Source organism: Isoptericola sp. NPDC057559 (assembly GCF_042801555.1).
Taxonomy (GTDB): Bacteria; Actinomycetota; Actinomycetes; order Actinomycetales; family Cellulomonadaceae; genus Isoptericola.
Map to the genome: position 1 here is coordinate 1 of NZ_JBHVFQ010000027.1, position 52,596 is coordinate 52,596.

50 protein-coding genes are annotated in these 52,596 nt (G+C 75.4%); 37 read left to right on the forward strand and 13 right to left on the reverse strand.

The window, feature by feature from the left end; translation table 11 throughout:
* Nucleotides 1-1,058: FAD-dependent monooxygenase (locus ACFU5J_RS18505; protein WP_430579699.1), on the reverse strand; the 1,058-nt coding region annotated here is incomplete at its 3' end.
* 50 nt (nt 1,059-1,108) lie between these two features.
* On the opposite strand from ACFU5J_RS18505, the gene ACFU5J_RS18510 reads away from it, so the two are divergent.
* The 11 genes from ACFU5J_RS18510 (at nt 1,109) to aroB (ending at nt 12,754) form a co-directional block, all read left to right on the forward strand.
* Nucleotides 1,109-2,497 (forward strand): replication-associated recombination protein A, encoded by a 1,389-nt coding sequence (locus tag ACFU5J_RS18510; protein WP_430575749.1) that lies wholly within the window; start codon nt 1,109-1,111, stop codon nt 2,495-2,497.
* Nucleotides 2,498-2,694: 197 nt separating this feature from the next.
* Nucleotides 2,695-3,321 carry a 30S ribosomal protein S4 gene (rpsD, locus tag ACFU5J_RS18515; RefSeq protein WP_430575748.1) on the forward strand — a complete coding sequence of 209 codons (627 nt, stop codon included), beginning with the start codon at nt 2,695-2,697 and terminating at the stop codon, nt 3,319-3,321.
* A gap of 158 nt (nt 3,322-3,479) precedes the next feature.
* The gene (locus tag ACFU5J_RS18520; protein WP_430575747.1) at nt 3,480-3,857 is read left to right on the forward strand and encodes a DUF948 domain-containing protein; all 378 of its coding nucleotides are present in this window, start codon (nt 3,480-3,482) and stop codon (nt 3,855-3,857) included.
* Nucleotides 3,857-4,234, forward strand: a complete 378-nt coding sequence (locus ACFU5J_RS18525; protein WP_430575746.1) for a hypothetical protein — start codon at nt 3,857-3,859, stop codon at nt 4,232-4,234. The genes ACFU5J_RS18520 and ACFU5J_RS18525 overlap by 1 nt, the downstream gene beginning before the upstream one ends.
* 160 nt (nt 4,235-4,394) lie before the next feature.
* Nucleotides 4,395-7,094 (forward strand): alanine--tRNA ligase, encoded by a 2,700-nt coding sequence (gene alaS / locus ACFU5J_RS18530; protein WP_430579700.1) that lies wholly within the window; start codon nt 4,395-4,397, stop codon nt 7,092-7,094.
* Nucleotides 7,091-7,639 (forward strand): Holliday junction resolvase RuvX, encoded by a 549-nt coding sequence (gene ruvX, locus ACFU5J_RS18535; RefSeq protein WP_430579701.1) that lies wholly within the window; start codon nt 7,091-7,093, stop codon nt 7,637-7,639. Before alaS ends, ruvX begins: the two co-directional genes overlap by 4 nt.
* Nucleotides 7,640-7,699: 60 nt before the next feature.
* The gene (gene mltG / locus ACFU5J_RS18540; protein WP_430579702.1) at nt 7,700-8,851 is read left to right on the forward strand and encodes an endolytic transglycosylase MltG; all 1,152 of its coding nucleotides are present in this window, start codon (nt 7,700-7,702) and stop codon (nt 8,849-8,851) included.
* Nucleotide 8,852: 1 nt separating this feature from the next.
* Entirely contained in the window at nt 8,853-9,740 is an 888-nt protein-coding gene (locus ACFU5J_RS18545; RefSeq protein ID WP_430579703.1) for a shikimate dehydrogenase, read from the forward strand.
* Between the two features lie 43 nt (nt 9,741-9,783).
* Nucleotides 9,784-11,001: a chorismate synthase gene (gene aroC, locus ACFU5J_RS18550; protein ID WP_430579704.1), complete on the forward strand. Its 1,218-nt coding sequence runs from the start codon at nt 9,784-9,786 to the stop codon at nt 10,999-11,001.
* Nucleotides 10,998-11,615 carry a shikimate kinase gene (locus ACFU5J_RS18555; RefSeq protein ID WP_430579705.1) on the forward strand — a complete coding sequence of 206 codons (618 nt, stop codon included), beginning with the start codon at nt 10,998-11,000 and terminating at the stop codon, nt 11,613-11,615. The genes aroC and ACFU5J_RS18555 overlap by 4 nt, the downstream gene beginning before the upstream one ends.
* Nucleotides 11,612-12,754, forward strand: coding sequence for a 3-dehydroquinate synthase (aroB, locus tag ACFU5J_RS18560; RefSeq protein ID WP_430579706.1), 1,143 nt, complete (start codon nt 11,612-11,614; stop codon nt 12,752-12,754). The genes ACFU5J_RS18555 and aroB overlap by 4 nt, the downstream gene beginning before the upstream one ends.
* Here aroB and ACFU5J_RS18565 read toward each other — a convergent pair.
* Nucleotides 12,751-13,302, reverse strand: a complete 552-nt coding sequence (locus ACFU5J_RS18565; RefSeq protein ID WP_430579707.1) for a hypothetical protein — start codon at nt 13,300-13,302, stop codon at nt 12,751-12,753. The genes aroB and ACFU5J_RS18565 overlap by 4 nt on opposite strands.
* On the opposite strand from ACFU5J_RS18565, the gene ACFU5J_RS18570 reads away from it, so the two are divergent.
* Entirely contained in the window at nt 13,301-13,957 is a 657-nt protein-coding gene (locus tag ACFU5J_RS18570; protein WP_430579708.1) for a winged helix-turn-helix domain-containing protein, read from the forward strand. The two genes, ACFU5J_RS18565 and ACFU5J_RS18570, sit on opposite strands and share 2 nt — an antisense overlap.
* Before the next feature lie 10 nt (nt 13,958-13,967).
* Here ACFU5J_RS18570 and ACFU5J_RS18575 read toward each other — a convergent pair whose 3' ends face one another.
* Together ACFU5J_RS18575 and ACFU5J_RS18580 are read right to left on the reverse strand one after the other, a co-directional pair.
* The gene (locus ACFU5J_RS18575; RefSeq protein ID WP_430575736.1) at nt 13,968-14,774 is read right to left on the reverse strand and encodes a glycerophosphodiester phosphodiesterase; all 807 of its coding nucleotides are present in this window, start codon (nt 14,772-14,774) and stop codon (nt 13,968-13,970) included.
* Entirely contained in the window at nt 14,771-15,865 is a 1,095-nt protein-coding gene (locus ACFU5J_RS18580; RefSeq protein WP_430579709.1) for an alpha/beta hydrolase, read from the reverse strand. The genes ACFU5J_RS18575 and ACFU5J_RS18580 overlap by 4 nt, the downstream gene beginning before the upstream one ends.
* Before the next feature lie 179 nt (nt 15,866-16,044).
* On the opposite strand from ACFU5J_RS18580, the gene ACFU5J_RS18585 reads away from it, so the two are divergent.
* A complete protein-coding gene (locus ACFU5J_RS18585; protein ID WP_430579710.1) occupies nt 16,045-17,520 on the forward strand; it encodes an MFS transporter in 1,476 nt (491 codons plus the stop codon).
* Here ACFU5J_RS18585 and sigJ read toward each other — a convergent pair.
* On the reverse strand, nt 17,459-18,514 hold the full coding sequence (gene sigJ, locus ACFU5J_RS18590) for an RNA polymerase sigma factor SigJ (protein ID WP_430579711.1): 1,056 nt from the start codon (nt 18,512-18,514) through the stop codon (nt 17,459-17,461). The genes ACFU5J_RS18585 and sigJ overlap by 62 nt on opposite strands.
* Nucleotides 18,515-18,638: 124 nt before the next feature.
* On the opposite strand from sigJ, the gene ACFU5J_RS18595 reads away from it, so the two are divergent.
* Complete coding sequence (locus ACFU5J_RS18595) at nt 18,639-18,992, forward strand: iron chaperone (RefSeq protein ID WP_430575732.1); 354 nt, start codon at nt 18,639-18,641, stop codon at nt 18,990-18,992.
* An 11-nt stretch (nt 18,993-19,003) separates the two neighbouring features.
* Here ACFU5J_RS18595 and ACFU5J_RS18600 read toward each other — a convergent pair whose 3' ends face one another.
* From ACFU5J_RS18600 to ACFU5J_RS18610, 3 genes are all read right to left on the reverse strand, one after another.
* The gene (locus tag ACFU5J_RS18600; protein ID WP_430579712.1) at nt 19,004-20,410 is read right to left on the reverse strand and encodes an FAD-binding oxidoreductase; all 1,407 of its coding nucleotides are present in this window, start codon (nt 20,408-20,410) and stop codon (nt 19,004-19,006) included.
* 164 nt (nt 20,411-20,574) lie between these two features.
* Nucleotides 20,575-21,870 (reverse strand): MFS transporter, encoded by a 1,296-nt coding sequence (locus ACFU5J_RS18605; protein WP_430579713.1) that lies wholly within the window; start codon nt 21,868-21,870, stop codon nt 20,575-20,577.
* Complete coding sequence (locus tag ACFU5J_RS18610) at nt 21,867-22,877, reverse strand: alcohol dehydrogenase catalytic domain-containing protein (RefSeq protein ID WP_430579714.1); 1,011 nt, start codon at nt 22,875-22,877, stop codon at nt 21,867-21,869. The genes ACFU5J_RS18605 and ACFU5J_RS18610 overlap by 4 nt, the downstream gene beginning before the upstream one ends.
* Nucleotides 22,878-22,951: 74 nt before the next feature.
* Here ACFU5J_RS18610 and soxR point away from each other — a divergent pair, with 74 nt between their 5' ends.
* Entirely contained in the window at nt 22,952-23,485 is a 534-nt protein-coding gene (gene soxR, locus ACFU5J_RS18615) for a redox-sensitive transcriptional activator SoxR (protein WP_430579715.1), read from the forward strand.
* Between the two features lie 39 nt (nt 23,486-23,524).
* On the opposite strand, the gene ACFU5J_RS18620 is transcribed toward soxR, so the two are convergent.
* Genes ACFU5J_RS18620 through ACFU5J_RS18630 form a run of 3 tightly spaced genes read right to left on the reverse strand, consistent with a single transcriptional unit; the run spans nt 23,525 to nt 28,548 of the window.
* Nucleotides 23,525-25,030 (reverse strand): amino acid permease, encoded by a 1,506-nt coding sequence (locus tag ACFU5J_RS18620; protein WP_430579716.1) that lies wholly within the window; start codon nt 25,028-25,030, stop codon nt 23,525-23,527.
* Between the two features lie 36 nt (nt 25,031-25,066).
* The gene (locus ACFU5J_RS18625; protein ID WP_430575726.1) at nt 25,067-25,516 is read right to left on the reverse strand and encodes a hypothetical protein; all 450 of its coding nucleotides are present in this window, start codon (nt 25,514-25,516) and stop codon (nt 25,067-25,069) included.
* The gene (locus ACFU5J_RS18630) at nt 25,513-28,548 is read right to left on the reverse strand and encodes a glycoside hydrolase family 2 TIM barrel-domain containing protein (protein ID WP_430579717.1); all 3,036 of its coding nucleotides are present in this window, start codon (nt 28,546-28,548) and stop codon (nt 25,513-25,515) included. The genes ACFU5J_RS18625 and ACFU5J_RS18630 overlap by 4 nt, the downstream gene beginning before the upstream one ends.
* Nucleotides 28,549-28,720: 172 nt before the next feature.
* Here ACFU5J_RS18630 and ACFU5J_RS18635 point away from each other — a divergent pair, with 172 nt between their 5' ends.
* From ACFU5J_RS18635 to pyrF, 13 genes are all read left to right on the forward strand, one after another.
* Nucleotides 28,721-29,746: a LacI family DNA-binding transcriptional regulator gene (locus ACFU5J_RS18635; protein ID WP_430575724.1), complete on the forward strand. Its 1,026-nt coding sequence runs from the start codon at nt 28,721-28,723 to the stop codon at nt 29,744-29,746.
* Nucleotides 29,747-29,843: 97 nt separating this feature from the next.
* Nucleotides 29,844-30,290, forward strand: a complete 447-nt coding sequence (locus tag ACFU5J_RS18640; protein ID WP_430575723.1) for a type II 3-dehydroquinate dehydratase — start codon at nt 29,844-29,846, stop codon at nt 30,288-30,290.
* 84 nt (nt 30,291-30,374) lie between these two features.
* Nucleotides 30,375-31,091 carry a hypothetical protein gene (locus ACFU5J_RS18645; protein ID WP_430575722.1) on the forward strand — a complete coding sequence of 239 codons (717 nt, stop codon included), beginning with the start codon at nt 30,375-30,377 and terminating at the stop codon, nt 31,089-31,091.
* Nucleotides 31,088-31,465 carry a hypothetical protein gene (locus ACFU5J_RS18650; RefSeq protein WP_430579718.1) on the forward strand — a complete coding sequence of 126 codons (378 nt, stop codon included), beginning with the start codon at nt 31,088-31,090 and terminating at the stop codon, nt 31,463-31,465. Before ACFU5J_RS18645 ends, ACFU5J_RS18650 begins: the two co-directional genes overlap by 4 nt.
* Nucleotides 31,466-31,538: 73 nt before the next feature.
* Nucleotides 31,539-32,102 carry an elongation factor P gene (gene efp, locus ACFU5J_RS18655; protein WP_430575720.1) on the forward strand — a complete coding sequence of 188 codons (564 nt, stop codon included), beginning with the start codon at nt 31,539-31,541 and terminating at the stop codon, nt 32,100-32,102.
* Between the two features lie 15 nt (nt 32,103-32,117).
* Nucleotides 32,118-32,534, forward strand: coding sequence for a transcription antitermination factor NusB (gene nusB, locus ACFU5J_RS18660; RefSeq protein ID WP_430575719.1), 417 nt, complete (start codon nt 32,118-32,120; stop codon nt 32,532-32,534).
* A gap of 235 nt (nt 32,535-32,769) precedes the next feature.
* Complete coding sequence (gene pyrR, locus ACFU5J_RS18665; protein WP_430575718.1) at nt 32,770-33,414, forward strand: bifunctional pyr operon transcriptional regulator/uracil phosphoribosyltransferase PyrR; 645 nt, start codon at nt 32,770-32,772, stop codon at nt 33,412-33,414.
* On the forward strand, nt 33,411-34,418 hold the full coding sequence (locus ACFU5J_RS18670; RefSeq protein WP_430579719.1) for an aspartate carbamoyltransferase catalytic subunit: 1,008 nt from the start codon (nt 33,411-33,413) through the stop codon (nt 34,416-34,418). Before pyrR ends, ACFU5J_RS18670 begins: the two co-directional genes overlap by 4 nt.
* The gene (locus tag ACFU5J_RS18675) at nt 34,415-35,758 is read left to right on the forward strand and encodes a dihydroorotase (RefSeq protein WP_430579720.1); all 1,344 of its coding nucleotides are present in this window, start codon (nt 34,415-34,417) and stop codon (nt 35,756-35,758) included. The genes ACFU5J_RS18670 and ACFU5J_RS18675 overlap by 4 nt, the downstream gene beginning before the upstream one ends.
* The gene (locus tag ACFU5J_RS18680) at nt 35,755-36,297 is read left to right on the forward strand and encodes a hypothetical protein (RefSeq protein ID WP_430579721.1); all 543 of its coding nucleotides are present in this window, start codon (nt 35,755-35,757) and stop codon (nt 36,295-36,297) included. The genes ACFU5J_RS18675 and ACFU5J_RS18680 overlap by 4 nt, the downstream gene beginning before the upstream one ends.
* Complete coding sequence (gene carA / locus ACFU5J_RS18685) at nt 36,294-37,592, forward strand: glutamine-hydrolyzing carbamoyl-phosphate synthase small subunit (RefSeq protein ID WP_430575714.1); 1,299 nt, start codon at nt 36,294-36,296, stop codon at nt 37,590-37,592. The genes ACFU5J_RS18680 and carA overlap by 4 nt, the downstream gene beginning before the upstream one ends.
* Nucleotides 37,592-40,969 (forward strand): carbamoyl-phosphate synthase large subunit, encoded by a 3,378-nt coding sequence (gene carB / locus ACFU5J_RS18690; protein WP_430579722.1) that lies wholly within the window; start codon nt 37,592-37,594, stop codon nt 40,967-40,969. The genes carA and carB overlap by 1 nt, the downstream gene beginning before the upstream one ends.
* 56 nt (nt 40,970-41,025) lie before the next feature.
* Nucleotides 41,026-41,838: an orotidine-5'-phosphate decarboxylase gene (pyrF, locus tag ACFU5J_RS18695; RefSeq protein WP_430579729.1), complete on the forward strand. Its 813-nt coding sequence runs from the start codon at nt 41,026-41,028 to the stop codon at nt 41,836-41,838.
* A 110-nt stretch (nt 41,839-41,948) separates the two neighbouring features.
* Here pyrF and ACFU5J_RS18700 read toward each other — a convergent pair whose 3' ends face one another.
* Nucleotides 41,949-42,794 (reverse strand): class I SAM-dependent DNA methyltransferase, encoded by an 846-nt coding sequence (locus ACFU5J_RS18700; RefSeq protein ID WP_430579723.1) that lies wholly within the window; start codon nt 42,792-42,794, stop codon nt 41,949-41,951.
* A gap of 208 nt (nt 42,795-43,002) precedes the next feature.
* Between ACFU5J_RS18700 and mihF the strand changes: the two genes are divergently transcribed.
* The 7 genes from mihF (at nt 43,003) to ACFU5J_RS18735 (ending at nt 50,176) form a co-directional block, all read left to right on the forward strand.
* Complete coding sequence (mihF, locus tag ACFU5J_RS18705) at nt 43,003-43,314, forward strand: integration host factor, actinobacterial type (RefSeq protein ID WP_380323750.1); 312 nt, start codon at nt 43,003-43,005, stop codon at nt 43,312-43,314.
* 79 nt (nt 43,315-43,393) lie between these two features.
* Nucleotides 43,394-43,960, forward strand: coding sequence for a guanylate kinase (gene gmk, locus ACFU5J_RS18710; protein WP_430579730.1), 567 nt, complete (start codon nt 43,394-43,396; stop codon nt 43,958-43,960).
* 89 nt (nt 43,961-44,049) lie between these two features.
* The gene (gene rpoZ / locus ACFU5J_RS18715; RefSeq protein WP_430575709.1) at nt 44,050-44,367 is read left to right on the forward strand and encodes a DNA-directed RNA polymerase subunit omega; all 318 of its coding nucleotides are present in this window, start codon (nt 44,050-44,052) and stop codon (nt 44,365-44,367) included.
* Nucleotides 44,368-44,404: 37 nt separating this feature from the next.
* Nucleotides 44,405-45,643 carry a bifunctional phosphopantothenoylcysteine decarboxylase/phosphopantothenate--cysteine ligase CoaBC gene (coaBC, locus tag ACFU5J_RS18720; protein WP_430579724.1) on the forward strand — a complete coding sequence of 413 codons (1,239 nt, stop codon included), beginning with the start codon at nt 44,405-44,407 and terminating at the stop codon, nt 45,641-45,643.
* A 75-nt stretch (nt 45,644-45,718) separates the two neighbouring features.
* The gene (gene metK / locus ACFU5J_RS18725) at nt 45,719-46,936 is read left to right on the forward strand and encodes a methionine adenosyltransferase (protein WP_430575707.1); all 1,218 of its coding nucleotides are present in this window, start codon (nt 45,719-45,721) and stop codon (nt 46,934-46,936) included.
* 264 nt (nt 46,937-47,200) lie between these two features.
* Complete coding sequence (locus ACFU5J_RS18730; protein WP_430579725.1) at nt 47,201-49,513, forward strand: primosomal protein N'; 2,313 nt, start codon at nt 47,201-47,203, stop codon at nt 49,511-49,513.
* A 51-nt stretch (nt 49,514-49,564) separates the two neighbouring features.
* On the forward strand, nt 49,565-50,176 hold the full coding sequence (locus tag ACFU5J_RS18735; RefSeq protein ID WP_430579731.1) for an HAD family hydrolase: 612 nt from the start codon (nt 49,565-49,567) through the stop codon (nt 50,174-50,176).
* A gap of 24 nt (nt 50,177-50,200) precedes the next feature.
* On the opposite strand, the gene ACFU5J_RS18740 is transcribed toward ACFU5J_RS18735, so the two are convergent.
* Nucleotides 50,201-50,749, reverse strand: coding sequence for a GNAT family N-acetyltransferase (locus ACFU5J_RS18740; protein WP_430579726.1), 549 nt, complete (start codon nt 50,747-50,749; stop codon nt 50,201-50,203).
* Nucleotides 50,750-50,907: 158 nt separating this feature from the next.
* Between ACFU5J_RS18740 and fmt the strand changes: the two genes are divergently transcribed.
* Complete coding sequence (gene fmt / locus ACFU5J_RS18745) at nt 50,908-51,882, forward strand: methionyl-tRNA formyltransferase (RefSeq protein WP_430579727.1); 975 nt, start codon at nt 50,908-50,910, stop codon at nt 51,880-51,882.
* The coding region (locus tag ACFU5J_RS18750; protein ID WP_430579728.1) for a transcription antitermination factor NusB at nt 51,879-52,596 on the forward strand (718 nt) is incomplete at its 3' end. The genes fmt and ACFU5J_RS18750, both read left to right, overlap by 4 nt.

Sequence of the window (52,596 nt, forward strand, 5' to 3'; positions counted from 1 at the left end):
CGCGTGGCCCGGCGCAGCAGGGCGCCGCTGGTGCGCAGCACCTGCGTCCCGACCGGGTACCGCTCGTCGGCGTAGCCGTCGAGCACGTCCGCGTCGGAGCCGCGCACGACGGCCGCGAGGCGCCACGACAGGTTCGCGGCGTCCTGCAGGCCCGTGTTCATGCCGAGGCCGCCTGCCGGGCTGTGGCAGTGGGCGGCGTCGCCCGCCAGCAGGACGCGGTCGGCGCGGTACCGGGTGGCCTGGCGCTCGTCCGCCGCGAACCGGGTCGCGAAGCGCAGCTCGTGCATCCCGAGGTCGTCCCCGAGGGTCGCCCGCGCGACGGCGCGGACCTCGTCCAGGTCGACCGCACGGTCGGTGTCGCCCGGGTCGATCTCCTCGTCCCAGCCGATGAACCGGTACCAGCCGCCGCCGAAGGGCGCGAGGAAGCCCAGCGAGCCGCCCGCGGAGGCGACGGTGAGGACGTCCTGCGGCGGACGGGCCACGCGGACGTCGGCCAGCACCATCGCGCGGATCACCGTCTCGCCGGGGAACGCGACGCCCGCGGCCCGGCGCACCGTCGAGCGCACCCCGTCCGTGCCGGCCACCCACGGCGCGCGCACCGTCGCCGCGCCGTCCGGGCCCGTCGTCGTGAGGGTGACCGCGTCGTCGTCCTGGGCGAGGCCGGTGACCTCCACGTCGTGCCGGAAGCGGGCGCCCGCGGCCTCCGCGCGCCGGCGCAGCAGGCGCTCGACCTCGTACTGCGGGGTGACGAGCACGAACGGGAACCGGCCCGGGAGGGTGTCGAGGCGGACCTCCACCCGCCCGAAGACGCGCAGCGCGCGCACCTCCCGGCCGGTGGTGACGAGCTCGTCGGCCAGGCCGCGCGCGTCGAGGGCCTCGAGGCTGCGCGCGTGCACCGCGAACGCGCGCGTGAGGTTGCTCAGGCCCGCCGGGCGCTTCTCGAGCACGGTCACCCGCGCGCCCGCCACGGCCAGGTCGCCCGCCAGGAGGAGGCCGGTCGGCCCCGCCCCGACGACGACCACGTCCGCGTCCGCCCCGACCTCGCCGTCGACCGCCATGCCTCCACCCTAGGGACGGGAGCGTGGGTGACGCTCCGTAGGCTGGGGGCATGGACCTGTTCGACGCCGCGCTCACCGGCACCCGCGGCACGCCGGCGACCGGGCGCACCGGACCGAGCGCCCCCCTGGCCGTGCGCATGCGGCCCGCCACCCTCGACGAGGTCGCCGGGCAGGGCCACCTCCTGGTGGCGGGCTCGCCGCTGCGCCGGCTCGTGGAGCCCGACGACGAGTCGGCCCGGCGCGCCGCGCCCGGGTCGGTGATCCTCTGGGGCCCCCCGGGCGTGGGCAAGACGACCCTGGCGTACCTGGTCGCGACGTCGTCCGGGCGCCGCTTCGTCGAGCTCTCCGCCGTCACCGCCGGGGTCAAGGAGGTGCGCCAGGTCGTCGAGGACGCGCGGCGTCGCCTCGCCACCGGCGGGGAGGAGACCGTCCTCTTCATCGACGAGGTGCACCGCTTCTCCAAGACCCAGCAGGACGCGCTGCTGCCCAGCGTCGAGAACCGCTGGGTCACGCTCGTGGCCGCCACCACGGAGAACCCGTCGTTCTCGGTGAACTCCCCGCTGCTGAGCCGCTCCCTGCTGCTCACCCTCAAGCCCCTGACCGCGGACGACGTGCGCGCGCTCGTGCGCCGTGCCGTCGCGGACGAGCGCGGCCTCGGCGCCTCCGTCGAGCTCGCCGCCGACGCCGAGGACCAGCTCGTGCGGATGGCGGGCGGCGACGCGCGCAAGGCGCTCACCATCCTCGAGGCGGCCGCCGGCGCCGCGCTCGCCGACGCCGACCCCGGCCGCGCGGCGGACGCCGCCGTCCCCGTCGACCTGGACACCGTCGAGCGCGCCGTCGACGTCGCCGCCGTGCGCTACGACCGCGACGGGGACCAGCACTACGACGTCGTGTCCGCGTTCATCAAGTCAATCCGCGGCTCCGACGTCGACGCCTCCCTGCACTACCTGGCCCGCATGGTCGCCGCGGGGGAGGACCCGCGGTTCATCGCCCGTCGCCTGGTGATCTCCGCGGCGGAGGACGTCGGCATGGCCGACCCGTCCGCCCTGCAGACCGCCGTGGCCGCGGCGCAGGCCGTGCAGCTCATCGGGATGCCCGAGGGGCGCATCGTCCTCGCGGAGGCCGTCGTGCACCTCGCGACCGCGCCCAAGTCGAACGCCGCCTACCTCGGCGTCGACGCGGCGCTCGCGGACGTGCGGGCGGGCAAGGCGGGTGTGGTGCCCCCGCACCTTCGCGACGCGCACTACGCCGGTGCCGACGGGCTCGGGCACGGCAAGGGCTACCGCTACGCGCACGACGCGCCGCACGCCATCGCGGCGCAGCAGTACCTGCCGGACGAGCTCGCGGGGCGGCGCTACTACGCGCCGAGCGACCGCGGCTTCGAGAAGCAGGTCACCGACCGGCTGACGCGGATCCGGCAGATCCTCGACGACGCCTGACCGGTCGGCGGCCCGGGCCCGGAGGATGCGATAAGATACTGCGGTTGCCGATTCCGGCGACCGCCTGGGACCTCGGCCCCGTGAGCACCCCGCCATCGCGCGCAGGGAGTTCCATCGGCTGGTCCCGCACCCGACCTTCCCCCGCGGGGGATGCACGGGTGTGACCTCATCCATCACCGAAGGACAGGAAGCAACCAGTGACCGCTGTCACCAAGTCGCGCCGCCAGGTCCGCCTGAGCCGCAAGCTCGGCCTCGCCCTGACGCCGAAGGCCGTCCGCCACTTCGAGAAGCGCCCTTACCCCCCGGGTGAGCACGGCCGCGCTCGTCGCCGCACCGAGTCGGACTACGCGGTCCGTCTCCGCGAGAAGCAGCGTCTGCGCGCCCAGTACGCGCTGCGCGAGAAGCAGCTCGTCAAGGTCTACGAGACCGCCCGCAAGCACCCGGGCCTGACCGGTGAGGTCATGGTCGAGGACCTCGAGACGCGTCTCGACGCCCTCGTGCTGCGCGCCGGCTTCGGGCGCACCATCCTGCAGGCCCGCCAGGCCGTGACGCACCGTCACATCCTGGTGGACGGCAAGATCGTCGACCGTCCGTCGTTCCGCGTGAAGCCGGGCCAGACCATCCAGGTCAAGCCGAAGTCGCAGGCCACCACGCCGTTCCAGGTCGCCGCTGCCGGCGCCCACCGCGACGTGCTGCCGGCCGTGCCGGGCTACCTCGAGGTCAACCTCGAGAAGCTCTCGGCCACGCTGACCCGCAAGCCGAAGCGCGCCGAGGTCCCCGTGACCTGCGAGGTGCAGCTCGTGGTCGAGTTCTACGCGCGCTGATCTTCCGCGTGCGCTGACCGCGCACCGCAGCCGAGAGTGCTGCAAGCGCTGGACGCCCCGTCTCCCGCCGTCGCGGGGGCGGGGCGTCCGCCGTTTCGGGTGGTCGCCCGGGATAGGGTGACGACCGACCGTCTGACGCCTGTGCGAGGAGAGATCTGATGTCGATGGGTGACGTGGCCGGGCTCATCGCGGCCGTCGCGTTCGTGCTGCTCGTGGGGCTGCTCGCGATCCCGCTGGTGAAGCTGGGGCGCGTGCTCGACGAGGCGACGCGCTCCATCCGCGAGGTCACGGAGCACTCCGTGCCGATCCTCGACGAGGCGGCCACCACGGTGGCCTCGACCAACGACCAGCTGGTCAAGGTGGACACGATCACCACGTCGGCCGCGCAGGTGAGCGAGAACGTGTCGGCGCTGGCCGGCCTGTACGCCTCCACGCTCGGCCGCCCGCTGGTGAAGGTCGCGGCGTTCTCCTACGGCGTGCGGCAGGCGTTCGCGGGCGCGTCCCGCGCGAGCCGTTCGGCGAAGGCCGACCGCTGATGCGCCGGCTGTTCTGGGTCGGCGTCGGCGTCGTCGTGACGGTCGTCGTCGTCCGCCAGGGCCGCAAGCTCGTCCTGCGGTACACGCCGGAGGCCGTCGTCGACCGGGCCGAGCGGGCCGCGCAGGACGCCGGGCAGCGCGCGGAGACGTTCGTCGCGACGTTCCGTCGCGAGTTCACGCAGGCGCGCACCGCCCGCGAGGCCGAGCTCACGGCCGCGCTGCTCGCCGAGGGCCAGCCCGACCCGGACGACGTGCGCGCCAGCGGCCTGAGCGCCGCGGACCTGCGCCGCGGCGCGCCGGGGCACGCCCGGCACGCGGCCGCGGACCCGGACGCCGAGGTCGCCGCCGACGAGGCCGACCTCGGCTACTCGTTCTGACCCGGGCGGGCCGCTCCGCCCCCGTCCGGGAAAATCCCGTTCCGACCATCCGGCGTCGCGCGGGACAATAGGGGACGGCCCGCCCGCGAGGGTGGGCACGGCACCCGCCACCACGACCGTCACCAGCCGTCATCGGCTCGACACACCTTCGAAGGACACCATGCGCACCGCCGAGATCCGCAAGCGTTGGCTCGACTACTTCGAGTCCCAGGGGCACGCCATCGTGCCGAGCGCCCCCCTGGTCTCGCCGGACCCGTCGATCCTGTTCACGATCGCCGGCATGGTGCCGTTCATCCCGTACATCCTCGGCACGGAGCCGGCGCCGTGGCCGCGCGTGGCGAGCGTGCAGAAGTGCATCCGCACCAACGACATCGAGAACGTGGGCCGTACCACGCGGCACGGCACGTTCTTCCAGATGAACGGCAACTTCTCGTTCGGCGACTACTTCAAGCGCGAGGCCATCGACTTCGCGTGGGAGCTGCTCACGTCCGAGCAGGGCAAGGGCGGCTACGGGCTCGACGGCGACCGCCTGTGGGTCACGATCTGGGAGCAGGACACCGAGGCCTACGACGCGCTGACGAAGGGCGTCGGGCTGGACCCGAAGCACGTGGTGCGCCTGCCGCGCGAGGAGAACTTCTGGGACACGGGCCAGCCCGGCCCCGCCGGCCCGTGCGCGGAGTGGCACTACGACCGCGGCCCGGCGTACGGCCCCGACGCCGTGGGCGGCACGGTGGACCCGGGCGGCGACCGCTACCTGGAGATCTGGAACCTCGTCTTCGACGAGTTCGTGCGCGGCGAGGGCCAGGGCAAGAACTACCCGCTGCTGGGCGAGCTCGACCACAAGAGCATCGACACGGGTGCGGGTCTCGAGCGCATCGCGTACCTGCTGCAGGGCAAGGAGAACCTCTACGAGATCGACGAGGTGTTCCCCGTCATCACCCGCGTGGAGGAGCTGACCGGCAAGCGGTACGGCGCCGACGCCGAGGACGACGTGCGGATGCGGGTGATCGCGGACCACGTGCGGTCGTCCCTCATGGTGATCGGCGACGGCGTGCGGCCCTCGAACGAGGGCCGCGGCTACGTGCTGCGCCGCCTCATCCGCCGCGCCGTGCGTGCGGTGCGACTGCTCGGGGTCGACGAGGTCGCGCTGCCCTCGCTGCTGCCGGTGTCGAAGGACGCCATGAAGGCCTCCTACCCGGAGCTGGAGGCGGAGTTCGGCCGCATCAGCGACGTCGCGTACGCCGAGGAGGACGCCTTCCGCCGCACCCTGGCGCAGGGCACGACCATCCTCGACACGGCCGTGGGCCGCGCGAAGCGGTCCGCCGACGGCACCACCCCGGTGCTCGGCGGCGCCGAGGCGTTCCAGCTGCATGACACGTACGGCTTCCCGATCGACCTCACGCTCGAGATGGCGGCCGAGCAGGGCGTCCAGGTCGACGAGAAGGCGTTCCGCGACCTCATGGCGGAGCAGAAGCAGCGCGCCCGCGCGGACGCGCTCGCCAAGAAGACGGGGCACGCGGACCTGCGCTCGTACGAGACCCTGAACAAGGAGCTCGTCGCGCCGGTCGAGTTCCTCGGTTACACGGACACCGAGGCGTCGGTGACCGTCGCCGGCCTGCTGGTGGGCGGCGTGCCCGCGCCCGCCGCGTCCGCCCCCGCCGACGTCGAGGTCGTCCTCGACCGCACGCCGTTCTACGCCGAGGCCGGTGGCCAGCTCGCCGACCAGGGCACGATCGTGCTCGACGGCGGCGCGACCATCGAGGTCGACGACGTGCAGCGCCCCGTCAAGGGCCTGTCGGTGCACCGTGGCCGCCTGGTCGAGGGCACGGTCGCGCTCGGCGACCCGGGCCTCGCGACGATCGACGTGTCGCGCCGGGTCGCGATCAGCCGCGCCCACTCGGCCACGCACATGATCCACAAGGCGCTGCACGAGATGGTGGGGCCGGACCGCACCCAGGCCGGGTCGGAGAACGCCCCGAGCCGCGTGCGCTTCGACTTCCGGTCCCCGACGCCGGTGGCGGCGGACGCCCTCGGCGAGATCGAGGAGCGGGTGAACGCGCGCCTGACCGAGAACCTCGAGGTCACCGACGCGACGATGCCGATCGACCGCGCCCGCGAGCTGGGCGCCATGGCGCTGTTCGGCGAGAAGTACGGCGACACGGTGCGCGTGGTGTCCATCGGCGGCGACTGGTCGCGCGAGCTGTGCGGCGGCACGCACGTGAAGGCCACCGGTGAGGTGGGCCGCGTCGCGCTGCTCGGCGAGGCGTCCATCGGCTCCGGCGTGCGGCGCGTGGACGCGCTGGTCGGCGACGGAGCGTACGGCTTCCAGGCCAAGGAGCACGCCCTGGTGGGCCAGCTCACGGGCCTGCTGGGCGCGCGCCCGGACGAGCTGACCGACCGGGTCGGCTCGCTCCTGACCCGGCTCAAGGAGACGGAGAAGGAGCTGGCCGGGCTGCGCCAGGACCGCCTGCTCGCCGCCGCCGGCACGCTGGCCGCGCAGGCGGAGCGCGTGGGCGAGGTCCGCGTGGTCGCGCACGACGCCGGCGAGGTGGCGTCGGCGGACGACCTGCGCGCGCTCGCCCTCGACGTGCGCGGCCGGCTGGGCGACGCCGAGCCGGCGCTCGTCGCCGTGGGCGGCGTCGCGGGCGGGCGCCCCCTGGTGGTCGTCGCCACGAACGCGGGCGCCCGCGAGGCGGGCCTGCGTGCCGGCGACTTCGTCAAGGCCGCGGCCACGGCGCTTGGCGGCGGGGGCGGCGGCAAGCCGGACCTGGCCCAGGGCGGCGGCACCAACGCGGCGGCCCTGTCCGGCGCGCTCGCCGGCGTGTCCGAGGGCGTCCGCGCGGCCCAGGCCACCGCGTGACCGTTCCGGCCTCGCCCGGGCAGGACGCGCCCCGCGGGCTCCCGCGGGGCGCGCGCCTCGGCGTCGACGTCGGCAAGGCCCGGATCGGCCTGGCCGCCAGCGACCCCGACGGGCTGGTCGCGACCCCCGTCGAGACCGTGCCGCGGGTGCTGGACGTGCCGCGCGACGCCGCCGGCGCGCCCGTGACGACGGCCGACGTCGCCCGGATCGCCGCGGAGGCCGAGGACCGGTTCGCGGCGGTCGTGTACGTGGGGCTGCCCCGGCACCTCTCGGGCGCGGAGGGCGCCGCGACCGCCGACGCGCGCGAGTTCGCGGGCCGGCTCGCCGCCGCCGTCGCGCCCGTGGAGGTGCGGCTGGTGGACGAGCGGATGACCACGGTGACGGCGCACGCGCAGCTGCGTTCGGCCGGGCGACGCACCAAGACACACCGGTCTGTCGTCGACCAGGCCGCAGCCGTTATCATTCTGCAATCTGCACTCGACGCGGAGCGGACGGCCGGGGGGCGTACCGGGGAGCTCGTCGAGCTGCGGACGCCGGGCGCCTGACCTGCCCGGACAGCAGACCATCGTGCCCTTCCCAGGCCCCGTCAGAAAGAAGCGCCAGGCGTGACCGACCTCTTCGAGCACCCCGCCCTGCAGGAGGCGCCCGCGGCACCCACGCGGCGCCGCTCGGCCGCCGGCAGGCGGGCCGCCGCCAAGCGCAAGCGCCGCCGTCGCCAGCGCACCGCGGTGATCCTCGTGATCGTGCTCGCGTTCGTGGGCGCCGGCGCCTACCTGCTCTGGGACCGGATGGACTCCCTCGTGGGCGACCTCCCCTTCATCGGGTCGCAGAACGAGGACTACCCCGGTCCGGGCGGCGATCCGGTCGAGGTCGTCATCCCCGAGGGCGCCACGGGCGGCAAGATGGGCGCCGTCCTGTTCGACGCGGGCGTCGTGGCCAGCGCCGGCGCCTTCAGCGACGCGTTCAGCCAGAACCCGGCCGCCGCCGGCATCCAGCCGGGCACCTACCAGCTGCAGGCCGAGATGAAGGCGTCCGACGCCGTCGCCGCGCTGGTGAAGAACGAGAAGCTGCAGACCAACGTGACCATCCCCGAGGGGTACACGGTCGACCAGATCGTGAAGCGCGTCGCCTCCGTCACCACGATCACCGAGGACGAGCTCGACAAGGCGCTGAAGTCTCCGAAGTCGATCGGGCTGCCCAAGCAGGCCGACGGCAACGCCGAGGGCTGGCTGTTCCCGAAGACGTACACCGTCCAGCCGGGCGACGACGCCACGACGCTGCTGTCGAGCATGGTGAAGCAGACGAGCAAGGAGCTCGAGCAGGCCGGCGTCGACAAGGCCGACTGGGAGTCCACCCTCATCAAGGCGTCGCTCGTCGAGCGCGAGGCGAAGCACGACGAGGACCGCCCGAAGATGGCCCGGGCGATCGAGAACCGTCTGGACCAGGGCGTGGCGCTCGGCATCGACGCGTCCACGGCCTACGGGCTCGGGAAGCCGGGGACCCAGCTGACCCGCGACGACAACTACGACCTCGACAACCCGTACTCGCTCTACGCCCGCACGGGCCTTCCGCCGACGCCGATCGCCAACCCGGGCGCCGCATCGATCGAGGCCGTCGGTCATCCCGCGGACGGCGACTGGCTGTTCTGGGTGACCGTGAACCTCGACACGGGCGAGACGAAGTTCGCCGAGACGAACCTCGAGCACGAGAAGAACGTGGCCGAGCTGCGCAAGTGGGAGAAGGAGAACGGCTACTGACATGGCCGTCTCCCGACGTGCGGCGGTGCTGGGCCACCCCGTCGCGCACTCGCTGTCGCCCGTGCTGCACACCGCCGCCTACGACGCCCTCGGCCTGGAGGGCTGGGAGTACACCGCGATCGACACGACGGTGGACGACCTGCCGGCGCTGGTGCGCGGGCTGGACCTGGGCTGGGCGGGCCTGAGCGTCACGATGCCGCTCAAGCACGCGATCATCGGCCTGGTCGACCACGTGGACCCGCTCGCGGTCGCCGTGGGCGCGGTGAACACCGTGCTGGTCGGGCCGGCGCGGTGCGGCGTGACGCTCACCGGCACCAACACCGACGTGTACGGCCTCGTCACGGCGCTCCGCGAGGGCTTCGCGGCCCAGGGTCGTGGCTCCGGCGCGGGTGCCGCGAGCGCCGTCGTCCTCGGCGGCGGGGCGACGGCGGCGTCCACGCTGGCGGCACTCGGCGAGCTCGGCTGCACGTCCCCGCGGGTGCTGGTGCGCTCGCTCGGCCGCTCGGCGGCGCTGCAGGAGGCGGCCGCCCGGATGGGTGTGACCCCGCGCTTCGAGGTGCTGGGCGCGACGGCGTCGCTCGGCGCCCTGCGCGAGGCGGACGTCGTCGTCTCGACCATGCCGGCCTACGCGGCCGACCCGGTCGCGGCCGCGCTCTCCGCCCAGGGCGGCGCGCCGTCGGGCGTGCTGCTCGACGTCGTCTACGACCCCCGGCCCACCGCCCTGGCCGCGGCCTGGGCCGCCGCGGGCGGCACCGTGGTCGGCGGCGAGCGGATGCTGCTGCACCAGGCGGCGGAGCAGGTGCGCCTCATGACGGGCCGCACCGCCCCGGTCGGCGCGATGGACGCCGCCCTCGCGGGGGCGCTGTCCGCGCCCGCGTCCGCTCCCTGACCACCGGACCGACCCCTGCCGCGGGCGTGGAAGAATCGCAGGCATGCTGCGCTGGATGACGTCGGGGGAGTCGCACGGTCCGTCACTCGTCGGGGTGCTGGAGGGTCTGCCGGCGGGTGTCGAGCTCGTCACCGCGGACATCCAGGCGGCCCTGGCGCGTCGGCGGCTCGGGTACGGCCGCGGCGCCCGCATGAAGTTCGAGCAGGACGAGGTCCGCGTGCTCGGCGGGCTGCGCCACGGCATCAGCCAGGGCGGGCCGCTCGCGTTCGAGATCGGCAACACCGAGTGGCCCAAGTGGACCGACGTGATGTCGCCCGACCCGGTGGCGCGCGAGGCCCTCATGGTGGACGCGGGCACGGGTGACGAGCGCGAGATCGCGCGCAACCGACCCCTGACGCGCCCGCGACCGGGCCACGCGGACCTGGTCGGGATGCGCAAGTACGGCTTCGACGACGCCCGCCCCGTGCTGGAGCGCGCCAGCGCCCGCGAGACCGCGACCCGCGTCGCGCTCGGCGTCGTCGCGGCGAGGTTCCTGGAGCAGGCGGTCGGGGTGCGCCTCGTGTCGCACGTCGTGGCGATCGGCCCCGTCGAGGTGCCCGAGGGCGCCGAGCTGCCCGCGCCGGGCGACGTCGCCGCGCTGGACGCCGACCCCGTGCGCTGCTTCGACGCCACGACGAGCGCGGCGATGGTGGCCGAGATCGACGAGTGCCGCAAGGACGGCGACACGCTCGGCGGCGTCGTCGAGGTGCTGGCCTACGACGTGCCCACCGGCCTCGGCAGCTACGTGCAGGGCGACCGCCGCCTCGACGCGCGGCTCGCGGGGACGCTCATGGGCATCCAGGCGATCAAGGGTGTCGAGGTCGGGGACGGCTTCCGCACCGCGCGCCGCCGCGGCTCCGCCGCCCACGACGAGATCGAGCGCGGCGACGACGGACACATCCACCGCCGCTCCAACCGCGCCGGCGGCATCGAGGGCGGCATGTCCAACGGCGAGGTCCTGCGGGTGCGCGCCGCGATGAAGCCCATCTCGACGGTGCCGCGCGCGCTCGCCACGGTCGACGTCGCCACGGGGGAGGCCGTCACGGCCCACCACCAGCGCTCCGACGTCTGCGCCGTCCCGCCCGCGGCCGTGGTCGCCGAGGCGATGGTCGCGCTCGAGTTGGCTCAGGCCGTCGTCGAGAAGTTCGGCGGGGACTCGGTCGCCGAGGTGCGGCGCAACGCCGAGGCGTACCTCGCCTCGATCCCCGAGCTGCTGCGATGAGCGCGGGGGTGCCTCGCGCGGTCCTCATCGGCCCGCCCGGGAGCGGCAAGACCACGATCGGCCGGCTGCTCGCGCAGCGCCTGGGGGTCGCGTTCCGCGACACCGACGCGGACGTCGAGGAGGCCGCGGGCAAGCCCGTCGCGGAGATCTTCGTCGACGACGGCGAGCCGCACTTCCGCGACCTGGAGCGCGAGGCCGTCACGACCGCGCTCGCCTGCCACCCGGGCGTCCTCGCGCTCGGGGGCGGCGCCGTCATGGACGAGCACACCCGGAGCGCCCTCGAGGGGTACGCCGCGGGCGGCGGCGTGGTCGTCTTCCTCGACGTCGCGCTCGCGCACGCCGCGCCCCGCGTCGGCTTCAACCAGTCCCGCCCGCTGCTCGTCGGCAACCCCCGCGCGCGGTGGGTCGAGCTGATGCAGCTGCGGCGCCCGACGTACGAGCGGCTCGCCACCGTGCACGTCGTCTCGGACGACCGGCCCCCGCAGGAGGTCGCCGCGCAGGTGCTCGCGGGCGTCACCGGCGCCGCCGGGCAGGAACCGGCCCCCGAGCCCCACCCCGCACCCGCACCGCAGCGCCCGTCCGAGGGCGCACCAGCACAGGAGGTCCAGTCATGACGGTCCGCGTGACCGTGCAGGGCGCCCAGCCCTACGCCGTCGTCGTCGGGCGACACCTGCTCGGCGAGCTGCCGACGATGCTCGGCGGCGGGGTCCGCCGGGTGCTCGTCATGCACCCGGCGTCCCTGCAGGCCACCGGCGACGCGGTCCGCGAGGACCTCGTGGCGCAGGGCTACGAGGCGTTCGCCGTCGAGCTGCCGGACGCCGAGGAGCAGAAGACGGCGCAGGTCGCCGCGTTCTGCTGGCAGGTGCTGGGCCAGGCCGACTTCACGCGGTCCGACGCGATCGTCTCGGTGGGCGGCGGCGCGACGACGGACCTCGCCGGGTTCGTCGCCGCCACCTGGCTGCGGGGCATCAAGGTCGTGCACGTGCCCACCACGCTGCTCGCGATGGTGGACGCGGCCGTCGGCGGCAAGACCGGCATCAACACCGCCGAGGGCAAGAACCTCGTGGGCGCGTTCCACCCGCCGGCCGGGGTGCTCTGCGACCTGGCGGCCCTCGAGTCCCTCGACAGGTGGGACCTCGTGGCGGGCATGGCGGAGGTCGTCAAGACCGGCTTCATCGCCGACCCGCGGATCCTCGAGCTCGTCGAGGAGCACGCCGACGCGCTGCGCGAGTGGAAGGGCGCGGACGCCACCGAGGAGACCTGGGCGGTGCTCGCCGAGCTCATCGAGCGGTCGGTGCGCGTCAAGGCCCGCGTGGTGGGGGAGGACCTCACCGAGCAGGGCCTGCGCGAGATCCTCAACTACGGCCACACCCTGGGCCACGCCGTCGAGCTCACCGAGCGCTACCAGTGGCGGCACGGCGCGGCCGTCGCGGTCGGCATGGTCTTCGCCGCCGAGCTCGCCCGCCTGGGCGGCAAGCTCGACGACGCCGTCGTCGACCGGCACCGGGCGATCCTCACCTCGCTGGGCCTGCCCACGACCTACCGCGGGGACCGCTGGGACAAGCTCCTCGCGGCGATGCAGCGGGACAAGAAGACGCGGGGGAACCTGCTGCGGTTCGTCGTGCTGGACGACGTCGCGAAGCCGACGCGCCTCGAGGGCCCGGACCCGACGCTTCTCGCCGCCGCCTACGCGGAGGTGTCGAAGGAGCCGCCGACGGGCCGCCCGGGCGTGACGGTACAGCTGGGGCTCTAGCCCGCGCGGCGCGCGGCCTCGCCCGCGGCGCGGTCGGCGTCCCACGCGCGCACGACCTCCCGGCACGCCGGGAGGTCGTCGTCCGCGACCAGCAGGACGAGGTTGCCGTCGTGGTCGCTGTAGAGGTGCCGCACCGTGACGCCGGCGGCACCGAGGCGCCGGGCGAAGGCGCCCATCTGCCCGGGCACGTCCTGGGCCAGCCGCGTCGTCACGACGTCGCGGGCGACGGCGGCACCGAGCCCCGTGCCCGCGAGCGCCGCCAGCGCCCCGGGACCGTCGTCGACGAGGAAGTGCGCCACGGCACGGCCGCCCACGGTGGTGACGCCGCCGCCCTCCAGGCTGACTCCGGCGTCACCGAGCGCCTCGCCGAGCACCGCCAGGGCGTCGGGCCGGTCGGGCAGGACGACCTCGAGGTCCTGCGGGGCGAGGTCGCGCGGGGCGGGGCGGGGCGGCGGTATGGACCGGCGCACCGGCAGGGACCGCGACTTCACCGGCGTGGGCAGGTCGCTCGCCGCGCCGGCGCGGTCGGTGATGGTCGGCCTGCTCATGGACGGCACGGCCCGGCCGGCGGGCGAGCTGGCCCGTGCGGCCGGCGTGGGGGCGCCCGCGGCCTCCGAGCACCTGGCCGTGCTCGTCGACGCGGGGCTGGTCGTGAGCCGGGCGCAGGGCAGGCACCGCTACTACGCCCTCGCCGGTCCGCACGTGGCGGACGCGCTCGAGGCGCTCGGCGCCCTGGCGGCCCCCGCCCCGGTGGCGGGGTACCGACGCAGCCGGGAGGCGGAGCGCCTCGCGGGCGCCCGGTTCTGCTACGACCACCTCGCGGGCCGGCTCGGCGTGGGCCTCGCGGAGGCCTGGGTGGGCGCGGGATGGCTGGCCGACCCCGAGGTCCTCGCGCTCACCGACGCGGGGGCCGACGGCCTCCGGCGCCTCGGGGTGGACGTCGACGGCGCGGTGGCCGCCCGGCGGCCGACGACGCGGGCCTGCCTCGACTGGACCGAACGGCGGGTGCACCTGGCCGGCGCGCTCGGCGCGGCCGTCGGCGCGCGGTTCGTCGACGCGGGGTGGGTGGCACCCTCGGGCGGGCGGGGGCTGCGGCTCACGGGCGACGGGCGGGACCTGGTGCGCGACGCGTGGGGCGTCGACCTCGCGCGGGACGAGGCGGCGGACGTCGCGCCGGCGGGCGCCGGGCCCGGCCGCGCCTGACGAGCCCGGCTCAGGACCACTGCCCGCGCTGGACGAGGACGCCGCGCAGGAGGTCGGCACGGTCGGTGACCAGGCCGTCGACGCCCAGGTCCAGGAGGCGGTGCATCTCCTGCGGGGTGTTGATCGTCCAGACGTGCACCTGGCGGCCCGCGCGGTGCGCGGCCGCGACCGTCCGCGCGTCGACCACGGGGACGCGGCCCTCGGCGACGGGGACCTGCAGGGCGTGCACCTCGCGCAGCGCGCGCCGGACGAGCGGGTCCGTCCGCAGGCGTGCGCCGGCGAGGAAGGCGATCACCTCGCGGCGGCCGGCCGACGTCGCCACCGGGCGCGAGAGGCGGGCGAGCGTCGCGCGCCGGCGCCGCGCGTCGAACGACGTCACGCACACCCGGTCGTGGGAGGCGGTGCGCTCGATCGCCGCGGCCGTCGGCGCGATCCCGGAGTCCTCCTTGACGTCGATGTTGACGCGCAGGTCGGGCCACGTGCCCAGCACGTCGTCGAGCTGCGGCACCGGCTCCGTGCCGCCGATGCGCGCGCGCCGCACGACGGACCAGGGCAGGTCCGCCACGCGCCCGGTGGCGTCGGTGGTGCGGTCGAGGGAGGCGTCGTGCAGGGCCACGGCGACGCCGTCGGCGGTGCCGTGCGCGTCGGTCTCGACGTACCGGAAGCCGAGGTCGACGGCGGCGGCGAACGCCGCGAGCGAGTTCTCCAGGTTCTCCCGGCCGTGGGAGAAGCCGCGGTGCGCGAGGGCGAGCACCGGCAGGGGAGCGCCGTCCGGGTCGCGCGGGTCCAGGTACGGGTGCGGGGGCGCGGGCCTCACGGGTGCTCCTCGATGTCAGGGGTGCGCAGGTCGGTGGTGCGGGCGCCGGGCAGGCGAGCGTCGAGCCAGGCCAGCACGCCGTCGAGGTAGGTCTGGCGCGGAGCGTCGGCGGAGAGCGCGAGGTCGTGCACGCCGCCGGGCACGACGAGCGCGCGGACGTCGGGCCCCACCCTCGGGGTGAGGGCCGCGATCCGCGCGACGTCGAGCACGGTGTCCTGCGCGTCGAGCCGGGCGTTGTCCCGGCGGTCGGGGCCGGACGCGTCGCTGCGGGCCACGAGCACGGGGCAGGGCACGGCGAGGCCGCGGGTCAGCCTCGCCTGCGCGCGGCTGACGGTGCGGAGCCAGCCGGCGCGCACCGGCAGCCCTTCGGGTCGCTTGAGCGTGGTGTCGAAGTCCCACCGCCCGCCGTGGTCCACGTGCTGGCGCTCCGCGTACACCGACGGGTTGGCGCTGACCACGGCGAGCGGCCGCCGCCGGCCCAGCACCTCCAGCACGGTCGCGCGGCCGGCGTCCTGCAGGCGGGTGCCGCCCAGGGAGAAGAACGGCGAGTCGAGCACGAGCAGGTCGGGCCCGTCATGCGGGTCGGCGCGCGCGGCGTGCGCCCACAGCGCCGCGGTGAGGCCGCCGGTGGAGTGGGCGTGCACCACCAGAGGCAGCCCGGGCTCGAGCGCGCGCACGGCGCCCGCGGCGGCCGTGAGGTCGGCGCCGGGCTCACGCAGGGAGGCCGCGTAGTGCGGCGGCAGCGCATGCGGCGGCAGCGGGGCGACGGGGCCGTCGCCGGCGCGCGCGCCGTCGAGCAGCGAGCGCCCGGCGCGCCGGAGGTCGACGGCGTAGAAGGCATGGCCTGCGTCGCCGAAGGCCCGGGCGAGGTGGTCCTGGAAGAAGTAGTCGTTGTAGCCGTGCACGTGCAGCACGGCGGCCCGGGGCGCGGCCGGGCGGGTGCAGGAGCGCACCAGCGTCGCGGGGCCGAGCGGTGCCTCCTCGAACGACGCGCCGAGCAGCCGGTCGGGCCGCCAGCCCAGGGCGGCGCCGGGGTCGCCCGCCCTGTCCCGGGGCGGGTTCCGGCGGGGCTCGGGGGCGGCGGCGTGCACGGCGCGATCGTAGCCGCGGGCGTGCCCGGGGGCGCGGCATGGCGGTCCCGACCCGCCCGCGTCGCCGAACAGGTGGTTGCGCACGGTCTGGGCGCTCAGAGCGTGCGCAACCACCTGTTCGGCACGACGACGGGTGGCGCCCCTCCCACCGGGCGGCCGCGTCCGGCAGACTGCGCCTCATGAGCGACCAGCCCGCCGCGCCGGACCCCGGGACCAGCGCCGACACCCGCCGAGCCCCGCACGAGCCCCCGCACGGCGACCTGCACGGCGACCTGCACGACGCGACCGCGGGCGGCCCGGGCGTCGTCGCGCCGCCGGTGCCGCGCCGCCAGGTCGTGTCGTGGGCGATGTGGGACTGGGCCACCCAGCCGTTCAACACGGTGATCGTCACGTTCGTCTTCACCGCGCTGTACCTCACGAGCGACGCGTTCCTGCAGCCGGAGGTGGCGGTGCTGCCCGAGGGCGACCCCGTGCGCGAGCGGGCGCTCGCGGGGCTGAGCAGCGGCCTCGGGCTGTGGATCACGATCGGCGGGATCCTCGTCGCGCTGCTGGCGCCCGTGCTCGGCCGGCGCGCGGACGTCGAGGGGCGGCGCAAGGCGTGGGTCGGCGGCGCGACGTCGGTGATGGTGCTGAGCATGGCCGCGCTGTTCGCCGTCCGCGCCGACCCGGTGTGGTTCGTGCTGGGCGCCGCGCTCGTGTCCCTCGGCAGCGTCGCGAGCGAGATCGCGGGCGTGAACTACAACGCGATGCTCGTGCAGGTCTCCACGCGCGCCACCGTGGGCCGGGTGTCCGGCCTCGGGTGGGGGCTCGGGTACCTGGGCGGGATCGTCGCCCTGGTGCTGGTCGTCGTCGCCAGGGGGTTCGACTTCTGGGGCATGCCCACGGACGACGGGCTCGCCTACCGGGTCATCGCCCTCGGGTGCGCCGTGTGGGCCGTGGCCTTCGCGTGGCCCTTGTTTCGCTACGTGCCGGAGGCGCCGCCCGCCGGCGACCGCCCGCGCGTCGGGTTCTTCGCCGGCTACGTGGTGCTGGTGCGCGACGTGGTCGCCCTCTACCGCCACGAGCGGCCGACGTTCTGGTTCCTGCTCGCCAGCGCCGTCTACCGCGACGGACTGTCCGCCGTGTTCACGTTCGGCGCGATCATCGCGGCGATCTCCTTCCGCTTCAGCCCCGACGCGGTGATCGCGTTCGGCATCGCCGCCAACCTCCTCGCCGGGCTGAGTACGATCGCCTCCGGGCGTCTCGACGACCGGTTCGGGCCGCGCGCGGTGATCATCGGATCCCTCGCCGGGCTCGTCGTGTGCGGTCTGGTGGTCGTCGCCCTGCACCCGTTCGGCTCGGTGGTGTTCTGGGTGGCCGGCCTGGCGCTGACCTGCTTCGTCGGCCCGGCGCAGGCCGCCTCCCGGTCGCTGCTGGCCCGGGTGGCGCCCGCCGGCCGCGAGTCGGAGATCTTCGGGCTCTACGCGACGACGGGGCGGGCGGTGTCGTTCCTCGCCCCGTCGATGTGGACGATCCTCATCGCGGTCACGGGCGCGACCATCTGGGGCACCCTCGGCATCGTGCTGGTGATCCTCGTGGGCCTGGTGCTCATGCTCAAGGTGACGGTGGGCCGTCCGGAGCGTGCGCGCCGCGGCGCCGCTGCACCGCGCCCCTGATCTCGGCGGCCACCGCGTCGAGGTCGGCCAGGGGCGCCAGGTGCCGCAGCTTCTCGGGGTTGATCACGCCATGGATCGTCGTGATGCGCCCGCCGGAGACCTGCAGCGCGTACACGCCGATGACGCCGCCGCCCACCGTGTCGTCGGCGTAGGCGACCATCCCCGGACCGCCGTTGACGACGGCCGCCTCCAGGCGTGCCGGCGCACCGCGCTTGGCGAAGCCGGACAGCAGCCGCGCCACGGCCACGTTCCCCGACACCGGGCGCGAGACGGCGAGCCCGACGGGCACCTTGCCGCCGCCGTCCCCGGTGAGCGCCACGTCGTCGGCGAGCAGCTCCACCAGGGCGTCGACGTCGCCCAGCTCGGTCGCCGCGATGAACCGGCGCACCAGCTCCTCGGCGTGCGGGTCGGACCGTCCCGCCCGGCCCTCGGCGACGTCGTCCTGCCGGGCCGCCACGCGCCGCCGCGCCCGCGACGCGAGCTGCCGGGCCGCGAGCTCCGTGGTGCCGATCACCTGCGCGGACTCGCGGTGCGGGTAGCCGAACACGTCGTGCAGCAGGAAGGCGGCCCGCTCGGCCGGGGTGAGGGTCTCCAGCAGCACGAGGAACGCCGTGGACAGGTCGTCGGCGAGCTCCGCGTGCGCGGCGGCCTCCCGGCCCGCCGAGCCGGCGGCCACGAGGTCGCCCACGAGCGGCTCGGGCACCCACTCGCCCACGTACGCCTCGCGCCGCACCCGCGCCGAGCGCAGCACGTCCAGCGCGATCCGCGTCGCCACCGTGGTCGTGTACGCGGCGGGGTTGAGCACCTCGGCGTCCACCGTCCCCGCGGGCGCGATCCGCAGCAGCGTGTCCTGCGCCACGTCCTCGGCCTCGGTCACGCTGCCGAGCATCCGGTACGCGGCGCCGAAGGCGACCCGCCGCAGGTCCTCGAGGTCCGCCGTGGCGGTGGTGGGGCGTCCGGTGCGTCGTCGCGGGGAGCTGTCCGTGCGGGGCATGCCGCCCATCCTTCCCGGGACGGGCGTTCCGTCCCCGTACCCTCGACGGCGCGGCGCGGCGCGACGTGACAGGCCGCGCCCCTGACCGGGTGCGGCGCCGGGCCAGGCACCGCAGCATGGGCCCATGGGAGACGTCGAGGACTACCTGACCACGCTGTCCGGCCCGGAGCGCGACGCCGTGGCCCGGGTGTACCAGCGGGCCCGCGCGCTCGTGCCCGACGTCGAGGAGGGGCGCAGCTACGGCATGCCGGCGCTGCGCTACCGCGGCAGCCCGCTCGTCAGCGCCATGGTCACGCGCACGCACGTCGGCCTCTACCCGTTCAGCCCGGACGTGGTCGCGGCGCTCGCGGGCGACCTCGGCGCGTTCCGCACCACGAAGGGCTCCGTCTCGTTCCAGCCGGACGCGCCGCTGCCGGACGACGTCGTCGACCGCCTCGTGCTCGCCCGACGGGACGAGATCGACGCCCGCGCCCGCTGAGCCCGTCGGGCTCAGGCCGGTGGCACGTTGACGTTGCCGCGGAACAGGTTCTGCGGGTCGTAGCGCCGCTTCACGTCGCGGAGCCGGTCCCACGTGGCGCCCGGGTAGGCGGCGCGCGCGGTGTCGAGGCCGCCGTCGAGGGTGAAGTTCACGTAGGCGCCGTCGGCCTGGCGCAGGCGGTCGGCGAGCGCGTCGACCCACGGCCTGTAGCCGCGCGCGGTGGCCGCGTCGGGGGCGACGGCGGCGACGTTGCCGACCAGCCGCGCCTGCCGGTGGGCGTACGCGGTGGCGTCCGCGGGGACGTCGGCCACGGCGCCGCCGAGGACGCGCAGCTGCGCGGCGCGCATCATGGCGTCGGACGCCTGGAGCTCGCCGAGCAGGTGCGCGGCCGCGGCCTCGTCGACGCCGTCCGCGAAGAACGTGCGGCCCGTCGCCACGGCGGGGCCGCCCGCCGGTCCGCCCTCGAGCAGGCTGGGGTAGGACGCCGGGCGCACGCCGTCCAGCAGGGCGCCGCCGGCCCGGGCCGCGACGTCGCGCAGGGGAGCGAGGGCGTCGTCGGCGGCCTCGGGCGCCCCCGACCAGCAGACGTTCGCCATCACGACCAGCCGCCCGTGCCACTCGGCGGGGATCATGGGCATCGGGGGCGCGGGCATCACCATGACGATCGCGGTCAGCCCGGCCGGCGCGGCGTCGGCGGCCGCGAGCACCCCGGCGACGCTCTCGGGCGTGGCGGGCAGGAGCAGCACGCCGCCCACCACCTGCGACACCTCGTGCAGCGCGAACCGGAACCGCGTCACGACGCCGAAGTTGCCGCCGCCGCCGCGCAGCGCCCAGAACAGGTCGGGCTCGTGCTCGGCGTCGGTGCGGACCACCTCGCCGTCGGCGGTGACGACCTCCGCGCCGAGGAGGCTGTCGATCGTCATGCCGAGGGAACGGGACAGCAGCCCGACGCCGCCGCCGAGCGTGATCCCGCCGACGCCCACCGTCCCGGTGTCGCCGAACGGGGTGGCGAGGCCGTGCTCGCCCGCCGCGACGGAGTAGGCGCCGGCGGTGATCCCGCCGCCCGCCCAGGCGGTGCGGCCCTCGACGTCCAGCTCGAGGCCGTCCAGGCCTCGCAGGTCGAGGGTGAGGGCGCCGTCGCCCGTGCCGAGGCCGTACACGGAGTGGCCGCCGGAGCGGACCGACACCTCCGCGCCGGCGTCGCGCGCGAAGCGCACCGCGGCGGCGACGGCGGCGGTGTCGGTGGGCCGCACGATCGCGGCGGGCCGGTGCTCCACCCCGCCGGGCTCGATCGCCCGGGCGGCGGTGTACCCGTCGTCGGGGGGCGCGACCACGGCGGAGCCGCCGCCGAGGACGGCGCGGAGGTCGGCGGCGGACAGGCCGGCGGGGGACGTGGGGGGATTCGAGGGCGTGGACATCAGGGCTCCCGGGCAGACGGTGGGTGTCCGGGTCGCCGCGGCGGCCCGGTGCTGCGGACGTGCGGGGTGGTGCTGATGGTCGTGCTGTGGGCGATCGTCGCGGGGTGGTGCCGGCGGTCGCCGGAGGGGCGTGCACGGTGGTTGACCGCGCGCGCCCGGCATCCTCATCGGGCAGCATCCCTCAGACGTGACGGCGCGGCGAGGGAATTCGTGACGGCGCCGGCCCGGTCTCGGGAGGCGACGGGCCGCGTGCGGCCGGCCAGCGCGGTCGCCGCGAGCGCGAGCGTCGCGGCGAGCGCCAGGCAGACGGCGTAGGCCCCCGCGCCGACGCGGTCGTGCAGGGCCCACAGCAGTGCCCCGGTGCCGGTGAGGGCGAGGGCGGACGCGGCCGCGTCGGCCACCTGGAGCACCGACATCGACACGCCCTGCGCCGACGGGGGCGCGAGCTCGAGGACGAGCAGGTTGAGGGTGGGGAACATCAGGCCCATCCCGAGCCCGCTCAGCACCCAGGGCGCCGCGGCGGCGACGAGCGGAACCCCCGGGGCGACCAGCATCGCGACGCCCGCCGTCCCGAGCGCGAGGGACGCGCCGCCGACCCGGAGGAACCCCGCGTGCGACAGCCCGCCCAGCCCGCGCCCGCGCGCCCACGACCCGGCGGACCACCCGAGCACGTGCAGCGTGAGGACGGCGCCGGCGAACGCCGGTGCGAGCCCGCGCTCGCGGACGAGCGCCAGCGGCAGCAGCACCTGCGCGCCCACGAACGCGGCGGCCACGAGCGCCCGCACCGGCACGACCGTGCCCAGGCCGCGGGCGCCCCGCAGCACCTGCCCCACCACGTCCCGCCACGACGCCGCGTCCCGACCGACGTCGGCGGCCGGGGCGGCCCGGCGCGCGGCGGCGAGCGCGGGCCGCAGCGCGAGCAGGGCGGGCACGGCCAGCAGGGGCACGGCGAGGAACACCCACCGCCACCCGAGGTACTGCGTCATCGCGCCGGCGAGGAGCGGGCCCACCACGCCCGGCACCACCCAGGCCGCGGCGAACCACGCGAAGACCTTCGGGCGCCGCTCCTCGGGGAACACGCGCGCCACCAGGACGAACAGCGCGACCCCCTCGAGACCGCTGCCCGCGCCCTGCAGGGCGCGGCCGGCCAGGAGCACCGGCATGCTCGGCGCCAGCCCCGCGACGAGCAGGCCGGCGAGGAACAGCGAGATCCCCGTCCACAAGGGCGGCGTCGGGCCCCGGCGGTCGGTCCAGCGGCCGGCGACGATCATGCCCGCCACGCTCGCGGCCGAGCCCGCCGCGAACGCGAGGGTGTACAGCCGCAGCCCGTCGAGCTCGGCGGCCACGGTGGGCATCGCGGTGGCCACGGCGAGCGCCTCGAACGCGCCGAGCGCCACGTACGCCACCATCCCGGCGAGGACGGTGCGCTGCGCGCGGGGGCCGAGCAGCGCGGCGCTCACCCGAGGACGACCTTGCCCACCGTGCGGCGCTCCTCCAGCTCGCGGTGCGCCCGCGCGGCCTCCGCGAACGCGACGCGGTGGGTGAGCACGCGCCACTCGCCGGTCGCCGCCCGCTCGAGCGCGGCGCGCTGGTAGGTCCGCAGGTCGCCGAACGCCGGGGCACCCGGCCCGACGACGGGGCGCACCTCGACGGGGTCCCCGGCCGGGGTGACGGCGCTCGCGGCCACCGGGTTGGGCTGCCCCGTGGCCCAGCCGAACACGACGAGCCGTCCGCCCGCCGACAGGAGGGCGGAGGCGTCGCGGGCGGTGTCGCCGCCGACGCCGTCGAGCACGACGGTCGCGGCGGGAGCGCCGAGCCGGTCGAGCGCGGCGCGTGCGTGGTCGGGCCAGGCGGGGTCGAGGACGTCGAGGACGGCGACCTGCCGGCCGGCGTCGGGCACGAGGCCGCGGACGGCGCGGACCTTGCGGGGGCCGCCGGCCAGGGCGACGACGCGGGCGCCCGCCGCCACGGCGGACTGGACGAACAGCGAGCCGAGCCCGCCGGCCGCACCCGTGACGACCACGACGTCCTCGGCGCCGATCTCGGCGACCTCGAGGGTCATGAGCGCCATCCGGCCGGTGCCGATCATGGCGATGGCCTCGGCGAGGCCGAGCCGGTCGGGCAGGCGGTGCAGGGTCGCCTCCGGGGCGACGGCGAGGCGTGCGTAGCCGCCGCCGTCGGGGGTGGCGCCGAGGTGGGCGGCCACGCGGGCCCCGAGCCAGGAGCCGTCGACGCCCGGGCCGACGCCGACGACGGTGCCCGCCACCTCCCGTCCGGGGATCGCGGGCAGCTGCGGCAGGGGGAGCGGCCCGGAGGCCTCGCCGCGGCGCAGGGTGGTGTCCAGGAGGTGCACGCCGTGGGCCTGCGCGGCGACGAGGACCTGGCCGGGCCCGGGGGCGGGGTCGGGGACCTGCTCGAGGACGAGGGTCTCGGGCGGGCCGTAGGCGTGGTGGCGGATGGCGTCCATGCGCCCATGCTCGGACCTGAACTATGGTTGAGGTCAACAGTGCAGAGGCAGGGGAGAGGGCCGGGGGTGCGAGCGTGCCGGAGCAGGTCGCCGAGAAGGTCCCGTGGGACCACGTGGAGCTGACCGTCGGGGAGGTGTCCGCCCGCAGTGGGGTGGCGGTGTCCGCGCTGCACTTCTACGAGCGGCGGGGCCTCATCGCGAGCCGCCGCACGGCGGGCAACCAGCGTCGCTACCGCCGCGACGTGCTGCGCCGCGTGGCCTTCATCCGGGTGTCGCAGCGCGTCGGCATCCCTCTCGCGCGCATCGGTGCGGCGCTCGACACGCTGCCCGCGGACCGCGCCCCGAACGTGCGCGACTGGGAGCGGCTGTCCAAGGCGTGGCGCAGCGACCTCGACGCCCGCATCGAGCAGCTGGAGCACCTGCGCGACGACCTCACCGACTGCATCGGGTGCGGGTGCCTGTCCCTCAGCCGCTGCGTGCTGGCCAACCCGCACGACGCGCTCGGCGACGACGGGCCGGGCCCCCGCCGGCTGCTGGTGGACGGCGTCGCCGACGACCCGTCCCTCGTCGACGACGCGGCCGCCGCCCCCGGGCGAGGAACGCCCTGACCGGGACGACGGCCGCGGACGGGCCGGCGGGAGCCGCGGCTACGCCGAGGTGACCCGGGCCGCCTCCGCCAGCTCGGCCACGTTCTCCGCCGAGCGCAGGGGCGCCGTCGGCGTGAGCTCCGCCTCCGCCTCGGCCGGCGACGCGGCGCGCAGCCGGCGCACGTAGCGCTCGTACCAGAGCAGCGCCGCGCCGAGGAACACGACCACCCCACCGACGTTGTACGCCAGCGTGAGCCACAGGGCCTGCCCCTCCGGGAACGTCGACGCCACGAACGCGACGGCGAACACCGCCAGCAGGAACACGGACATCGCCAGGCCCACGCCCCGCGAGCCGAACCGGAACTCGCGCACGGCCCCCTCGAACCGGGCACGCAGCACCAGGTAGGCGATGAGGATCAGGGCAGGCGGGAGCAGCGCGGTGGCCGCCGTCATGTTCGTCACGATGCGCAGCAGGTCGTCGATCGAGCTGCCGGCGCCCAGGGTCGGGATCAGCAGCAGCGGCACCACGATCGCGAACTGGATCCACGCGCCTGCCACCGGCACGCCCTGCTCGTTGAGCGCCACCACCCGGCGGCCGAAGATCCCCGACGGGATCTCCGAGAAGAAGATCTTCACCGGCGCCGACGTCCAGATCAGCAGGCCGCCCAGGGTCGCGACCAGCATGATCAACCCGACCGCCCGCACCACCGCGTCGCCCGGCAGGCCGAAGTACCCCGCCGCCGCCTGCATCGTCACGAAGATGCCGTTGCTGTAGGACACGCTGTCCTTCTCGACGAACACGCCCATCAGCCACGTGCCGAGCGAGTACAGCAGGCCGATCGCGATCCCGGACACGACGATCGTGCGCACGAACGCCCGCACCCCGCCCTTGAGGTCGTTGAGGTACACGCCGATCGACTCCGCGCCGCCCACGCCCTGGATGATCCATGCCAGCGTGCCGAGGAACGCCCACGCGGTGATCCCGGAGCCCGGGTCCAGGCGCATCGCACCGGGGGACAGGTCGTTGGCGGGGGTGATGCCCCCGAGCAGGGCGCCGACGCCGGCCACGACGAACAGCAGCGCCATGACCAGCATGAGCGTCGAGCCGAACGACGTGACGCTGCCGATCCAGCGCGCGCCCTTCGTCGAGACCCACGTGGCCACGAGGAAGATCACCACCGACAGCACCGCGATGAGCCACGGCTGGATCGCCCACTCGGAGCCCAGGATCATGTAGCCCGCGTACACGAGCACGATCGGCAGCAGCGAGATGAAGTAGAAGAGGTTCACGAACCAGTAGCAGAACGCCGTGAAGAACGCCCACCGCCCGCCCAGGGACGACTTGACCCACTGGTAGACGCCCGACTCCGAGCGGCGGTTGAGGCTGACCATCTCGGCGATCACGAGCGTGAACGGCACGAAGTACAGGATCGTGGCGACCAGGAAGATCGGGGCGGCGAGCGTCCCGATCGACACGTAGTTGTTGACCACGTTGCGGAAGTTGAAGACCGCCGCGATGACCATGCTGAACAGGATCACCGCGCCGATCGACCGGCGATTCGTCATTGAACGTTCCCTTGCTGTGGGGCGGGTGGTGGTCGGCTACTTGTTGTGGAAGGTCGCACCCTCGACCGTCACGTGGGCGACGACCGCGGTGACGTCGGGGGAGGGCAGCACGCGGACCGCCTCCCCGGGCCCGACGACGAGGACGGCGCCGCGCGGCACCGTCCGGCGCTCGCCCGGGCCGCGGAGGAGCTCGCGGTCGCTGAGGTCGCTGTAGGGTGCGGCGACCTCGAGCCCCGCCACGGGGGCGACCTCGACGGAGGCGTCCCCGTCCACGGGGGAGAGCGCGACGAGATAGCGGCGCCGCGCGACGAGGCCGTCCGTGGCGAGCGCGGGGGTCCGCTCCCGCATCGAGGTGAGCGAGTCGCCCACCGAGTACATGACGCCCGCCAGGCCGCGGTCGGCCCGCAGCGCCTGCAGCGTGCGGTCCCACTTGGGCACGCCGCCGAGGACCTCCTGGAGGTGGGCGTGGTCGCGGAAGACCCTCACGATCCGATCCCTTCGTCGTGGTGGGGCGCCGCCGCGGCCACGGGGCGCAGGTCGAGCTCGAACCGGAACGGCTCCAGGCGCACCCGGTAGGAATCCAGCACCTCGCTGCCCCACGAGTTCGACCCGAGGCCGAGGACGCGGTGGTCCACGTTCACGGTCACCCGGTCCTCCGGCACGAGGTCCGTGCGGTGGCGGGCGGCGTCGATCGCCGCCGCGGAGTACGGCCAGGCCGAGAACGCGAAACGCTCGTCGCCCGCCGCGCGGACGGCGAGGCCGTCGCCGTGCGCGTCCGTGAACGTCACCCAGCGCACGTCACCGCGCCCCGCGCAGTCCTGCGGCACGACGTAGGGCGTGAACATGGCGTCCACGTCGTCGTGCCAGCGGCCCACCGTCGCCGCCGACCGGGAGTCCGGGTAGTTCTCGCCCGGGCCGAGCCCGAACCAGTCCACCGAGCGCAGGTCACCGGGCACCGCGAACGACAGGCCGACGCGCGGCACGATGTCGCGGTAGCCGCCGAAGGGCTCGCCCCGCACCGCCAGGTGCGCGCCGTCCGCGCCGAGCGTCCACACCAGGTCGAGCGCGACGCCGAGGTCCAGAGTGGGAGGCGCCACCCGGGCGCCGACCTCGACCACGACGGCACCGTCCACCTCCCGCCAGGACACGGCCCGGGTCGAGGTCTGCAGCAGCGACAGGAACCGTGGCGTCCAGAGCTCGTCCGCCTCCTGCTGGTGGTTGTCCACCAGCGGCTTCCAGAACCCGACCCGCGGCGGCGCCGCGAGCAGGTCACGCCCGTCGAGCCGCCACGCCACGTCCCCCGTGAGCAGGTCCACCGTGAACCGGCCCGCCGACGGGGTCGTGACGACGAGCGACGTGCCCGCCACCTCGGCGGCGACCCCGCCGCGCGCCGGGGCGACCGCTCGCCGCCGCGGCCGGTCCGCGACCGCGGCCTGGTAGCGCCCGAGCTCGCGCATCGGCGCGGTCCACTCGTGCACCGAGGTCGACAGCACGCGGGCGGTCAGGTGCGTCTCCCCGTGGGTGGCGACCTCCGGCTCCACGGCCACGCTCCACGACCCGCCAGGGGCTACCGGCCCCGGCACCACCGTGCGCGAGCCGACGACCCGGCCGTCGTGCAGCGTCTCGAGCACGACGACGACGTCGTCGAGGTCGGTGAACCAGCGCCGGTTCGTCACGGTGCACACGCCGTCCGCCCAGGCCACCCGCACCGGGCAGATGACCTGCTTGTACTCGACCAGCCCGGGGCTCGGGTCCTGCCAGGGGAAGACGAGGCCGTCGATGCAGAAGCTGCCGTTGTTCGGGACGTCGCCGTGGTCGCCGCCGTACGCGTGGTACTCGCGGCCGTCGTCCGTCGTCGCCACGAGGCCGTGGTCGCACCACTCCCACACGAAGTGGCCCTGGATGCTGTCCCACGCCTCGAACACCTGCTGGTACTCGGCCAGCCCGCCCGGACCGTTGCCCATCGCGTGCCCGTACTCGCACAGGATGCGGGGCTTGGGGTGCGGGTGCTCGCCCAGGTCGTTCATCTGCGAGACGCGCGAGTACATCGTCGACACGACGTCGACGACCTCGGCGTCCCGGTCCTCCTCGTAGTGCACGGGACGGGACGGGTCGAGCTCCTTGCAGCGGGCGTACATCGCCGGGACGTTGCGCCCGTACCCCGACTCGTTGCCGAGGGACCACATGACGATCGACGCGTGGTTGCGCTGCGCCAGCACGTGCCGCTCGATCCGGTCGACGTACGCGGCCTCCCACGCCGGGTCGTCCGTGAGGCGCGACAGGTCGCCCACGTTCGCGAACCCGTGGGTCTCCAGGTCGGTCTCCGCGAGCACGAGCAGGCCCAGCCGGTCGCACAGCTCGTAGAAGCGCGGGTCGTTCGGGTAGTGCGCGGTCCGCACGGCGTTGATGTTGTGCTGCTTCATCAGGTGCAGGTCGCGCTCGACGCGGGCCATGCCCACGGCACGTCCCCGCCGGTCGTCGTGATCGTGCCGGTTGACGCCGTGCATCATGAACGGCGCCCCGTTGAGCAGCAGCCGCCCGTCCACGGTCGTCACCTCCGCGAGCCCGAGCCGGTGGGGCACGTGCTCCACCGTGCCGTCCGCTCCGCGCACCACGAGCCGCATGTCGTACAGGGACGGTGCCTCCGGGTTCCAGAAGCGCGCACCCTCGACGACGAGCGTCGCGTCCGCCCCCGGCGGCACCACGGTGGACGCCACCAGTCGCGCGCCGTCGCGGATCTCCCACGTCACCTCGGCCGGCCCCACGGCGCTCGCGGTCAGGGTGACCTCGGCGTGCTCGTCGTCGAGCCGACGGGTGCGCACGTGGAAGTCGGCGAGGTGAGCGGCGGGCCGGCTCAGCAGGTAGCAGTCGCGGAAGATCCCGGACGCCCACCACATGTCCTGGTCCTCGAGGTACGTCCCGTCGGAGTACTGCAGCACCTTGACCACGAGGTGGTTCTCGCCGGCGTGGGCCACCTCGGTGACGTCGAACTCCGCGCTGAGCCGTGAGCCCTTCGTCATCCCGACGTAGGCGCCGTCCCAGTAGACCTCCGCGTAGCTCTCGACGCCGTCGAAGCGGAGCACCGTGCGCTCGCCCGCTGGGATCGGGGGCAGCTCGACGGTGCGCTGGTAGACGCCCGTGGGGACGTCGGCCGGCACGCGGGGCGGGTCGACGGGGAAGGGGTACCCCTCGTCGGTGTACTGCAGATGGCCGTACCCGTCGACCTGCCACAGATGCGGTACGCGCACCAGGTCCCAGTCGTCGTCGAGGCGCGCCAGGGCGTCGGCGGGGACACGCCCGGGGTGGTCGAAGAGGCGGAACCGCCAGGCGCCGGTGAGGTCCACGAACCCGCGCGAGCGGCGGCGGTCCATGGTGGCGGCGAGGTCGGCCGTGTCGTAGCCGAAGAAGTAGGCGCGGGCCGGCAGACGGTGGCGGCCGGTGAGCGCGGGGTTCTCCCAGTCGTGCACGGCGGCGCCGGAGGCGCCGGCAGTCCCGGGAGCGAGGGGCTGGTGGGGCATGCGTCGGAATGTAACCGGTTACATTCCGACGGGTCAACACCGCTGGTCAGCCGGCTCCGAGGCCGCGCGGTGCCGGCCCCTCGCGCCCGCCTGGGCGATACTGGGCACCGTCCAGCCCTGCCCCTCCCGCGTTCGTCCTGGTCACGGGTTCGCCCGTGCGGAAAGGCCACCGATGCCCCGACCCCGCCGCGGCGCCCCGCGAGCCGTCACGATCGCCGACGTGGCCCGGGAGGCCGGCGTCTCCGGGGCCACGGTCTCGCGCGCGATCAACGACTCGGACCTCGTGACCGCGGAGACGAAGCGGCTCGTGCAGGAGGCCATCGTGCGGACCGGCTTCGTCGTGAACGCGCGCGGCCGCGCCCTCGCGACGGGCCGTGCCGAGACGGTCGGCGTCCTGGTGACCGAGCCGCTCGACGAGCTCTTCGACGACCCGACGTACGGCCGCGTGCTGCGGGGCATCGCGGAGGGGCTCACGGGCAGCGGGTTCCTCCCGGTGATCGTGCAGGCGTCCAGCGAGTCCGAGCGGGCCCTGGCCCTGCGGAGCTTCTCCCGGCGGTCCGTCGACGCGGTCGTCCACCTCACGCCCTACCGCGGCGGCGACCTGCTCGACGCGCTCGCGACCACCGGCCTCCCCGTGGTGCTGTGCGGTCAGCTCGTCGACTCGCCCTACGAGGGCGTGTTCTCGACGGTGTACTCCGACGACGTGCGGGGCGCGCGCCTGGCGGCCGAGCGGGTGGCCGGCGCCGGGCGGAGCCGGGTGGCGGCCGTCCTCGGCCCCGCCGACAACCCCGCCACCGTCGACCGGCTGCGCGGGTACGAGGAGGTGCTCGGGTCCGTGCTGGACGCGGGGCGCGTCGTGCACACCGGCTGGGACACCGCGTCGGGGCTCACCGCGACGGGACGCCTGCTCGCCGCCCACCCCGACGTGGACGCGATCCTCGCGGGCTCGGACCGGATCGCCCTCGGGACCCTCGCCGCCCTCCACGCGGCCGGGCGGCGGGTGCCCGAGGACGTCGTGGTCGTCGGCTTCGACGACCACGCCATCGCCGCCACCGCGACGCCGCCCCTGACGACGGTGGCGCAGCCGCTGGTGGAGGAGGGCAGGGTGGCCGCGGGCCTGGCGCTGGAGATGATCGGCGGCGCCGCACCGCGCACCGAGGTCCTCGAGATGCATCTGGTGACCCGGGCGTCCGGCTGACCTGGCAGGCGCGCCCGTCCTGCGGCCCGCGGAGAGGCCGGTCTGCGGTGGTGGTCCCGGCGGTCGCGGATCGGCGACGCCCCGTACCCTCGGGGCCATGACACACGTCCTCGTCCTCAACGGTCCCAACCTCGGTCGGCTCGGGGTGCGCGAGCCGGAGATCTACGGCCACGCGTCCATGGCGGACCTCGAGCGCGAGGCCGCGGTGTGGGGGAGCGAGCTGGGCGTCACCGTCGACGTGCGGCAGACGGACGACGAGTCGGAGCTGGTCGGCTGGCTGCACGAGGCGGTCGACGCCCGGGCGCACGTGGTGCTCAACCCGGCGGCGTTCACGCACTACAGCTACGCCCTGCGCGACGCCGCCGCGCAGGTGACGTCCTCGGGCCTGCTGCTGGTGGAGGTGCACCTGTCGAACCCGGCCTCGCGGGAGTCGTTCCGTCACTACTCGGTGGTCGCGGGCATCGCGACGGGCACGGTCGCGGGCTTCGGGTTCGACTCCTACCGGCTCGCGCTGTCGGCGCTGGTGCACAAGCTCCAGGCCTGAAGTGAGCACGCTCAAGTCTGAGCGCTAGAGATCGAACAAGCACACGGGCTTGATAGCTATCGATACAGGTCCTAGCCTTGAGCCATGATCGTGGTGACGGCGGACCAGCGGGGCAGCACCGGCGCGGGTGACCGGGTGCCCGAGGCGCTGGCCCTGGTGGCGTCCCGGGTCGCCGGTCGGCCCGGCCTGGTCCTGCCCTTCGACCGCACCGTGGGCGACGAGATCCAGGGCCTCCTCGCGGCCGACGACGACGGGGCCGCTCTCGCCGTGGACGTCGTGCTCGACCTCGTGCGCGACGGCGGCTGGTCCGTGGGTGTCGGTCTGGGCGCCGTCGACCGGCCGCTGCCCGCCGCCTCGCGCGCCGCGGCCGGGCCGGCGTTCGTCCGCGCCCGCGAGGCGGTGGAGCGCGCGAAGCGGCGCGGCCGGGGGAGCGTGCCCCTCGCCCTCGTGGGGGACGACGCGGAGCCGCACGCCACGATCGCCCGCGACGCGCAGGCGCTGCTCCACCTCCTGGGCGCCGTCGTCGCGCGCCGCTCCGCCGCCGGGTGGGAGGCGGTGGATACGCTCGTCGCGCAGCGGGGCCCGGCGCCGCAGCGCGCGTCGGCGGCGGCGCTGGGCGTGAGCGAGCAGGCGGTGAGCCAGCGGCTGCGCGCGGCGCTGTGGGCCGAGGACCAGGCGGCCCGTCCGCTGGCGGCGCGCCTGCTGCGAGCGGCCGGGGCGGACCCGGCCGACGACGAGGACGCGAGCGGCGGGCCGGACGAGGGTCTGGCGCAGGACACGGAGGAGGGGCGCGAGCGGTGAGCTTCGCGATGGTGGCCGCGAGCGTCGCGGTCTGGCTGGTGGCGCTCGGGGCGAGCGTGGGCGGCGGCGCCTGGCTGGTGCCGTGGGTGCTGCGGCACGCCGAGCGCGAGCCGCAGGCGGCCGCCGAGGCGGTCGCCGTGCTGCGCGGCGGCACCTGGATCGGGCTGCTCGAGCGGCTGAGCGTCACCGGGGCGCTGCTCGCCGGCTACCCGGAGGGTGTCGCCGTGGTCGTCGCGGTGAAGGGGCTCGGGCGGTTCTCCGAGCTGCGCGAGCACCCGGTCGCGAGCGAGCGGTTCGTGGTCGGTACGCTCGCCTCCCTGGCCTGGTCGGCGGCGCTCGGCATCGCCGGACACGCCGTGCTCGTCTCGCTGTAGAATGCTCTGGGCCCTTTGCGGCCCCGAACGTCGACATCTGCTCCGTACCCCGACCCCGAGGACGATCAAGAACGTGGCTACCTCCAACGACATCAAGAACGGCACCGTGCTCCGCATCGACGGTCAGCTCTGGTCGATCATCGAGTTCCAGCACGTCAAGCCGGGCAAGGGTGGCGCGTTCGTCCGGACGAAGATGAAGAACGTCCTCTCCGGCAAGGTCGTCGACAAGACCTTCAACGCGGGCACCAAGATCGAGACCGCGAACGTGGACCGCCGGGACTTCCAGTACCTGTACATGGACGGCGCCGACTACGTCTTCATGGACACGGACACGTACGACCAGATCACGGTGCAGGCCGCCACCGTCGGCGACGCGAGCAACTACATGCTCGAGGGCATGAACATCATGGTCGCCTCGAACGACGGCACCCCGCTGTACGTCGAGCTGCCGTCGTCCGTGGTCCTGGAGATCACCTACACGGAGCCGGGCCTGCAGGGCGACCGCTCCACCGGCGGCACCAAGCCGGCCACCCTCGAGACGGGCGCGGAGATCCAGGTCCCGCTGTTCCTCGAGCAGGGCACCAAGGTCAAGGTCGACACGCGTGACGGGTCGTACCTCGGCCGCGTGAACGACTGACGGGCGCCTGCTGACATGGGTGCACGCACCAAGGCGCGCAAGCGCGCCGTCGACATCCTCTTCGAGGCCGAGCAGCGCGGGCTGGACCCGCAGGTGCTCGTCGCGGACCGCGTGATCGAGCCGCACACCGAGGCGGCCGTGCCGCAGTACACGGTGGACCTGGTCGAGGGCGTGGTCGCGCACCGCGAGCGCATCGACGAGCTGCTGGCCACCTACTCCCAGGGGTGGTCCGTGGACCGGATGCCCGCGGTCGACCGTGCGCTGCTGCGCATCGGCACGTGGGAGCTGATCTACAACGACGACGTCCCGGACGCCGTCGCGGTGGACGAGGCGGTCGACCTGGCCGGCCAGCTCTCGACCGACGACTCGCCGTCGTTCGTCAACGGCCTCCTGGGCCGGCTCGTCGAGATCAAGCCGACGCTGCTCATCTGACGCGGCTCGTCTGACGCCGCTCGTCACGCAGCCGCGCGCCGAACAGGCGGTCGCGCACGTATCCAGGCCCGGATGCGTGCGCGACCGCCTGTTCGTCGTTGTCGGCCGGTGTGACGCACGCCGCGCCCGCATCGTGGGCACGGCCCCGGGGCGCGCGGGGGCGACGGGATAGGGTGGAGGCCGTCAGAACGACACCCTTTAAGCCCGTCCCGTGAGGCGGAGAAGGAGGTCGCCAGTGACTACTGGCACCGGCATGCCCGGAACACCCGAACCGCGTGACGTCCCCGAGGGGACCGTCGTGCTCGGCGCGAGCGATGTCGCCCGCGCCCTCACCCGGATCGCGCACGAGATCGTCGAGCGCGCCAAGGGGGCCCAGGACGTCGTCCTGCTCGGCATCCCCACCCGCGGCGTGACGCTCGCCGCCCGGCTCGCGCAGCGGCTCGCGAGCATCGACCCGGCCTTCGACCCGGAGAACGACCTCGGCGAGCTGGACGTCACGATGTACCGCGACGACCTGCGCCGCCAGCCCACCCGCGCCGTCGGCGTGACCCGCCTGCCCGCGGCGGGGATCGAGGGCAAGACGGTCGTCCTGGTCGACGACGTGCTCTTCTCCGGCCGCACCATCCGCGCGGCGCTCGACGCCATCGGCGACCTCGGCCGCCCGCAGGCCGTGCGGCTCGCGTGCCTCGTGGACCGCGGGCACCGCGAGCTGCCGATCCGGCCGGACTTCGTGGGCAAGAACCTCCCGACGGCCCAGTCGGAGCGCGTGCGCGTGCTCCTGGCCGAGGTGGACGGCACGGACGCCGTGGTGATCAGCGGGCGCGAGCCCGGCGCCGGCGCCCCGCCCGCCGACCCCGAGGCCGACGGGGGTGCGCGATGAAGCACCTCCTGTCCACCGCGGACCTGGCCAAGGACGAGGCGATCGAGCTGCTCGACACCGCCGCGCAGATGGCGGCGACGCAGTCCCGCGAGATCAAGAAGCTCCCCACGCTGCGGGGCCGCACGGTGGTGAACCTGTTCTTCGAGGACTCCACCCGCACGCGCATCTCCTTCGAGACGGCGGCCAAGCGGCTGTCCGCGGACGTCATCAACTTCTCGGCCAAGGGGTCGAGCGTGTCCAAGGGCGAGTCGCTCAAGGACACCGCCCTCACCCTGCACGCCATGGGGGCCGACGCCGTGGTGGTCCGCCACTGGGCGTCGGGCGCCCCGTACCAGCTCGCCCACGCGGGCTGGCTCGACGCCGCCGTGCTCAACGCCGGTGACGGCACCCACATGCACCCCACGCAGGCGCTGCTGGACGCGTACACGATCCGCCGCCACCTCGGCGGCCACGGCGGCGGCCTGCGCCGCGGCGGGGACGACGGCGTCGGCGCGGACCTGGCCGGCGTGCGGGTCGCGATCGTGGGCGACGTGCTGCACTCCCGCGTCGCGCGGGCGAACGTGTGGCTGCTGCGCACGCTCGGCGCCGAGGTGACCCTCGTCGCGCCGCCCACGCTGCTGCCCGTCGGAGTCGAGGCCTGGCCCTGCCGCACCTCCTACGACCTGGACGCGACGCTCGCCGACTGGCAGCCGGACGCCGTGATGATGCTGCGCGTGCAGCGCGAGCGGATGTCCGGCGGTGCGGGTGCGTTCTTCCCGAGCCCGCTGGAGTACACCCGCTACTTCGGCCTCGACGCCCGCCGCACGGCGCTTCTGCCGCCGCACTCGATCGTCATGCACCCCGGGCCGATGAACCGCGGCCTCGAGATCTCCGCCGAGGCGGCGGACTCCGAGCGCGCGGTCATCGTGGAGCAGGTCGCCAACGGCGTCGCCGTGCGCATGGCCGCCCTCTACCTGCTGCTGTCCGGCACCTCCTCGTCCGCCACCGAAGGGACCGCCCTGTGACCACCACCTACGTGCTGCGCGGGGTGCGACCCCTCGGCGGCGAGCCCGCCGACGTCGTCCTGTCCGGCGGCGTGATCGCCCAGGTCGCGGCCCCCGGCGCCGCGGACGTGCCCGCCGGCGAGGACGTCGTGGAGGTCGCGGCCGACGGCCACGTGCTGCTGCCCGGCCTGGTCGACCTGCACACCCACCTGCGCGAACCGGGCCGCGAGGACGCCGAGACCGTCGCGTCGGGCACGCGCGCCGCGGCGGCGGGCGGGTTCACCGCCGTGCACGCCATGGCGAACACGTCGCCGGTCGCGGACACCGCGGGCGTCGTCGAGCAGGTGTGGCGCCTGGGCCAGGAGGCCGGCTGGGTCGACGTGCACCCCGTGGGGGCCGTCACCGTGGGCCTCGGCGGCGAGCGCCTGGCCGAGCTGGGCGCCATGGCCGACTCGGCCGCCCGCGTGCGGGTCTTCTCCGACGACGGCAAGTGCGTGCACGACCCGATCCTCATGCGCCGCGCGCTCGAGTACGTCAAGGCGTTCGACGGCGTCGTCGCCCAGCACGCGCAGGAGCCGCGCCTCACCGAGGGCGCCCAGATGAACGAGGGCGTCGTCTCCGCGGAGATCGGCCTGGCCGGCTGGCCCGCCGTCGCGGAGGAGGCGATCATCGCCCGCGACGTGCTGCTCGCCGAGCACGTCGGCTCCCGGCTGCACGTGTGCCACCTGTCCACCGCCGGGTCGGTCGAGATCGTCCGGTGGGCCAAGGGCCGCGGCATCGACGTCACCGCCGAGGTGACGCCGCACCACCTGATCCTCACGGACGAGCTGGCCCGCACCTACGACCCCACCTACAAGGTGAACCCGCCGCTGCGCACGGCCGAGGACGTCGAGGCGGTGCGCGCCGGCCTCGCCGACGGCACCATCGACATCGTCGCGACCGACCACGCCCCGCACACCCGCGAGGACAAGGACTGCGAGTGGGGCGCCGCGGCGTTCGGCATGACCGGGCTGGAGACGGCCCTGTCGGTCGTGCAGGCCACGATGGTCGACACGGGCCGCCTGAGCTGGGCCGACGTCGCCCGCGTCCTGTCGGCGAACCCGGCCCGCATCGGGCGGATCGACGACGCCCACGGGCGCCCCGTCGAGGTGGGCGAGCCCGCCAACCTCACCCTGGTGGACCCGGCCGCGACCCGCGTGGTCGACGGCGCCGCCCAGGCCACCGCGAGCGGCAACACCCCGTTCGCCGGGCGCGAGCTGCCCGGGCGCGTGGTGGCGACCTTCCTGCGCGGGCGCGCCACCGTCCTGGACGGCCGGCCCGTGGCAGCGGCCGCCGCCGGCACGCGGGGAGGGGCGCGATGAACCTCCCCATGCCCGTCGCCGTCGGCATCTGGGTCGTGATCGGCGTGCTGCTCCTGCTGGTGGTCCTCATGGGCCGCCGGCGCCTCGCCGCCCGCACCCGCGACACCGTCCCCGTCCCGCCGACCGCCCCCGAGGACCTCGGCGCGCTGCGCCTCGGGCCCCTGGAGGCCACCTACGTGTCCTCGACGCTCGCGGGCGACTGGCTCGCCCGCGTCGGCGCGCACCACCTCGGCGACCGCTCCACGGCCCGCGTGTCCGTGCACGACGCCGGCGTCCTCGTCGAGCGCGACGGCGCCCCCGACGTGTTCGCCCCCGTGGCCGCGCTGCGCGGCGTCGGCCTCGCGCCCGGCATGGCCGGCAAGTACGTCGGCGCCGACGGCCTGGTCGTCGTCACCTGGGAGGACCCGGAGACGGGCGACGTGCCCGCGGTCGCCCTGGACACCGGCCTGCGCACGCGCCACGCGCCCGACCGCTCCCGCCTGGTCGACGCCGTGCGCCACCTCATGACCTCAGCCCCCGCACCGAAGGACGAGCAGTGACCTCCAGCTCCCTGACCAGCCCCGCGCCCGCGGCCCACGCCGCCCTGCTCGTCCTCGAGGACGGCACCGTCGCCCGCGGCCGCGCGTACGGCGCCCGCGGCGCCACCTTCGGCGAGATCGTCTTCTCCACCGGCATGACCGGCTACCAGGAGACCCTCACCGACCCCTCGTACCACCGGCAGATCGTCGTGATGACGGCACCGCACGTCGGGAACACCGGCATCAACGACGAGGACCCGGAGTCCGGCAAGATCTGGGTCGCCGGCTACGTGCTGCGCGACCCCGCCCGCCGCGTCTCCTCCTGGCGCGCGGACCGCTCGCTCGAGGAGGAGCTCGCGGCGCAGGGCGTCGTGGGCATCAGCGACGTCGACACCCGCAAGCTCACCCGCCACCTGCGCGAGCTCGGCGTGATGCGCGCCGGCATCTTCTCCGGCGACGCCCTGGTGCGCGAGGTCGCCGGCGGCACGCTCGTCGAGCGGTCCGTCCCCGAGCTGGTCGCCGAGGTCCAGGCCTCCCCGCAGATGGCGGGCGCCAACCTCTCCCCGGAGGTCACCACCAGCCACCCGTACGTCGTCGAGCCGTCGGGCGACTTCGCCGGGCAGGAGCCGCTGGCGACCGTCGTCGCCGTCGACCTCGGCATCAAGGCCATGACCCCGGCGCGCCTCGCCCAGCGCGGAGTGCGCGTGCACGTCGTGCCCCAGTCGGCGACCATCGCCGACGTCGAGGCCCTCCTGCCCGCCGACGGCTCGCCGTCCGGCGTCTTCTTCTCCAACGGCCCCGGCGACCCGTCGTCGGCCACCCACGAGATCGAGCTGCTGCGCGGCGTCCTGGACCGGGGCATCCCGTTCTTCGGCATCTGCTTCGGCAACCAGCTGCTCGGCCGCGCCCTGGGCTACGGCACCTACAAGCTCGGGTACGGCCACCGCGGCATCAACCAGCCCGTCATGGACCGCACCACCGGCAAGGTCGAGGTCACCGCGCACAACCACGGCTTCGCCGTCGACGCGCCCCTCGACGCCGTGAGCTCCGCGCCGCACGACGCCGAGCGCGCCGACGGCCGGACCTACGGGCGCGTGATCGTCTCCCACGTGGGCCTCAACGACCAGGTGGTCGAGGGGCTGACCGCGCTCGACATCCCCGCCTTCTCCGTGCAGTACCACCCCGAGGCCGCCGCCGGACCGCACGACAGCGCCTACCTGTTCGACCGCTTCGTGGAGCTCATGACCACGCGCCAGCCCGTGACCGTCCCCGCCGAGGCGCTCGCCGCCGTCACCACCGGCGCGAAGGAGAACTGATGCCCCGCCGTTCCGACCTCTCGTCCGTCCTGGTCATCGGCTCCGGCCCGATCGTCATCGGTCAGGCCTGCGAGTTCGACTACTCCGGCACGCAGGCCTGCCGCGTGCTCAAGGAGGAGGGCCTGCGGGTCGTCCTCGTGAACTCCAACCCGGCCACGATCATGACCGACCCGGAGTTCGCCGACGCCACGTACGTCGAGCCGATCACCACCGAGGTGCTCACCTCGATCATCGCCAAGGAGCGCCCCGACGCGCTGCTGCCCACCCTGGGCGGGCAGACGGCCCTCAACGCCGCCATCGCCCTCGACGAGGCGGGCGTCCTCGAGCAGTACGACGTCGAGCTCATCGGCGCGAACATCCCCGCCATCCAGAAGGGCGAGGACCGCCAGCAGTTCAAGGACGTCGTGGCGAAGTGCGGCGGCGAGTCCGCCCGCTCGGTCATCGTGCACACCGTGGAGGAGGCCGTCGCCGCGGCCGGCGACCTCGGCTACCCGATGGTCGTGCGCCCGTCCTTCACCATGGGCGGCCTCGGCTCCGGCTTCGCCTACGACGAGCGCGAGCTGCGCCGGATCGTCGGGCAGGGCCTGCACTACTCGCCGACCACCGAGGTGCTCCTGGAGGAGTCCATCCTCGGCTGGAAGGAGTACGAGCTCGAGCTCATGCGCGACAAGGACGACAACGTCGTGGTCGTCTGCTCCATCGAGAACGTCGACCCCGTGGGCGTGCACACCGGCGACTCCGTGACCGTCGCCCCCGCGATGACGCTCACCGACCGCGAGTACCAGAAGCTGCGCGACATCGGCATCGCCGTCATCCGCGAGGTCGGCGTCGACACCGGCGGCTGCAACATCCAGTTCGCCGTCGACCCCGACACCGGGCGCGTCATCGTCATCGAGATGAACCCGCGCGTCTCGCGCTCCTCGGCCCTGGCGTCCAAGGCCACCGGCTTCCCGATCGCGAAGATCGCCGCCAAGCTCGCCGTCGGCTACACCCTCGACGAGATCCCGAACGACATCACCCGCGTCACCCCGGCCAGCTTCGAGCCCACGCTCGACTACGTGGTCGTCAAGGTGCCCCGCTTCGCGTTCGAGAAGTTCCCGGCCGCCGACCCGACGCTCACCACCACCATGAAGTCCGTGGGCGAGGCCATGGCCCTCGGCCGCAACTTCACCGAGGCCCTCGGCAAGGCCCTGCGCTCCATCGACAAGGGCGGCGTCGCGTTCCACTGGGACGGCGCCGCGCCGTCCGGGGCGGACCTCGACCAGCTCCTCGTCGAGATCGTGCGGCCCACCGAGCACCGCATGGTCGGCGTGCAGCAGGCGCTGCGCGCGGTCGTCGCGGGGCACACCACCCTCGAGGCCGTGTTCGAGGCCACGAAGATCGACCCCTGGTTCCTCGACCAGATCCTCCTCATGAACGAGGTCGCCGCCGAGGTCGCGGGCAGCGCCACCCTCACGGAGGACGTGCTGCGCCGCGCCAAGCGGCACGGCCTGTCGGACGTGCAGGTCGCCCGCCTGCGCGGCATGGGCGCCTCGGGAGAGGCCACCGTCCGCGAGGTGCGGCGTGCGCTCGGCGTCCGCCCCGTCTACAAGACGGTCGACACCTGCGCCGCCGAGTTCGCCGCCACCACGCCGTACCACTACTCGACCTACGACGAGGAGACCGAGGTGGCGCCCCGCGAGCGCGAGGCCGTCATCATCCTCGGCTCCGGCCCCAACCGCATCGGCCAGGGCATCGAGTTCGACTACTCGTGCGTGCACGCCGCCCTGACCCTCTCCGAGCGGTACGAGACCATCATGGTCAACTGCAACCCGGAGACCGTCTCGACGGACTACGACACCTCCGACCGCCTGTACTTCGAGCCCCTCACCTTCGAGGACGTCCTCGAGGTCTACGAGGCCGAGCTCGCCGCCGGCCCGATCAAGGGCGTCATCGTGCAGCTCGGCGGGCAGACGCCGCTCGCGCTCGCGCAGCGCCTCGCCGACGCCGGCGTGCCGATCCTCGGCACCTCGCCCGAGGCCATCGACGCCGCCGAGGACCGCGGCATCTTCGGCCAGGTCCTGCTCGACGCCGGCCTGCCCGCCCCCGCGTTCGGCACGGCCCGCTCCCTCGGCCAGGCCCGCGAGGTCGCCGAGACCATCGGCTACCCGGTGCTCGTGCGCCCGTCGTACGTGCTCGGCGGCCGCGGCATGGAGATCGTGTACTCCGTCGACCAGCTCACCGAGTACGTCGAGCGGGCGCTCGCGGCCGCCGCCGCGGACGAGCGCACGGCGGGCGGCCTGCTGCCCGCGCCGCTGCTCATCGACCGCTTCCTCGACGACGCGATGGAGATCGACGTCGACGCCCTGTTCGACGGCGAGGAGATGTTCCTCGGCGGCGTCATGGAGCACATCGAGGAGGCCGGCATCCACTCGGGCGACTCCGCCTGCGTGCTCCCGCCCGTCTCGCTGTCGACGTCCGAGATCGAGCGCATCCGCCGCTCCACCGAGGCGATCGCCAGCGGCGTGGGCGTGCGGGGCCTGCTCAACGTGCAGTACGCGCTCGTCTCCGACGTGCTCTACGTGCTGGAGGCGAACCCGCGCGCGTCGCGCACCGTGCCGTTCGTCTCCAAGGCCACCGGTACCTCGATGGCCAAGGCCGCGGCGCGCGTCATGGTCGGCGAGTCGATCGCCGAGCTGCGCGCGGCGGGCGTCCTGCCGGCCGAGGGCGACGGCGGCACCCTGGACCTGGGCGCGCCGCTGGCCGTCAAGGAGGCCGTGCTGCCGTTCAAGCGGTTCCGCACGGCCGAGGGCCAGGTCGTCGACACGGTGCTCGGGCCGGAGATGCGCTCCACCGGCGAGGTCATGGGCTTCGACAAGGACTTCCCGCACGCCTTCGCGAAGTCGCAGGCCGCCGCGTTCGGCGGGCTGCCCACCGCGGGCCGGGTGTTCGTGTCGGTCGCGGACCGCGACAAGCGCTCGATCGTGTTCCCGGTGAAGCGCCTGGAGGAGCTGGGCTTCGAGGTCCTCGCGACCTCGGGCACGGCCCAGGTGCTGCGCCGCAACGGCATCGGCAGCACGGTGGTCCGCAAGTTCTCCGAGGGGCGGGGCGCCGACGGCGAGCCGACCATCGTCGACCTCATCAGCGACGGCGAGGTCGACCTCGTGGTGAACTCGCCGTCGGGCCAGGGCGCGCGCGCCGACGGCTACGAGATCCGCGCCGCCACGACGGCGGCCGACAAGCCCATGATCACCACGGTGGACCAGCTCGCCGCGGCCGTGCAGGGCATCGAGGCGGTCCGGGGCGGACCGTTCGAGGTCGCCAGCCTCCAGGAGCACACGGCCGCCACGACCGCCCGGCTCGCGGGGGACGGCGCCGCGGCCGGGGTGCCGGCGTGAGCGCGGACCTCGCGCAGGCCGCGCCCGTGCCGTTCGGGGCGCGGCTCGCCGCGGCGATGGACGCCCACGGCCCGCTGTGCGTGGGCATCGACCCGCACGCGTCCTTGCTGGCGGCGTGGGGGCTCGGCGACGACGCCGCCGGGGTCCGGGAGTTCGGGCTCCGCGTCGTCGACGCGCTCGGCGGGCGGGTCGCGGCCTTCAAGCCGCAGGCGGCGTTCTTCGAGCGCCACGGGTCGGCCGGCGTCGCCGCGCTGGAGGACGTGATCGCCGCGTCCCGCGCCGTGGGCACGCTGACGGTCGTCGACGCCAAGCGTGGCGACATCGGCTCGACCATGGGCGCGTACGCCGACGCGTTCCTCGCGGACGGCTCGCCGCTGGCGGGGGACGCCGTGACCGTGTCGCCGTACCTGGGCTTCGGCTCGCTCGCGCCGGCGGCGGAGCTCGCGGCGCGCACGGGCCGCGGGATCTTCGTGCTGTGCCTCACCTCGAACAAGGAGGGGCACGAGGTGCAGCACGCCGTCGGGCCCGACGGCACGAGCGTCGCGGCCTCGGTGGCGGCGCAGGCTGCGGTGCTCAACGCCGGGGCGGAGCCGATGGGCTCGGTCGGCCTGGTGGTGGGGGCGACCGTCGGCGACGCCGCGCGGGAGACCGGCACCGACCTCGTGGCGGTGAACGGCCCCCTGCTGGCCCCCGGCGTGGGCGCGCAGGGAGCGGGGGAGCGCGAGCTCGCCGCCGTCTTCGGCCCCGCGCGCCGGCACGTCCTGGCGTCCTCCTCCCGCGGCGTCCTCGCCGCGGGCCCGGACGCGGACGCGCTGCGCGCCGCGGCCGCCGCGGCCGTGGCGGACGCGCGCGCCGCCCTGCGGGCCTGACGGGCCCGCCCGGGCCCCGGTACCGACCGCGACGGCCGAGGGCCGCACCCGCCTGGGGTGCGGCCCTCGGCCGTCGTCGTGCTTCGTGGTCCTCGTGGTGCCCGTCGCGCTCAGGACGCCGGCGCGAGCCGCCAGACGGACACGTGCCGCTCGCTGTCGGCGGTGAACGGCGTGCCGTCCCAGTCCTCCCGGCGCTCGACGAGCGTCATGCCGGCGATCCGCGCCATGAGGTCGAGCTCGGCGGGCCAGACGTACCGGAACGGCAGGGTCCGGAAGCGCCCGGTGCCGTCCGCCCCGACCGTCACGTGGTTCGACGTGAACCCCTGCGTGACCGTGTCGATCCGGTCGAAGCCCACGTACCCGCCGCCGGCCTCGTCGGGGGCGACGGTGAACGGCACGGTGTCCTGCCCGGGCGGCATCCGGCGCAGGGGCGGCACGCCCACCTCGACGACGAAGTGGCCGCCGGGGCGCAGGTGGGCCGCGGCGGTGCGGAAGCAGTCCACCTGGCCGTCCTGGGTGGTGACGTTCCCGATGGTGTTGAACACGAGGTACGCGAGGGAGAACTCGCCGGGCACGCGGGTGCGGGTCATGTCGCCGACGGTGACGGAGACGCGGTCGCCGCCCGGCTTGTCCGCGACGCGCGCGGCCATCGCGCGGGACAGCTCGATGCCGTGCACGGGCACGCCCCGCAGCGCGAGCGGCGCGGCCACCCGTCCCGTGCCGACGGCGAGCTCGAGCGCCGCGCCGTCGCCCGCGAGCCCGGCCAGCACGTCCACGGTGCGGGCCACGACCGCGGGGTCGAACTCGCGGTCCGTCGAGGTGTCGTAGCCGGCGGCGACGCTCTCCGGGAACCAGCCGTCGGCCGCGTGGTCGGCGGTGTCGTCGGGAGCGGTCCCGGGGGAGGCGGCGGAGGAGGTCTCGGGAGCCCGGGCGGGCGGTGCCGGATCGGTGGCCATGCCGGCGACGCTAGGGCGACGGGAACTGCGCTGACGAGCGGTTTTCCGCCCGCGCGCCCCACCTGCGGAGATATCCTGACCCGTATGCCGCTTTCCTCCCGGTAGGAGGGTGGGGCGAACTGCCCTACGGATTGCCGCCTCCGCAGGTCGTGGCTACTTTCGAGTGAGCAGTTCCCTCATCAGCGGCTCGACAGAGTAGGTGACTTGCGTGGCTCTCCCCCCTCTCACCCCGGAACAGCGTGCGGCGGCCCTTGAGAAGGCGGCCGAGGCTCGGCGTGTGCGCGCCGAGATCAAGAACCGGTTGAAGTACTCCCAGGGCTCCCTCAAGGACGTGATCGAGCAGGGGCAGAAGGACGACGTCGTGGGCAAGCTCAAGGTCGTCTCGCTGCTCGAGTCGCTCCCCGGGGTCGGTAAGGTGAAGGCCCGGGCGATCATGGAGGAGATCGGGATCGCCGAGACCCGCCGGGTCCGCGGCCTCGGGCCGCACCAGGCTTCGGCGCTCATCGAGAGGTTTGGCTGACATTTCCGCACCACCCGCCGGCAGTCCGGCACCGCAGCAGACCCCCGTCCCGGCGGACGCGGGAGCGACGCCGGCCCGCCTGACCGTGCTCGCCGGGCCCACGGCCGTGGGCAAGGGCACGGTCTCCGCCGACATCCGCGCCCGCTACCCGCAGGTGTGGCTGTCGGTGTCGGCGACGACGCGTCCCCCGCGGCCGGGGGAGGTGCACGGCGTGCACTACCTCTTCGTCTCGCCCGAGGAGTTCGACCGGATGGTCGCCGACGGCCAGATGCTCGAGTGGGCGGTGGTGCACGGGCGCAACCGGTACGGCACGCCGCGGGGCCCGGTCGAGGAGCACCTCGCGGCCGGGGTGCCCACGCTCCTGGAGATCGACCTGCAGGGCGCGCGGCAGGTGCGGGAGTCCATGCCGGAGGCGCACTTTGTGTTCCTCTCCCCGCCGAGCTTCGACGAGCTCGTGCGACGCCTGGTCGGCCGGGGCACGGAGGACGCCGAGGAGCGCGAGCGGCGCCTGACGACGGCGCGCACGGAGCTCGCGGCGGAGGCGGAGTTCGACGTGACGATCGTCAACGACGACGTCACGCACGCCACCGACGAGCTCGCGCGCGTCATGGGCGTGACGTCGGCGACACCACAGGTCACCCTGTAGGCCGCGCTGCCGGTCTCCGTGCGGGCGCGGGTAGGATGGACCGCTGAACCCCGACGTCGTCTTCCCTGAACCTGTCTGGAGTGTGACCCATGGCCGGAACCGTGGCCCAGCCCATCGGCATCACCGACCCGCCCATCGACGAGCTGCTCGAGCGCACCGACTCGAAGTACGGCCTGGTGCTGTACGCGTCGCAGCGCGCCCGCCAGATCAACGCGTACTACTCGCAGCTCAACGAGGGTCTGCTGGAGAACGTCGGCCCGCTGGTCGAGACCCGCAACCAGGAGAAGCCCCTCTCCATCGCGATGCGCGAGATCAACGAGGGCCTGCTCGTCTCCACGCCGGTCGAGGAGAAGTCCGCGGACGCCGCGGACCAGGTCGCCGAGCCCGGCGACGAGATCACCTTCTGACGCGCCGCCGTCAGGCGGTCGGGACGGGTTGCCCGCGATGAGGATCCTGCTGGGCGTCAGCGGCGGCATCGCCGCGTACAAGGCCGTGCTGCTGCTGCGCCTGCTGCGCGAGCAGGGCCACGCGGTCCGGGTGATCCCGACCGCGTCGGCCCTGCGCTTCGTGGGCGCGCCCACGTTCGAGGCGCTGTCCGGCGAGCCCGTCACCGACGAGGTGTTCGAGGACGTCGCGCACGTCCCGCACGTGGCGCTCGGCCAGGGCGCGGACCTGGTCGTCGTGGCGCCGGCGACGGCGGACCTGCTGGCCCGGGCCGCGAGCGGCCGGGCGGACGACCTCCTCACCTCGACCCTGCTGACGGCCCGTTGCCCGGTGGTGATGGCGCCCGCCATGCACACCGAGATGTGGGAGCACCCCGCGACCCGCGCCAACGTCGCGACGTTGCGCGCGCGGGGAGTCACCGTGATCGACCCCTCCAGCGGCCGGCTCACCGGCGCCGACACCGGCCCGGGCCGCCTGCCGGAGCCGGAGGAGATCGCCCGCGTCGCCCTGGAGGCCGCGCGCGCCACCGCCACCGTGCCGGCGGGCGTCGAGGACCTCGCCGGCCGCGCCGTGGTCGTCTCCGCGGGGGGTACCCGCGAGCCCATCGACCCGGTGCGCTTCATCGGCAACCGGTCCAGCGGCCGCCAGGGCGCGGCGCTGGCCGAGGCCGCGCGGGCCCGCGGCGCCGCCGTGACCCTGGTCGCGGCGAACCTCGACGACCAGGTGACCGCCGCCGCCCGTGCGGCGGGCGTCGTCGTCGTCCCCGTGGAGACCACCGCCGAGCTGCGCGACGCGGTGCGCGCCGGCGCCGAGGACGCGGACGTCGTGGTGATGGCGGCCGCGGTGGCCGACTTCCGCCCGGCGGGCGTGCCCGACGCGAAGATCAAGAAGGTGCCCGGCTCCGGCCCCGCGCCCCTCACGCTCGTCGAGAACCCGGACGTGCTCGCGGAGCTCGCGCGCGACCGGCTGCGCCCGGGCCAGCTCGTGGTCGGGTTCGCGGCCGAGACGGGCGACGCCGACGGGTCCGTGCTCGAGCACGGGCGCCGCAAGGCCCTGCGCAAGGGCGCCGACCTGCTCGCCGTGAACGCCGTGGGCGGCGGGCGCGGGTTCGGTGCCACCACGAACGCGGTGACCGTCCTCGACGGGCAGGGCGACGTCGTGGCCGAGGCGTCCGGGACGAAGCGTGACGTCGCCGACGCGATCTGGGACGCCGTGACGAAGGCCCTGCCCAGCATCTGAGACGCTCCCGGCATGTGAGATGTTCGCCCGCTCGGGGGCGTGGCAGCGAGGGCCCGTGCCCGTAGGCTGTGGCGCATGACCGATGCGCTGCGCCTCTTCACGTCAGAGTCCGTGACCGAGGGCCACCCGGACAAGGTGTGCGACCAGATCTCCGACGCCATCCTGGACGCGCTGCTCGCCCAGGACCCGCACTCGCGCGTCGCGGTGGAGACCATGGTGACCACCGGCCTGGTGCACGTCGCGGGCGAGGTCACGACCGACGCGTACGTCGAGATCCCGCAGATCGTGCGCGAGGTCGTGCGCCGCATCGGGTACACGTCGTCCGCGATCGGCTTCGACGGCGACTCGTGCGGGGTGTCGGTGTCCATCGGGCAGCAGTCCCCGGACATCGCCCAGGGCGTCGACAAGAGCCTCGAGGAGCGCGACGACGCGTCCGGCCCCGGCCACGGACGCGACCCCCTCGACGCGCAGGGCGCGGGCGACCAGGGGCTGATGTTCGGGTACGCCACGGACGAGACGCCGTCCCTCATGCCGCTGCCGATCTGGACCTCGCACCGGCTCGCCGAGCGGCTCGCCGCGGTCCGCCGGTCGGGCGAGCTGCCCGGGCTGCGCCCCGACGGCAAGACGCAGGTGACGATCGGCTACGACGGCGACCGGCCCGTGCGCGTCGACACCGTCGTGCTGTCCACCCAGCACGACGCGGACATCGTGCAGGAGAAGCTGCAGCGCGAGGTCGCCGACCAGATCATCGCGCCCGTGCTCGCGCAGGTGGCCGCCGAGACCGGCGTCGAGACCGAGGGCGCGCGGCTCATCGTCAACCCGACCGGCAAGTTCGTGGTCGGGGGCCCGCAGGGCGACGCCGGCCTCACCGGCCGCAAGATCATCGTCGACACCTACGGCGGCATGGCCCGCCACGGCGGCGGCGCCTTCTCCGGCAAGGACCCGTCGAAGGTGGACCGGTCCGCGGCGTACGCGATGCGGTGGGTCGCCAAGAACGTCGTGGCGGCCGGCCTCGCGCGCCGGTGCGAGGTGCAGGTCGCGTACGCGATCGGCAAGGCGCACCCGGTGGGCCTGTACGTCGAGACGTTCGGCACCGAGACCGTCCCCGTGGAGCGGATCAGCGCCGCCATCGGCCAGGTGTTCGACCTGCGGCCCGCCGCGATCATCCGCGACCTGGACCTGCTGCGCCCCGTGTACGCGGCCACGGCCGCCTACGGCCACTTCGGGCGCGACCTGCCCGGGTTCACGTGGGAGCGCACGGACCGCGTGGACGCCCTGCGCGCCGCCGTCTGACGGTCGCCTGCGTCGTTTCCGCACCCCGCGAGGCGGGTGTGGGCGCGCGGTGGCGGAGCTTCTTCGCGCGGACGCGTTCACGGGCGCCAGGTCGCCCTCCACCTCGGGAGGGATACGTCCGCGCGAAGAAGCTCCGCCACCGCGCTCCGCTCTCGTCCGACGGTCCGCTTCTGTCTGACGGTTCGTCCGCCGTCCTCGGACACCCCGTCACGCCCCACTGTGCGGACCGGCGACGTCGTGGGCGGGTCGTGATGGGATGGCCTCGTGACTGAGATCTCCGAGCCCGAGCAGCCCGCGCTGCTCGGGCTCGACGACGTCCCGGCCCCCCGCACGACGGGCAAGGCGGGCAAGGGGAGCAAGGGCGGCACGGGGAGCAAGGGCCGGAAGGCGGCCCTTGGCGCGACGCCCGTGGCCGACGAGCTGCCGGTGGCGCGCGTGGTGCTCGACCTGCAGCCCGCGCACCTGGACCGGCCCTACGACTACCTGGTGCCCGCCACCATGGCCGACGACGCCCGCCCCGGCGTGCGCGTGCGCGCCCGGTTCGGGCCGCAGGAGGTGGCCGGGTACGTCGTGGAGCGTCGGGAGACGTCGGACCACGACGGCCGCCTGGTGCCGATCAAGCGGCTGGTGTCCGCCGACCCCGTGCTGTCGGAGCCGGTGCTGCGCCTCGCGCGGGCGGTCGCCGACCGGTACGCCGGCACCCTCGCCGACGTGCTGCGGCTGGCGGTGCCGCCGCGGCACGCCCGCGTCGAGAAGGAGGTCCTCGCCTCCCTGACCGAGGGCGAGGGCGCCGTGGACGGGGAGCCCGCGCAGGGCGACGCGACCGAGAGCACGGACGCAGACGAGCCCGGGGGACAGGACGCACCTCAGGACGGCCCTCAGGTCCCCCAGGACGCCGCCGGGGACGCGCCGGCGGGCCTCGCCGCTCCCCGGGCGGTTCCGGCCTTGACGGCGGGCTCCACGGCCGCGTGGGAGTCCTACCTGGGCGGGGAGGCGTTCTGCCGCCACCTGCTGGCCGGGCAGGCTCCCCGGGCCGTGTGGACCCCGCTGCCGGGCCTCGCGCCCCCGGCCGGCGACGGGCCGGCGCACGTGCCGCACTGGGCGGACGCCGTCGCGCAGGCCGCGCGCTCGACCCTCGCGGGGGGCCGGCGCGTGCTGGTCGTCGTGCCCGACGCCCGCGACGTGGAGCGGACCGTCACCGCGCTCGCGGAGGCGGGGGTCGACGACGTGGCCCGGCTCCTCGCCGACGACGGGCCCGCCCCCCGCTACCGCGCGTTCCTGCGCGCCCGGCACGGCCTCGCGGACGTCGTCGTCGGGACGCGCGCGGCGATGTTCGCGCCGGTGCCCGACCTGGGGCTCGTCGTGCTGTGGGGGGACGGCGAGGACACCCTCGCCGAGCCCCACGCCCCGTACCCGCACGCCCGGGACGTGCTCGCCCTGCGCAGCGAGCTCGAGGGCGCCGCCTACCTGCTCGCGTCGCCCGGCCGCACCGTCCAGGCGCAGGCGCTCCTCACCGCCGGGTGGGCGCGCGAGATCGCCGCGCCCCGCGACGTCGTGCGCGCCCGTGCCCCCCGGGTGCGCGCCCTGACGTCCGTGGAGCTCGCGTCGGAAGGCCCGGGGGCGGCCGCCCGCCTGCCCACGGCCGCGTGGCGCGCCGCCCGCGACGGACTGACCCGCGGCCCCGTCCTCGTCCAGGTGCCCCGCACCGGGTACCTGCCCGTCGTCGCCTGCGCCCGCTGCCGCACCGCGGCGCGCTGCGGCGCCTGCCACGGGCCGCTCGGGATGCCCCGCCACGGCTCCGCCCCCCAGTGCTCCTGGTGCGGCCGCCTGGCCGGGGGATGGCGCTGCGACGAGTGCGGAGACACCAGGGTGCGTGCCGTGCGCGTGGGCTCCGACCGCACCGCCGAGGAGCTGGGCCGCGCCTTCCCGGGCACCACCGTGAGGGTGTCGGCCTCCAACGCCCCCGGGGGCGTCCTCGACCGGGTGGGCCCCCAGCCCGCCCTCGTCGTCGCCACCCCCGGCGCCGAGCCCGTCGCCGACGGCGGGTACGCCGCCGCCCTCCTGCTGGACGCCGCCGTCTCCACCGCCGGCACCGGCCTCGCCACCGCCACCGAGGCCCTGCACCGCTGGCTCGCCGCCGGGGCCCTCGTGCACCCCTCCCGCGCCGGGGGGCAGGTGCTCCTCGTGGGGGACGCCGCGCCCGCGCCGACGAACGCGCTCGTGCGGTACGACCCCGGCGGGTTCGCCGAGCGCGAGCTCGCCGAGCGGCGCGAGCTCGCGCTCCCGCCCTCCGTCCGCGTCGCCGCCGTCACCGGGGACCGGGGCGCCGTCGACGCCCTCGTGGGCCGGGTGGCGCTCGCGGGCCCCGACACCGTCCTCGGGCCCGTCGAGCTGCCCGACGGCGCCGACCCGCGCCGCGGCGGCACCCTCGAGCCCCAGGTGCGCACCGTGCTGCGCGTCCCCCTCGCCCAGGGCGCCGAGCTGGCCGCCCAGCTGCGCGCCTCGCTCGCGGTGCGCTCCGCCCGGCGGGAGGGTGGCGGCGTCCGCGTGCAGGTCGACCCCAAGGAGATGCTCTAGATGGCCCAGGACGGCGCCCCCGGCACACCGCCCACCGCGATGCCCCCCGCGATGCCCCCCGTGATCGACACCGTGGTGTTCGACTTCGGCAACGTCCTGGTCGGCTGGGACCCCTACGGCGCGTTCCCCGGCCGGACCCGGGCCGAGGTGGACGCCTGGATGGCGGAGGTCGAGTTCCCCGCCTTCAACCTCGCCCAGGACGCCGGCCGCAGCTGGGCCGACGCCCGCGCCACCCTCGCCGACCGGCCCCACCTGCAGCCCCTGCTCGACGAGTACGTCGCGAACTTCGCCGGCACCCTCACCGGCCCCGTCCCGGGCTCCGCCGACCTCGTCGACGAGCTGCACGCGGCGGGAGTGCGTCTCCTGGGCCTGACCAACTGGTCCGCCGAGCTGTTCCGGCACGCCGCCCCGGCCGCGCCCGCCACCACCCGCATGGAGCAGGTGGTCGTCTCCGGGCGGGTGGGGCTCGCCAAGCCCGACCCCGCGATCTTCCGCCACCTCGCCGCCACCCACCACGTCGACCCGGCCCGCGCCGTCTTCGTCGACGACAGCCCCACCAACGTCGCCGCCGCCCGCGGGGTCGGCTTCCACGCCGTCCCGTTCACCACCACGCCCGCCCTGCGCGCCGCGCTGCGCGACCTCGGGCTCCCCGTCCGCGCCTAGGGGGCAGACACCCGGGGCCGCCTCCTACGCAGGGGCGGCCTCCGGCCCCCGCAGCCCGACGCAGTCGAGCCGCCAGAACGCGTCCGGATACACCAGGGCACCCGTCATCCACGCCTCGTGGCGCTCGCGGACCAGCACCTGGAACGCCGCCGGCGGGATGCGGTCCGACGGCGCCCGGAACCCCCGCGCCCCGCCCGGCACGAACCCGAACCGCGGATAGAACCCCGGGTGACCCTCGAGGAACACCAACGGCTCCGGCCGGTCCGCCGTGCTCGCCAGCGCGTGACGCACCAGGGCAGACCCCACCCCCGCCCCCTGCACGCCGGGGGACACCGCCAGGGGGCTGAGCACCAGCACGTCCACCAGACGCGGAGGGGCGTCGAGCCACGCGCCCGTCAGCAGCACGTGCCCCACCACCCTGCCCTCCCGCTCCGCGACGAACGACAGGTCGCGCCACGCGGGCGACTCCCGCAGCGCCCGCACCAGGCGCACCACCAGGGAGCCCTCGGCGCCGAACGCCGCCCGCACCACCTCCTCCACCGCGGGCACGTCCCGCGGGCGCTCCGGGCGCACGAGGAGATCGTCCCGGGGGAGGGAGGAACCCTCGCGGCCCGACCCTCCCGCCGGCTCGCCAGGAGACGCCGTCCCGCGCCCGTCGACCGTCATGCGCCGCACGCTAGGCCCCCGGCGCTCGCGGACGCAGCGCATTTCCGCACGACTACGATCGGGTGGTGCGCCTGCTCTTCGCCGGAACCCCCGAACCCGCCGTCCCGTCCCTGCGTGCCCTCCTGGGGTCCCGCCACGAGGTCGTCGCCGTCCTCACCAGGGCCGACGCCCCCGCCGGCCGAGGCCGCCGCCTCGTGCCCAGCCCGGTACGCCTGGCGGCCGAGGAGGCGGGCGTCCCCGTCCTCACCGAGCGTCCCCGGGGCGAGGAGTTCCTCGCGGCGCTGCGCGAGCTCGAGATCGACGCGGCCCCGGTCGTCGCCTACGGGCACCTGCTGCGCCCGGACGTCCTCGCCGTGCCCCGCCTCGGCTGGGTCAACCTCCACTTCTCCGTCCTGCCCGCCTGGCGCGGCGCGGCCCCCGTGCAGCACGCCGTGCTCGCCGGCGACGAGGTCACCGGCGCCACCACCTTCCTCCTCGACGAGGGGATGGACACCGGCCCCGTGCTCGGCACCGCCACCGAGACCATCCGCCCCCGGGACACCTCCGGCGACCTCCTCGGGCGCCTGGCCGTCAGCGGCGCCGACCTGCTCGTCGCCACCCTCGACGCCCTGGAGGACGGGACCCTCGCCCCGCAGCCCCAGCCCGCCGACGGCGCCTCCCTCGCCCCGAAGGTGACGACCGACGACGCCCGCGTGCGCTGGGACGACCCCGCCCTCGCCGTCGACCGCCGCGTGCGCGCCGTGACGCCCGCCCCCGGGGCGTGGACCTCCCTGCCGTCGACCCCCGGCCCGGACGCCGCCCCCGGCGCCCGCCTCGGGCTCGGCCCCGTGTCCCCGCGCCCCGAGGTCACCGACCTCGCGCCGGGCGAGGTGCGCGCGGGCAAGCAGGAGGTCCTCGTCGGCACGGCGACGCACGCCGTCGCGCTCGGCCACGTGCAGCCCGTGGGCAAGAAGCCGATGCCCGCCGCCGACTGGGCGCGCGGCGCCCGGGGCCTCTTCACCGGCGACGCCGACGTGCGCCTCGGGCAGGACGCCCGATGAGCGCCGAGCGGGGCGCCACGGGGCGCGGCGACGGACGGAACGACGGCAACGGCGGCGGGCGCGACCCGCGCCGCGACTCCCGCGGCCGGCAGCGGGGCGCCGCACGCTCCCGCGGCGAGGCCCACCGCAGCACCCAGGCGCCCGGCGAGCGCCGTCGCCGCACCGACCCCGCCCGCACCGCCGCCTACGACGTGCTGCGCCAGGTGGACGGCTCCGACGCCTACGCCAACCTCGTGCTGCCGCCCCTGCTGCGCGAGCGCCGCGTCTCCGGGCGCGACGCCGCGTTCGCCACCGAGCTCGCGTACGGCACGCTGCGCCTGCGCGGCCGCTACGACGCGGTCCTCGCGCACTGCGTCTCGCGCCCCCTCGACCAGCTCGACCCCGAGGTGCTCGACGTCCTGCGGCTCGGCGCCCACCAGCTGCTCGGCATGCGCGTGCCCGCCCACGCCGCCGTCTCCGAGACCGTCGCCCTCGCCCGCGACCGCGTGGGGGCCGGCCCCGCGCAGATGGTCAACGCCGTCCTGCGCGCCGTCGGCCGTACCCCGCTGGACGACTGGCTCACCACGCTCACGGACGAGGCGCCGGACCTCGTCACCGGCCTCGCGACCACCGGCTCGCACCCCGTCTGGATCACCCGCGCCCTGCGGGAGGCGCTCGTGCCGGGCGTCGACATCGACCTCGGTGCCCCCGACGGCGGTGCGGACGGGCTGGACG

What these genes read in the sequence shown, in the direction of transcription:
- ACFU5J_RS18635 (WP_430575724.1), top strand. Translation starts at nt 28,721, where the DNA reads ATGCCCCGACCCCGCCGCGGCGCCCCGCGAGCCGTCACGATCGCCGAC.
- ACFU5J_RS18645 (WP_430575722.1), top strand. Translation starts at nt 30,375, where the DNA reads ATGATCGTGGTGACGGCGGACCAGCGGGGCAGCACCGGCGCGGGTGAC.
- ACFU5J_RS18585 (WP_430579710.1), top strand. Translation starts at nt 16,045, where the DNA reads ATGAGCGACCAGCCCGCCGCGCCGGACCCCGGGACCAGCGCCGACACC.
- ACFU5J_RS18555 (WP_430579705.1), top strand. Translation starts at nt 10,998, where the DNA reads ATGAGCGCGGGGGTGCCTCGCGCGGTCCTCATCGGCCCGCCCGGGAGC.
- ACFU5J_RS18565 (WP_430579707.1), bottom strand. Translation starts at nt 13,302, where the DNA reads ATGAGCAGGCCGACCATCACCGACCGCGCCGGCGCGGCGAGCGACCTG.
- ACFU5J_RS18620 (WP_430579716.1), bottom strand. Translation starts at nt 25,030, where the DNA reads ATGACGAATCGCCGGTCGATCGGCGCGGTGATCCTGTTCAGCATGGTC.
- ACFU5J_RS18735 (WP_430579731.1), top strand. Translation starts at nt 49,565, where the DNA reads ATGCCCCCCGTGATCGACACCGTGGTGTTCGACTTCGGCAACGTCCTG.
- ACFU5J_RS18545 (WP_430579703.1), top strand. Translation starts at nt 8,853, where the DNA reads ATGGCCGTCTCCCGACGTGCGGCGGTGCTGGGCCACCCCGTCGCGCAC.
- alaS (WP_430579700.1), top strand. Translation starts at nt 4,395, where the DNA reads ATGCGCACCGCCGAGATCCGCAAGCGTTGGCTCGACTACTTCGAGTCC.
- sigJ (WP_430579711.1), bottom strand. Translation starts at nt 18,514, where the DNA reads ATGCCCCGCACGGACAGCTCCCCGCGACGACGCACCGGACGCCCCACC.
- ACFU5J_RS18630 (WP_430579717.1), bottom strand. Translation starts at nt 28,548, where the DNA reads ATGCCCCACCAGCCCCTCGCTCCCGGGACTGCCGGCGCCTCCGGCGCC.
- nusB (WP_430575719.1), top strand. Translation starts at nt 32,118, where the DNA reads ATGGGTGCACGCACCAAGGCGCGCAAGCGCGCCGTCGACATCCTCTTC.
- ACFU5J_RS18525 (WP_430575746.1), top strand. Translation starts at nt 3,857, where the DNA reads ATGCGCCGGCTGTTCTGGGTCGGCGTCGGCGTCGTCGTGACGGTCGTC.
- ACFU5J_RS18670 (WP_430579719.1), top strand. Translation starts at nt 33,411, where the DNA reads ATGAAGCACCTCCTGTCCACCGCGGACCTGGCCAAGGACGAGGCGATC.
- metK (WP_430575707.1), top strand. Translation starts at nt 45,719, where the DNA reads ATGACCGATGCGCTGCGCCTCTTCACGTCAGAGTCCGTGACCGAGGGC.
- ACFU5J_RS18570 (WP_430579708.1), top strand. Translation starts at nt 13,301, where the DNA reads ATGGACGGCACGGCCCGGCCGGCGGGCGAGCTGGCCCGTGCGGCCGGC.
- aroC (WP_430579704.1), top strand. Translation starts at nt 9,784, where the DNA reads ATGCTGCGCTGGATGACGTCGGGGGAGTCGCACGGTCCGTCACTCGTC.
- ACFU5J_RS18520 (WP_430575747.1), top strand. Translation starts at nt 3,480, where the DNA reads ATGTCGATGGGTGACGTGGCCGGGCTCATCGCGGCCGTCGCGTTCGTG.
- ACFU5J_RS18510 (WP_430575749.1), top strand. Translation starts at nt 1,109, where the DNA reads ATGGACCTGTTCGACGCCGCGCTCACCGGCACCCGCGGCACGCCGGCG.
- ACFU5J_RS18600 (WP_430579712.1), bottom strand. Translation starts at nt 20,410, where the DNA reads ATGTCCACGCCCTCGAATCCCCCCACGTCCCCCGCCGGCCTGTCCGCC.
- pyrF (WP_430579729.1), top strand. Translation starts at nt 41,026, where the DNA reads ATGGACGCCCACGGCCCGCTGTGCGTGGGCATCGACCCGCACGCGTCC.
- ACFU5J_RS18700 (WP_430579723.1), bottom strand. Translation starts at nt 42,794, where the DNA reads ATGGCCACCGATCCGGCACCGCCCGCCCGGGCTCCCGAGACCTCCTCC.
- ACFU5J_RS18640 (WP_430575723.1), top strand. Translation starts at nt 29,844, where the DNA reads ATGACACACGTCCTCGTCCTCAACGGTCCCAACCTCGGTCGGCTCGGG.
- carB (WP_430579722.1), top strand. Translation starts at nt 37,592, where the DNA reads ATGCCCCGCCGTTCCGACCTCTCGTCCGTCCTGGTCATCGGCTCCGGC.
- aroB (WP_430579706.1), top strand. Translation starts at nt 11,612, where the DNA reads ATGACGGTCCGCGTGACCGTGCAGGGCGCCCAGCCCTACGCCGTCGTC.
- coaBC (WP_430579724.1), top strand. Translation starts at nt 44,405, where the DNA reads ATGAGGATCCTGCTGGGCGTCAGCGGCGGCATCGCCGCGTACAAGGCC.
- rpoZ (WP_430575709.1), top strand. Translation starts at nt 44,050, where the DNA reads ATGGCCGGAACCGTGGCCCAGCCCATCGGCATCACCGACCCGCCCATC.
- ACFU5J_RS18595 (WP_430575732.1), top strand. Translation starts at nt 18,639, where the DNA reads ATGGGAGACGTCGAGGACTACCTGACCACGCTGTCCGGCCCGGAGCGC.
- ACFU5J_RS18680 (WP_430579721.1), top strand. Translation starts at nt 35,755, where the DNA reads ATGAACCTCCCCATGCCCGTCGCCGTCGGCATCTGGGTCGTGATCGGC.
- ACFU5J_RS18610 (WP_430579714.1), bottom strand. Translation starts at nt 22,877, where the DNA reads ATGGACGCCATCCGCCACCACGCCTACGGCCCGCCCGAGACCCTCGTC.